We start from the raw sequence: 57,671 nt of genomic DNA on the forward strand, positions 1-57,671 counted from the left end.
CCTGACTTCTGACTCCTGACTCCTGACTTCTGACTCCTGACTCCTGACTCCTGACTCCTGACTCCTGACTCCTGACTTCTGACTCCTGCTCGCTGTAAGCGCGGTCTGTCCTGACTTCTGACTCCTGAATCCTGACTCCCAACCTAAAAACTCACCTCTAAAAAAGTTTGAGTATTCATTTTTATCTGACACAAAGGTTGAATAGTTTGAAAATTGCAAGTGTAAGTTGCTAAGAGTTCTTTTTGATAGTTAAAAACTCTCATGTTGTATTTATTACTACGTACTACACCACCTAAGTAATTAACAAAGTTGTAACGTTCTAGATAGTCAAGTAACGTCCAAATTTGTTCATTTACAATTAAATCTACTCGCCCAGGTCTGATTTTAGTAGCAGGATATGCAATCCAATTATCCAATAATTTGTTCTGTGAATTTTCTTTCGCCCACCACAAACTAGGAATAGTGAGTTGCTCTTGGGAAATTGTGTTGGCTGTTCTAACTAAACCTTGGGGATTATTCAACAATTCTAGTTCTAGAGGTTCATTGGAAGGTAATGGGACGGAGACAGAAACATTTTCTGCTACAGAGATTTCACTTCTGAAACAGAAGATTGTACCAAGTGTAATCCCTAAAATTAGTATTGCCGGTCGCATATTTTATCCGGTTTTCTATTAAATATTGCTTTAACAGATTCAACTAATAGTTTTTCTTGACAATCTATAAATAATCAGATTTTTTTCAAAATTGATAATTACAACGATATTATATTTTGTTTGGATGACTTAGTTTGGATGATTTTAGTTTCCAATTTTGTAATGAAGTAAGTTAACTAAAGTATTAGTTTAGCAAACCAAAATTCATTTTAGGAAATCCATCAATATTTTTTTATAATTAAGTTAAATTTTTTAAGAATATTTACTCATATATCGAAATATTAATTTTTTATATTGTATTTTTAATTTGATTCAAGTAAATAAATAAAGAAAGATAGTAATACTACATTCGCACAAAATGATGTTTATGTAAGATACATTTTGGTCAAGCATTATTCCTGTATAGTTATTTTTAAATATGTGTCAAATATCAAATATTTCCTGAGATATTTCTCCTGAAGCAACTTGGGTTACTGCACCGCTCATGAGAATATTAAAATCCTCATGTACTTGAATTGAAATTAAACCACCCGGCATTTTTACGGTAATTTTTGCATCACATAAACCGAGCTTATAAGCTACTGCTGCAGCTGCGCTACTACTACTACCTGAAGCTAATGTATAACCTGCACCTCTTTCCCAAATTTCAATTTGAATATTATTGCGATCGAGTATTTTCATGAACTGAACATTGGTACGCTGGGGAAATAAAGGATGATTTTCAATTTGTGAGCCATATTTTTTTGTTATTTGTGAATCGACTTCTGGCAAAATAATTACACTATGGGGATTACCAATGGTTGCAGCAGAAAAGTTAAACTCCTTTTCACCAACATTAATTCTTTGATCGATAACTTCTCGAGCTTCTCCAGCGACAGGAATATCATTACTCCAAAAACTAACTTTTCCCATTTCTACCCGAACCATCTGTCCAGAATTTTCAACTACAGATTTAACGGTTCCTCCAATTGTTTCAATTAAGAATGGTTGATTTGTAACTAATCCCATATCCCATAAATAGCGGGAAAATATTCGCAGTCCATTACCACTTTTTTCTGCTTCACTACCATCAGGATTAAAAATGCGTAGGGAAAATCTATTCGTTTCAGGTTGTATTGTTCCGAGTAAAATTCCATCAGAACCAATCCCAAAATGACGGTCGCATATTTTTTGAATTTTTTCGGGTGTCAATTCAAGTTTTAAACCCTGGGAGTTTAACTCTTGAGAGTTTAAATCTTGAGAGTTTAAATCTTGAGAGTCTAAATCTTGAGAATTTAAATCCTGAGAATTAATAACTAAATAGTCATTACCCAGTGCATGATATTTATAAAATTTCATTTTAGGAAAAAATAAATACTTAAACCAAAACCAATTCCAACAATCGCATAACCGATCCAAATAGGATTTAATTTACGAGCAATGTAAGCACTTCCATATCCACCAATTAAAGCGCTAATACCCATGATTATTGCTCTGTCCCAAACGATCACATCTGACAATGCCAAATTTATAATTGCTACAGCATTAATACAAGTAGCTAACCAACATTTGTAGGCATTCATGATATGTATATTCTGAATACCAGTCATATTTAAAACCGCAAGCATCAATATACCTGCACCTCCACCAAAAAAACCACCGTAACTTGCAACAATTAACTGCAAAAGCACAACTATTAATATTTGCAGACGCGAATCAGTGTTAAATGAAAAAGGCTCGAAGAGCGATCGCTTCACGCCAATTTTTAAACTCAGTTTTCTTAAAGCAAATATTCCAGTTGCACCTAACATCAAGAATGGGATTAAGCGAGCAAAAATTTGTGGTGGTGTATGTAGCAGTAAATAAGAACCAAAAATCCCTCCTACTACACTCGCAATGGTTAACAAAAATAGTTCTGGTTTGCGAGTGGAAAGTTCTTGACGGTAAGCAATAGTACTCGCAAAAGTACCAAACCATAAAGCAGTTTTATTTGTTGCATTAGCATAAATGGGTGGTACTCCTGCAATTAAAAGTGCGGGAAAAGCAATTAACCCACCACCTCCAGCTACGCTATTAATAATTCCTGCACCCAAAGCAGCAACAAATAATAAAAATGGTGAAAAATCATGCATTTATGAGTAATGGGTAATTGGTAATTGGTAATTGGTAATTGGTAATTGGTAATGGTAAGCAAGATGAAGAATTTAGTTTTTGACAGCAACAATGCGAATTCTTTGATAGTCAGCAATCCAGGTACCTTCTTGATATAAAGTCGGACGTAACATTTCCTCTACTTTGCTAATTACTTGAGTTTTTTCTTCTGTGGTAATTCCCGTGAAGAAACGATCGCAGAACATCTCGACCCAGTTTCTTAAACCTGCTTCTCCATCAGCTAAAGGTGTTGGACGGGGAACTAAAACAGCATAAGTGACATCAAGACCATGTTTTTCTAACTTATTTGCATACTCCCCAATACTGGGAAAATACCAAGGATTATTTTGAGTAATTCCAATATCCTTGAGTGCTTGGGATAGAGCAGTAGTTATTGCTTGAACGTCTCCTTTTCCACCAAACTCTGTGACAAAACGTCCACCTACTTTGAGGGATTTCGCAATGCAATTGATAACTGCATCAGCTTCTGGAATCCAATGTAGAGTTGAATTAGAAAAAACAGCATCAAAGGTAGTATCGAACTGGAAATTTCTGGCATCAACAACATTAAACTGTAAGTTGGGATAGTTCTGTTTCGCCTTTTCAACCATGTTTTCAGAACTATCAATTCCCATTACTGTAGCTCCACTTTGGGAAATTTTTTCTGTTAACTGTCCGGTTCCGCTACCTATATCGAGGATACTTTCTCCCGATCTGGGAGCGAGTAACTCTAACAAATCTCCAGCATTTTGCCATACAAAACTATGCTTACCCTCATAAAGAGTAGCTTTCCAATTATTATTAATCATACAAAAATTCCTTATTTCTCTTGTTTAGACCGCTAACAGTTGATAGTTGAAGGTCAAGAAAATTTCTTAGGTTTAATGATGTTGCTACGCTTACACCAAGGTACATGTAATCTCTGTAACAACCTTACTTTTACAATAAATAAGCTTTTAAATAATGTCCAATATATTTTTCACTACCTATTAATATCTAAAATATATTTATTGTGAAAAGAGAACGAGGAACAGGAAATAGAAATTAAAAAATTTACCAATTACCAATTCCTCAAAATATGGAATTAAGACACCTGCGATATTTTGTGACATTAGCAGAAGAATTACATTTTGGACGCGCTGCTCAAAGATTACATATTGCTCAACCACCTTTGAGTCAACAAATTCGCCAATTAGAAAATGAGTTAGGTTTTGAACTTTTTTATCGCACCAAACGCCAAGTACAATTAACTGAAGCTGGAGAGATTTTTCTCGGTGAGGTTCAGCAAATTTTTCGCCAATTAGAACAAGCGATCCAGACGGGAAGACAGACAAGTAGAGGAGAAAAGGGAAAGTTAGTAGTTGGTTTCGTCAGTTCTGCTGCATATAACATTTTGCCCGATATGTTACGAGAATTTCGCAGTCATTTTCCCGATGTAAGTCTAGAGTTACACGAACTAACTACAGACGAACAATTACGACAACTTGATACAAATCAAATTGATGTGGGTTTTGTGCGTCCCCCAGTCAATGAAGATAAATTTGACTGGAAACAAGTTTTTCAAGAATCATTGATGGTAGCAATTCCACAAACACATCAACTAGCAAATGAACCGGTGGTAAGTTTGAAGTCTCTGATTGATGAACCTTTTATTTTATTTCCCCGGTTTCTCGCACCTGGACTATACGATTCGGTTATTAGTCTTTGTCAGCAAGGAGGTTTCTGTCCCAATGTGGTTCAAGAAGCGATCCAAATGCAAACTATTGTGAGTTTGGTTGCTGCAGAGATTGGTGTAGCTATTGTCACAGAGTCTTTGCAAAATTTACAACGCACTGGTGTGGTTTATAAACCTTTGGTAGAAGTAACTCCACAGGTTAGTATTGCCATGATTTGGCGAAAAAATAATACTTCTCCCAGTTTGGGGAATTTTTTGGCGATGTGTTGTGGTGATGCAGGTAGCGATCATGAGTGAGAGGAATATAAATAAGCAATATGAAGTACATTAAAGTGTTTATTATTTTACATGAAAATCTAGGTAGTAGTTAATTGTTATTCCCAAGCAAGAAGCAAAAAGCAAACTTCAAACACTACCTGTAAAAAGAGACGACTTGAAAATTATTGTTTCAGCGAATGGTACTGTTCAATCTCAGATGTCAGTCAATATCAGTCCTGAAACTGCAGGTATTTTAAAAAGCTTAAAAGTAAAAGAAGGCGATTGCAGAAATTTCCTTATTAGTTGGTGGGATTGGAATAGCGAACATTATGTTAGTTTCTGTGGTTGAGCGCACCTGGGAAATTGGAATTCGTAAAGCAGTCGGGGCGACATCTTCAGCTATACTCACTCAATTTTTAACAGAATCTATACTTATTACTTATTACTTATTACTTATTACTTATTACTTATTACTTATTACTTATTACTTATTACTTATTACTTATTACTTATTACTCACTACCCAAAAATGGGATTTAACCGCTTAAGAGCGCGACCTACCACATCACTGTATCGCAATTCGCCACAAAGAATTTTACCCATGACTTGAGGAGCCGAAGGACGTTTAACACCTACCTTATAACCAATACCGGGGAAATGATAGAAAACATTAGCTAATTTTTGCGCCCAAGCCATATCAGTACCCCATTGTTCGTTGATGATATTGGAGTACTCTTCCAAAGCATTAGTATCTCCAGTAATAGCTTTATGAATTGCTTCTGCTGCTTTTAAACCACTAAAAATTGAAGGTCTGATTCCTTCTGCAGTAAACGGATCGACCACACAAGCAGCTTCCCCTGCTAAAACAGCACGTTCGGTATGCAGCTTTTGAGTACCGTTCCACAAAGAAATTCCATAACCATACTGTTTATAAGTTTGGACATCCAAACCAAATTTATCGCCGTATTCCTGCAAAATCTTTTTGAAGTTTTGGGATTTTCCACCAAGAAAGCTACCGATACCAATGGAATAACCATCTGCTTTCGGAAAATTCCACAGGTAACCATTTTTAACCATCCCAAACTCAAAGTGAGCAATATTAGCATTTTCTACATCTGCTGCAGCTTCAGTTTCCAAAGCGCCAACTAGACAACGTTTGCGTTCCTTAAAACCTAACCATTTTGCCGTTGGTCCTGAAGTACCATCAGCAGCAATTAAATAACGACCGTTGAAGGAACCATTAACTGTATTAACTTGCCAATGGTCACCTTTAAATTCAATACCAGTAGCTTTAGTATTATCTCTTAGTTCAGCCCCTTGTTTTTCAGCTTGTTTAACTAAAAAATGATCGAATATATCCCGTCGCACCATCCATACTGGTTCAGGAGTTTTTAGTTCTGCTTCCACCGGATCGCCCATATTCCAAGTACAGCGAATGGTATTAGCCTTACTGGAAATTGCCGGACTGAAATCAAAATCAAACCATTGAGCAATCATTGGGGATACACCACCACCACAGGGCTTGTATCTGGGTAATGATTCTTTTTCTACAACTAATACTGAATTTCCCCGTTTTGCTAAATGATATGCAGCTGTTCCACCTGCTGGTCCTGCGCCGACAATAATGCAGTCATACATACGCTTGTAGTTTTACTCCTGAGTCAGTTAAGTATGGGTAGAATGCTCCGGAAGGTTTTTATTACTGTTGTGAATTATCAACAAGTATGAAAAAAATTAGCGAATATCCATGGATATTACATAGTTAACGCTAAACATACAAGTCATTTATATTACATTGTTTCTACAAGTGCTAGAACCGCACTATCATTTCAACTAAAAATTAACTAACCACCGTTCCGCGAGTTACCCCCAACTGACTTTGCAATCTTAATTCTCGCCACAATTGGGAACCTGTAATTTCCCCTTGGAGTAATTGCTGATAAAGATGTATTGTTTGGATTATCTGCTCTGGAGTTTCATTCACAAACTCAATTCGGAAGTTTTGCAAACCAAGTTTGATTAAATGCTGTACGTACTCTGCACCAGTTTGAGCAGTACCGTTAAATACAGTATTTCGACAACCAGCATCAGCTTGGAGAATGTGTTCCGTACCCACGCGATCGCGAAGTTTAACTTGATGTTTTTCACAAGGACGACCGCAGTCCCGAAAATCAATCCCGTCAGAAAGAAAGGCACAAAAAACACAATGTTCCATATGAAACATCGGCATATGTTGGTGAATTGTTACTTCAAACCATTGGGGAGGAGCACTTTTGAGTAAATCTTCAAGTTGATTGATATTCAGGTCGTAGGAAGCGGTGAGACGTTCTAAACCAAAACGATTTTTAAAGTAATCTGCTGTTAGAGCATTAGCCACATTTAAGGAAAAATCACCAATGCAATTTTCCTCAGCAAAATACCGTAAATGGTCGTAGTTACGAATCAAATAACCATCCGCATTACTGGAACGAACTTGTTGTAAAATCCAGTTTTCTGCTGGTTTGGTAATTCTCGGAGGTGCAACCCAGATTTGAGGGGATGGGTTAGGAGATAAATAAGAAGATTTGCGAACTATTTCGACAGCTTGTTTATATTTACGGGGGTCTTCAAATTCACAGTAGATGGTTTCGATTCCTGTTTTGAGTGTTACTTCAAGTTGTTTGAGGTTACGAACTAAAACAATTAACTTGGGAGAAGGAAGTACAGGAGAATCCTTAGCAGGAAGTAAATCTGATAATGAAGCGTTTTCGTTGATTTTCCAGAGCTTAGGTTGAGTCCGTAATTCTTCCAGTCGAGTGACAATTTCCCGACGCATTTTATTTAATTCGCTCACCGGTAACATTAATTCGCCTTCGAGGTGATTTTTCAACTCTCCCAAACAAAATGGAGTATTACCCAAACGTCCAAACTGTTCTTGTAAACGTTCTGTGGAAAGGGGCTTATTGCGAGCTTCAACCAGCGTTATTGATGATTTAACTTGCACCACATGACCGATTTCATCCCGTGCAATTGCGACTAAATTTTCATTTAATTCCCCATATAGTTCCACAAAAATCGGACGCTGAAATTGGGGTTTTTCGCTAGCAAAACTCTGACGCACTTGCTTATCCAATTCTGGATCGCTGGTCTTCCAAATGCGATCGCCAATATGAATTTTTCTCAGATTTAAATCCCGTTTCCCAAAACGCAATATAGCATCCTTCCCCTTACGCAATACCCCATAAACTCGACCCCCTTCTTCCTTCCTTTCCGGATGACCGCAGTCGAAAACTACACCATCACCGGCTTTCACTGGTGCTTCCAAGCGGATCGTTATTTCTTCCTTACCAACTTGTTTTACTTCCCCTAGATATACCCCACGCTTTTTCCCAAACCTTGCGTGAACTAATTCTTGATTATTAATTCCTTCAAACCATCCCGTATATAAACCCCGAGAAAATGCCATTTCTAGGTTATAGCGTTCTTGATTTCCCTTTTTAATAAGGGTTTTTTGTCGCTTCTTAGGGACATCGGGAATATCTTTGATGATATTGTCTAATGCTTGTCGATAAACTCGGGTGACATTAGCAACATATTCCGGAGCTTTTAACCGTCCTTCAATTTTCAAACAACTCACCCCAGATTTTACTAACTCCGGGATAACTTCCAAACCCGCCAAATCTTGAGGACTAAGTAAATATTTGCGATCGCCCAAGTTTACTATTTCCCCATCTGATATTAGATCGTAAGGCATGCGACAAGCTTGAGCGCATTCACCACGGTTTGCAGAACGTCCTCCCAAAGCTTCACTAGTCAAACACTGACCTGAATATGCAACGCATAAAGCACCATGAACGAATACTTCTAAAGGTAAAGACTTGTGATGGGAATTCTCTACACTTATCTGCTGCTGTATCTTATTAATTTCTTTAATAGAACATTCCCGCGCTAAAACCACCAAATTACAACCAAGTTCCTTTGCAAATTCCACCCCAACCGCACTAGTAATCGTCATTTGAGTTGAAGAATGAATGGGAAAGTCAGGTGAAATATGACGAATCAGACGACAAATTCCCACATCTTGAACGATGACCGCATCTACCCCAGCAGAAATAATTGAACGAATATATTGCTGTGCATCTTTCAGTTCTTGGGGAAAAACTAAAGTGTTGAGAGTGACATAACCTTTTACTCCCCGCAGGTGGAGAAATTCCATCAACTCCGGTAAATCCACCTCAGTAAAATTTTCTGCTCGCATGCGCGCATTAAACTTATCCAAACCAAAGTAAATTGCATCCGCTCCGTTTTCTACTGCAGCTTTCGCACATTCCCAGTTACCTGCTGGAGCGAGAAGTTCGGGAACTTGAAAGGTATGAACTTTGGAAGTGGGGGAGTTAGGTTTGGCTGTCATGACACTAAAGCGGAATAGCTACACCTTAGTGATTTTATCGTTGGTGGCGAAAGATGGTGGGTGAAGACGAAAAATAATTATAAGTCATAGAGATTTTTAAACCAATCGAAAAACGCTTTTCTGAAGACAGTATCACTTAGATGCAATAAACAATTACTACCCTAACTCCATACTTGCATGTGTTATATATGACCAAGCTGTTTCGCAAACAATACTTATGCGAGAACCGAAACAATTTGTTCAAAATATTTTTGAGGAAACAGGTCAGTCAGAAAGAGATGCTGAAAATTTAGCCAATGCATTGACTCGTTTAACGGGTGATTTATATACGGAGACAGAAAGATTTATTTTTGAAAAAATTGGTTATCATATTTTTTTATGGATTGCCCAATTAGCTCAAAATCAGACGTATAAAAATCAAATCACAAGTCTCATTCCATCCAAATATACTGCTTCATACGGTGAAAGTAGTGAAACTGAAGATGCATTTAATATCGGATTTGATTTGGCTATAGAAAATGTTGCATTTCTTCCGTGTGAGGATAATGATTTTAAACTGTTAAAAACTCATGAAGCGATAATTGACGAAATAGAGATTACTAGAGTTTTAGGTACTGAAATTATAAGGCATTTCTTCGATGCACAACTTTATTTTATAAGTAACTCTCTAGAAAATAAAAGAAACCTCAAATATCTCAAAATAAAAACATTTGATGTAACAGAGCTCTGTAACTTTTTTGAAGAATCCCAAGAATATAAAGATATTATCAAAGATAATCCTCTACTTAATTTTCAAGTAATTGAGCATTTACGAGTAAAAAATATATCAACTACAGATTTAGTCTCTATACCTTTTATATTAGATGAAGAAGAAAACATCATCAGTCCGGAAAACTTGTACTTTCAGATAGATGATGCGGAAAAAGCATTATTAAATTTTGCCAATTTTCATTTTATTCATCCCTGGATAATTGATGATGCTATGGATGAAAATGAAATATTAATAACTTGGTTAAAAAAACATCTAAAAATCAAAGTTTTTTCTGGAATAAAAATTATCAAGGAAAGAATTAATCATGGTAAATACCTTCCCGATGAGCAAGAATCTGGCGAACAAAATTTAGATATTTGCTTGAATTATGTGAGATTTATTTTTAAGTATTACACTAAACTAAGTGCTGAGTATTGTAAAAAATTAAAAAATTTAGAATTAATTTATCAAAAACAGGAAAGTTACTATTTAGCTCCTGCTAAATTTTGTTATCTATCTAATTTTTATAAGCCTCATAATCGAGTAGAAGATATAGCCAGCTCAATAGGAGAAGAAAATTTTCAATTAGTGACTTCTAAGTACTGTAATAATGAGAATGATATTAGTAAATGGAAAGAATTTTTCATTTCCATAGGTGTATCTGATTCTAATGGTTTAGAGATTATCCATAGTAAAATCATTCCTATGATTGAACACAATGAAATCGATGATAGCAATACCATTAATATCACAAGATTTATTTTTAAGGTTTGGAAAAATTTTACTTTAAATAGTGAAGATAGCGAAGTACTCAAAAACTTACCTTTAATGACTAATGATGGTTTGCAGATAGCTAGTAAATGTAATTTATCTAATTTTTATACTAATAACAGAATAGAAAATATAACATTGGCAGATGTTTATTTACCCAACCTTGTTAGCGAAGAATATTATTGTTGGGAAGATAGTATAACTGACTGGAGGAGATTCTTTACTAGTGTTTTAGCAGTAGAAAATTCACAAGAAGTTGAACTGATTCAAAAGAAAATACAGCAATTAGCAGATCAACCTAATTTAGTAACTACTCAAAATGCTGTGGAAATATGCCGACAAATTTTTAAGTTTTATGAGTATTTAACTAAAGACGACCTGAATAAATTATGTAAATTAAAACTTTTATTAGTAAATGGTCAATTAGCACAAGCAAATAAATGTTATTTTTCTAATCACTATCATCCGAAACTAAATCTGGAATCTTTTTATAAAAATACGGATTTTGAATATTTTGTAAGCTCAATTTACTCTAGTAATGATACAGATAAAGAAAAATGGAAAGTATTTTTTAAGGATATTGGCGTAGAAGAGGAACTAAGATTTATAAATATTAGTGAATATTATTTATCTACCGATAATGAGAGAATAAAAGAATATTTTATATATATTGATATTGATATATTTCAAGACAGTTACCAATTTCAAAATATCATACATTTCCCTCACAGAAAATATCTTAGTAATAGTGATTTTGCCAAAATATTTTGGGAATATATTAACTTTCACTGGAATAATCTGAATTTAGAGCAAAAGTCAATAGTATTGATTGACAATATATCTAAACAAGTTGATTCTATATTTAAATTTTCAATACATAATTATGACTCTATCCCATGTAATGATGGGAAAAGCCATTCCTCTTCTGAAGGTATATATTCTAGTCGTCTGAAAAAAATTGTAGGTGATAATTTTCTTGTTGCTAATTGCAATCTGAAAGAAGAGATAGAAAACTTTATTGGTTTAAAGCAACAGCTTGACCTACAGGATTGTTTGGAATTATTAGATAACTTAGCCGAACTTTATCATGATAATACGAGTAAAGAAGAAAATAGATTGAATCTAATTTACGAGCAACTTTTCAAATATATTAGAGAAGGTTTAAATGATGATGATAGAGAAATAATTTCTGACTGGTTGAAGACGGGAAGATTACTTGCTTGTGATGATAAATTTTACAGTGCTTCTCAACTATATTATTTAGATATAGCGATGGGATTAACCCCAAAACGTAATTCGAATTTAATAAAATTCTCTGATTCCAATCTAAATAGCTTAGAATTCGAGGAAATACTTGAAGCTTTGGGGATTAAAAAAATTGGTTCGGATGATATGCAATTTGAGCTATGCAAGGATGTAGTTGATGAAACTCTCCCCAACTTAATTAAAGACAGAGCTATTTTTATAAGTATCTTTCTTAATGGGTCATATAATCCGAGATTAGAAGATAAAATCAAGTCACTATTAAGAAACATTAAATTTTACAACCCCAGCAAGATTGTTATTACTTGTAAGGACATAGATTATAAAGAATCAATTCCTAATTATTACGATGAAAAATCTAAATCTATTTATTATGTGCGTAAATGGGATAGTATCAAAAATATTTATTTAGGTGATTATCTGATTGATGTCCTTGCTTTAGATAAAGGAAAAATTTCTAATCAAGTATTATTAAGATTACTAGATGATGACATTGAAGATGTCAAAGATTATTTATTAGAAAGTGGCTGCGATATAGAAGCTATTCCAGAAGATTATGGCAAGCAATCATGCAATAATACTGAAGATTATCTAGGTAGATCGAGTGCAGAAACTGAGGCAACTCAAAGTGATATACCTAGTATTGTATCTTCCCCTGATGGTACAGGTTCTAACATAGACTATTGGGGAAAATGGGGGGAAGACCAAGCTCAAAAAATTTATGAAAGTTTGGGTTACAATGCGCAGAAGCAAAATGATTTTTTAGCTCTAGGATATGATTTTATTTGCACATCATATAAACGTAAAAAATTGTACTCTGAGATTAAAACCATAAGCTCTAATCAACCTATGATTCGGCTCAAGCAAAGTCAATGGAGGTCGATGTGTTCAGAGGATAAAAAAGCTCATTACGAACTTGTCATAGTAGTTCATGAAGGACATTCCGTAATAGAAATAATTCGAGTAAGCTCTGTTTGGGCTACTTTAAAGAATTTGTTATCTCAACTTACAGAACAATATCTAACCGAGGAAGAATATAAAAAACAAGTTGAAGTATTACTTGGATTTCAGCAAAATTCAGATGGTAACGCAAATGAAATTATTTTCCATTGGCAAAGGCTATTAAAATTTAGAAATCATTCCCATATAAATATATATCCCCAAGGCGTAGTTAATTCTGAAAGTTAAAACCAACAACTATAATTTGTGATTAGGTAGCCATCGCGCGATCGCCCAACCAGCAAAATTGAACAAAATCACCTAAAAATAATAAAAATCTTTAAGCTATTCCTTGACCTCCACCTCCTGAGAAAGCCTAATAATAAGGAAAATCTACCAATTTCGGTTAATCAAACCTTCACCAATTTTGTATGGAATTGGCAAAATATAAGTACAACTTGTAATACAAAAGATAAAACATCGACTTTCAGATTTCAGCCAGTCTAAGTTCAATGAAGCAGTGCAGCGAATAGTTTATGTCTGTTAGAGTTTGATTTGATTTAATTTAACTTATTTCATTTAAACAAGAATCTAGTAAAAGCCTTAGGAATGTGGATTAAATAAAGTAGGGTGCTGTTAGCATCGCGTAACGCACCGTTCCAAATTTCAGAATTACAGGTTATTAAATTCTCATTCCTTAGTAAGCGTTAGAAATATCTAGTAGTACGTGAGATTTGTAGCAAAGCTTCGTGGACTGGCTATAAAAAACTTTTCAGTTCCAGGAGAAGGAGAAGCGATCGCATGAAAACTACAAACTCTATTGGAACCTATTTAATTGAAAAACTTTATCAAAATGGAGCACATCATGTTTTTGGTGTACCTGGTGATTTTGTCCTAGGATTTAACAAACTTTTAGAAGATAGTCAGATCGAATTTGTTAATACCTGTGACGAACAAGGAGCTGGTTTTGCAGCAGACGCGTATGCTCGCTTGACAGGATTAGGTGCTGTTTGCATTACCTATAGTGTTGGTGGATTAAAAATTGCAAACACCACAGCGCAAGCATTTGCAGAGAAATCTCCAGTTGTGGTTATTAGTGGTTCTCCCGGTACAAATGAACGGGTAAAAAACCCCTTACTACACCATAAAATCCGTAATTTTAATACGCAGTACAATATTTTCAAAGAACTGACAGTTGCTGCGACAGTACTGGATAATCCAAAAACGGCTTTTGAAGAAATTGATCGCGTGCTTGCTGCAGCTAGGAGGTATAAACGCCCAGTTTATATCGAAATTCCCCGCGACATGGTTAATCAACCAGGAAATTTAGATTATTCCTTGGATCTTCAACCACAGGTCAGCAATCCTGATGCTTTAGCAGAAGTTTTGAGAGAAGCTGCAAACAAAATCAATGCAGCCAAACAACCCGTGATTCTTGCTGGTGTGGAAATGCATCGATTTGGGTTGCAGGAAGAATTACTCAAACTAGTTGAAAAAACAAATATCCCGATCGCAGAAACTTTATTAGGAAAATCAACAATTAGCGAGATACACCCCAACTATATTGGTATCTATGAAGGTGCAATGGGGAATAAGTTCACCCGTGAATATGTGGAATCCAGCGATTGTTTAATTATGCTGGGTACCTTTTTATCCGATATTAACTTGGGTATTTTTACCGCTCATCTCGAACCTAAATATTCAATCTACGTAACCAGTGAAAAAACATCTGTCGGTTTTCATAACTATGATGAAGTTTATCTCAAAGACTTTATTCTAGGTTTGCTTCAAGCCGATATCCATCCTCGAGAACTGAATATTCAAATCGACTTTAAACCTCCTAGAGATTTCTCAGTAATTAGTGGTAAATCAATAACAATTGCCAGATTATTTGAGCGCTTAAACTCCTTCCTAAGCAAAGATACTATCGTAATAGCCGATGTTGGAGATGCATTGTTTGCAGGTTCGGAGTTATTTGTCTACGATAAAACTCGATTTCTCTCACCTGCTTATTACGCTTCTTTAGGATTTGCTGTTCCTGCTAGCATCGGCGCTCAGTTTGCGAATTCTAGCATTCGTCCGTTAGTGCTAGTCGGTGATGGAGCATTTCAAATGACGGGAATGGAATTATCAACTATTGTTCGCTATGGATTAAATCCGATTGTAATTTTGCTGAATAATGGTGGTTACGGTACAGAACGCCCAATGTTGGACGGTGCATTTAATGATGTTTTGCTGTGGAAATACAGTCAAATACCACAAGTCTTGGGTGCAGGTCTAGGATTTGATATTCATACTGAGGATGAATTAGAAACAGCTCTACTGCAAAGTCAAACACACTCTGAAAGCTTCTGCATTTTAGATATCCATTTAGATCCAGAAGATACCTCACCCGCTCTCAAGCGTTTAACCCGCGCACTGGGGGAACGTGTACATAATTAATCTCCCATCACAACATAATATATTTTCTGTAGGGGTGCACCGACGTGCGCCCTATCTATTTCGTATATAATTTCACATTTGTATATAATTTCACACCACATCATTTATTCGAATTATTTTCTCGAATTTCTTCCCCGCTTCTGATTGTGAATAAACCGCATAACTCGCCAATACAGCAAATAAACTAACAACACTAAATCTAATACCAATTCAAATAAAGCAAATTCTCTGCCATAGTATCGAGGATCCCAATAACTAATTGGACTATTAAAACGAATGCTCCACTCAAATGGAAAGAATAATAATGGCCCATCATCAGCATGAGTAAAAATATCTATAGTGGTATGAAATAGACAAGCCAGTAAAAACCAAAAAAACCACCGTTCCCAGCTACCAATTTTTTTTCTTTTGGGAAATGCGATCGCCAAACCGGACAGGAGCAAAATGGGCGAGTGCAGTAAATTACACAATCCCAACCATAAAGGATGATGAAAATACAGTTCGTCAAACATCAAACGAAAAGTATCCCCCATACTCCAACCTAATATTAAGTGGTAATAAATAATGCCACCAATTGACAAAATCCATAAGGCAATATCCGGAGCAACCGAACCCAGTAAAAAAGCAGATTTGACAATCCGTATTTGCTTGAAAGCCTTATCTAATCCGGCTGTCATCAGAAAATGAGAAGGAGTATTCATGCTTTTTACTGGCAACTAAAAATACTTGCTATTCACTTAGAATACGCGAAAATAATATTGATGTTGAACATGGAAATTATTCCTTAGCCATTGTAGAGACGCGTTAGCAAAGCGTTCCCGCAGGGAAACATGTCGCGTCTTCACCAGTTTCTTGATATATCGCGTGTTTTCACCAGTTTCTCAACGACAAACAAAGCGAACAAAACCTAGACTAACCCAAAGAAATACCGCTCAACTCCTGAAACAAACTAGTTGCATAAGAATCAGTCATTCCGGAAATATAATCCGTAATTTTTAGAATTTTGCCATAGGTATCTTCATCACTACTAGGTCGATATTCTTCCGGAAGCAGGTAAGAGAATAACTTTCCTTTCTCACTATTCGTGAGAACTGCATTCACAAACTTTGCAAATAATTTACCTAAAATTTCATACCCAGCAATCCGAATCCTTAAAACATCTCGATGTTGAAAAACTCTATCAGCGATCGCTTTACGAATTTCTTCCAGATTTTGTGCATAACTTCCCAAAGATAATAAATCTTGATCGAATTCTCCAGAAAGGATTTTTGGTTCGTAATCTAGGAAAACTTCTGCAGCTTCACTAACAAGTTGATTAATTGCTCCAGCACGTAAATGCTTAATAATTTCTGCTTCCTCTTTGTTCGTTAAATTAAGACCTGCAATATCTTCAAGCAAACTTCGGGCTTCATCAAAGGAAAAATAACCCATGCGAAAAGCATCTTCCACATCAACTATGGAATAACAAATATCATCAGCAGCTTCCACCAAAAATGCTAGAGGATGTCGCGACCACCAAGCAACACTATCATTACGGCGAATTAATCCAACCGTTTCAGCCACTTGAGCAAATAAATCTTTTTCTGCTTGAAAGAAACTATATTTTTTAATACTGCTACCTGAATAACCATGAAGTATATGCTCGGGAATAAAAGATTCTCTGGGATATTTGGTAAAAGTCGCTAAAGTTGGACAGGTAAGCTGCATTCCACCTGGACGTGGTGACATTTCTAATTTTGCGATCGCTCGAAAACCTTGAGCATTTCCTTCAAATAATTCAAAATCAGCTTTTTGTGAATTGTTGAGCAATCCGTCAACAGGATTTTCGTAACCCCCAAACCATGACTCAAATCCAATTCGGATTGCATCTTCACCAGCATGACCGAAGGGTGGGTTACCAATATCATGGGCTAAACAAGCAGCAGAAATAATATCGCCAAAATCTGCAGCACTAAAACCCTCTTGATCGAGTTGATGTCTATTAACGATTTCGCAACCAACCATTCTTCCTAAAGAACGACCAACACAGGAAACTTCCAAACTATGGATCAGACGAGTGCGGACGTAATCATTGGTAGACAAAGAAAAGACCTGAGTCTTATCTTTAAGACGACGGAAAGGAGATGAAAAAACTAAACGATCGTAATCTTTCTGAAAACAGGTTCTATCCCAACGGATATCTTCTGGTTCTGATTTTCCCAATCTTTGTGGAGTGAGAAGTTTTTTCCAATCCATAATTGATATTTTGTGTAGATATTACTCAGAAAAATTTATTTATCGAAATTAATTAGCAAAAATACATTGTCATTCTAGTGATTTTCTCAATCAACGAACAAAAAATTATCCTGACATTACTCAACTCACCGTTGAAGAAAGAAAAATAACCAAATAAAGTATGTAGATTTAGATTGTGCGATCGGTAAGTGAAACTTCATACTGAAGCAAATTTGTATAAGTGAACGAAAAAACTGTGCGTAAGTCTTATTTACACCACAAGAATGAAAAATTATAAATCACTGATCGTATGAGAAACAATCTGCATCACTCCACGTCATCAAACACAACTGCTTGAAGAGGAAATCGAAGCTATGACTAGCTTTCGTCGTTGGAAAAATGGAACTGCTGCATTTCTTGCAATAGCAATCTCCACAGGGACAATAACTCCTTTATTTACCTTGAATCGGGCAAACGCCCAAGTAATTTTCGGAGAGCCAAGGAGAGTTTCAATCTCTGCTGGAGCAACTCTTCCTGTTACCTATGAAAAAGATAAAATTGTTGTTGCTCCTGATGAAACTCTGGATTTAACTTTAAAAGTTGCAAGTGATATTGTTGACAGGTCTGGTAATCTCTTAATTCCCAAAAATACTGAAATTAAAGGTGAATTGAGACCTGCAAGCGATCGAGATTCAGATAAAGGTTCCCAGTTTGTAGCTGAAGAGTTAATTTTTCCTAACGGAGATCGTCAATCCATTGACGCAGCTTCGGATGTAGTCACGAACATAGAAAAAATTAAAAAAGGTTCTGACTCAAGCAAAATATTGCAAGATGCGGCTATCGGTGCGGGTGCTGCTGCTGTCATAGAATTGCTTACAGGTGACAGGGATATAGATATTTTAGGTCCAGTAGCTGGTGCTGGTGCTGGTGCTTTAGCAAGCGTTCTGTTACGAAAGAAAACAGTTGAAGTTGTTGTCATCAATCCCGAAAAAGATTTAGATGTCACCCTAGATTCGGATTTAGTAATTTCCTTATCTCGTAATTAATAATTTTTTCGCTTTCTTTTTAACCTTAATCATCCTGTTAATGGGGTTCTTTTAATAAGAACCCTTTTTTTTATGCGTTTTGACAATACTGAGATTGAATTAAAATTCAGCAATATTTACGGTAATACACCGTTTTAGGATATTGACTATTTTCTAATTTGTAGTGTAAATCCTAGGGAAAAGCTACTAAGAGAAAATACGAAGTACATTGATTCATATATAGGGTTAATCCGCAAATTTTCGTTGGTACAAGTCTGCATAATACATTTAAAATAACTGTGGGTAAGGTGGAATTGTAAGAGTCACTAACAATAATCAATTCATATTTACTCCCATGTGTAGTTTATTTTCTCATTTAGTTAAGAAAACCTAAAAAATATATTTTAGAAAAAACAAGCAACTATTTGATTGGGAATACGTCAAGATTGATTTAATTATTTCCCTGCATTTTCAACAATATTTTTATTCAGACAAACTATGATTTTTTATTGGTCTAAAATGGAACATTTTATTTCGAGTATTGTCTGAATAATTAACAGAATAAAACAGAATAAATTGGGGTTAAAATAAATGTTTGGAAAATCTAGTTGGCAGTCTAAATGTGCTGCAGTTATGGCAATTGGAATTACAGCCGGAAGTATTGCACCATTAGTTGCTTCTGCACCTGCTTTGGCTCAATCTAATTTTTATGATGTTTCATCTAATTACTGGGCTGCAGAATTTATTCAAGAGTTAGCACGACGAGATGTCATTGCTGGATTTCCTGACGGTTCTTTTCGTCCAGAGCAACCAGTCACCCGGGCTCAATTCGCTGCGATGATTCGTAAAGCTTTCCAAAAAGCACCCGAACGTAGAGCAGTTAATTTCAACGACGTATCCAGAAATTATTGGGCTTATGGTGCAATTCAAGAAGCTTATACCACAGGTTTCTTATCTGGATATCCCGGTAATCGCTTCGCACCCAATCAAAATATTCCTCGGGAACAGGTCTTAGTTTCCCTTGCTAACGGCTTAGATTACAGCCCAAGCAATAACTCAATCAATACACTGCAGTATTACAACGATTCGTTTAATATTTCCAACTACGCTCGTCGTCCAATTGCTGCAGCAACAGAAAAACAAATAGTAGTTAACTACCCTAACGTTCAGTCCCTTAACCCTAAAGCAACAGCAACAAGAGCCCAAGTTGCAGCGTTTATTTATCAAGCATTGGTTAGTAACAACCAAGCATCAGCAATCTCTTCCCCCTATATCGTAGCTTTTAACTCATCTCCATCCACTCCTGTTGCGGTTACTATTCCTGCAGAAACCGTAATTCCTGTGAAATACGACAAAGCAGAAAAAATTCTGGTAACAAAAGATGAGACTGCACCTTTAACCCTCACGGTATCTCAAAACGTAATTACAGACAGAGGAGATATTGTAATTCCTGCTGGTAGCCAAGTCATAGGGGAACTCAAGCCTGCTGAAGGTGGCTCCCAATTTGTAGCTCAAAAATTAGTTTTAACTTCTGGTCAAGAGTACAGTATCGATGCAAATTCAGAAGTGATTACTAAAACTGAAACAGTCAAAAAAGGTAGTAGACTTCGCTCCACTATCAAAAATGCAGCCCTTGGTGCAGGTGCAGCAGCAGCGATCGCAGGAGTCACAGGCGATCGCGCAATTGCAACAGAAGAAGTCTTAGGTGGTGCTGCAGTTGGTAGTTTGGTTGGTTTGTTCTTTGGGAAAAAGAGTGTTGACCTGATTGTCATCGATCCAGATACCGACCTGCAAATGACAATCGAAGAACAGTTTGAAGTCTCATTAAGATGATTGTCTTGGAACTCAGGAATCAGGACAGAAGTAATGAGTAATGAGTAATAAGTAACAAGTAATAAGTAATAAGTAATGAATTCGGATTTATGGGATAGCTTTAGCCAACACAACTGCGTTATTGTCCGGTGAATGCTTATAAATTATTGCAATTAAGAACTTCCCATATGCCGCTTGCGGTGGCACGCAGTGCTAACGCCAATCCCTAACTCCCAATCCCTAATCGCCTAACCCCCAACAGACGGTAACCAAATTAGAAATGTAGTTCCCGGTTGATCGGATAATGTGATTGCTGAATTCAAAGCAGGGCTAAAAATCTGAATCTCGCCCTGCATTTGCTCTATCAATTGTTTGGCGATAGTTAAACCCAATCCCGTACCAGGAATCTCTGTTTCAGCTTGCGCTCCACGATAACCGCGTTCGCCAATATGTTTTAGATCCATTTGCGAAATACCAGGACCATTGTCACTGATAGCTATTCCTTGAAAGCCATCTTTTTCATGACCTACTGTAATCGCAACCTTACCACCAGCAGGAGTATACTTCAAAGCATTGTCAATAATATTACTAAGAACTTCCCTTAAAGCTTTAAAATTAGCATTTACAGGAGATAAATTGGCAGGTATTTCTGCTGTTAATCCCAAACCCCTCTCCTGGGCTATTGCACGAGCAGAAATCAATAAAGGGTCTAATATATCCTCCAAATAGCATTCACTCCCTTCCTCGCCAGCTCCGGGCAATAATAATGGCACCTCTGAAGAAGGTTGTTGTACAGCTGCGTTCACTAAGACTTTATCCCCCGGTAACTTAGGAGCAACTATATCTGCTGTCGTAAGGTTAATAGCTTCGTCAAAATGAATGAGTAATTCTCTTAGGCGATCGCTCTCCCGAATAATTGATGTCGCAACATCTCTGTTTGCATCCCCTGGACGCAGACGCTTGGCTAATAACTTGCCAAAAGTTCGCAGTGCTGTAAGTGGATTGCGAAATTGATGCAATAAATTATCTAATAAATCCTGTTGCTTCTCCTGCAAGATTTGTTGTTTTTCTAGCTCAGAACGCAACCATGCTTGTCGCCGATCCAAAATGCAGGCGATCACTAGTGTTCTTGCAACCCTTTCAATTTCATCTTTTTCGCTATCTTTCCAGGCACGGTCATCCCTTACAGTCACAAATAACCCCATAATTGCATTTTCATGAACTAGGGGTAAAACAATTTGGTCCCCACGGAATAAGTATTCATCTTGGGAGTGCAAATTCTCTTCATCTCTTCCCTTAGATTCTTGCGGAACTGAAATTAATTCTTGTACACCTGTTAATAACTTCTGATTCAGATTAGGCAAAACCTTCTTTTTATCACTTTCTTGCCATAATCCTGTTTCTGGATAAACCGCAATTGGTACAAATTTTGCTTCGCTTATTGAAGAGGCTTCTACCAATTCTTGGGTCAAATACACTATGCTCAAAGACGCTCCCAGCCCTTGGGCTAACAGTGCCATCTGCTCTCTGCAAAGAGCTACATACTCAGAACTGGCGGTGCTTAACATTTTGTAACGCTTACTTGCAATCAATAACTAGAAGAATAAAATATATTTGTTTTTCTCTTCCTATAAAGATTAATTAAATCACTGAAAGTTACGCATTCCCCAAATGTATTATATATCAATATTCTAATGGTTTATATTCGTTTAAAGATATTATTTCTATGGTATGCAAAAGTTAAAAGCAGTTGATTTTTAGGTTTAAAACTTTTATAATTACGACGGGTTTTGTAGCTATCACTACAATCTATTAAGCTTGAAAGAGGAGGAAAATAGGTTGGCTAGGAGACGCAAGCGCAAGAGTCGTCGTCGCCAAGAAGGACGTCGTATTTTAGAGAATGTGCCTCAGTTTAGCATAGAAAGTGGCGATGATAAGCCTGTAACAGCAGCAAGGAAATTTATTCAAGCAGAAGGTATTGTCCCACCAGCTTTGTTACTTGTAAAGCGTAATGAGCATACAACCGATCGTTATTTTTGGGCAGAAAAAGGACTGTTCGGTGCTCAATACGTTGAAGAAAACCACTTTTTATTCCCTAGTTTGAGGACATTAGAGGAGGATTCTACTCGAGAAATGCTAGCCGTTGTAGCTGCTGTTCGTTAGTCAAAGGGGCGATAATTTTATTTTTGTCTCTCCTTTAGAGTTTGAATACAGTTCTTAAAAACTATTAACTGGCAAAAGTGCTTAGTTTGCATCTAAAATTCAGATTTTTTTAAACTTTTTTGCAAGATTGCCAGTAAATTAGTTCCTTAATGAATTAAGGGCAATTTTGACTACCCTCAACTGCCGTTTTGTTACGGGGTAGATTTTGACACAAAAGAATGCACCAAACAATCGCAATGAAGCAAATTATCCCAAGTAAAGCGTTGGTATATCATCCACGATATTGCCTGGGGTAATTTGTTGTAAATGCTTCCGAGCTACCCTAACCTTAGTATGCTCGTCTTGTCACTAAGTGTACTCTTTCAAGAAAGATTGTTTTTCTCCACGATATTACATCGTGGAGATTCATAAAGTTTTTGTTTGTAATTCTCCCAATTTTCTGTCTTTCAAGAACTGAAACTCAAACTCCCAGGCTTGTTACGAACAGTATTGAGTTATTCAACAGTTTTCAACTGTAATGTCCGCTGTAACTCTATGAGTTCATCCCGGTGGGCTATTACAGTTATTTTGCTTGGGAATTTTTGTTTGCTATCGCTTGCTTCCAGTCGAAGCAAAACATTCTCAAGCTTTTTAGCTTTTTTCCAATAAAATATACCGCTTGCAGGTGAAAGTAAGACTATCCCCAAAAAAGCAATACTGAAGCGGGGGAAAAGCTGCGATAAAACCAGCGAAATACACAATAAACCAATTGCTGATAATAGCGTGAGAAAAACAGCTAGAAACCAGCTAGGTCTGACAAAGCCAGTCATGGTCACTTGGTTCGCTTGCGGGTCTACCGCTGTCACTCGGTAAGACCTCGCTTTAAAATAATCCTGCAACTGAGGCATTAAAGTAGCTTCATCTTTTTCTGATGCCAGTTGGGCTGTTTGTGTACGGTCTTTAGTCGATGCACGAATAAAGAAGAATTGACCGACACAAAGCAATAAAGTTAGCAACAACGTAGATGGCAGGATAGGGGTATCCATGGCTAATTTAGTTCCGTAATGGAGGCGACTTGTTCATTATTAATTATTGGCTAATTTGTCCTCTTACTGATGTACTGTTGCCATAGATTTGCTAAGTCTTGTGCTTGAGTTTGCCATTGGGGAGAAACTTGGTACATCCGTCGAGGACGTCCGCGTCCCTCGAGTTTTTTCCAATAACCGGTTATAGCCTTTTCGTCTTCCAAAAATTTGATTGCACTATAAAGCACTGTATCTGAAAGTCGATAGGTGGTGTATTCGGTTTCTAGTTTTTGGATCAACTCGGTTCCGTATGATTCCCCTTGTAACAAAACATACAATATATAACAGACTGCTAGTTCTTGACAAAGGTAAGTTGGCGGAGGATTCTCAAAGTACTGATATATATCCTCAAGTCTCATGGTTAATGAATGGCTAAAAAATATGCCCGATGATTGAGCCTAAATCTCGATTGTGAGTATATAGTGCAATCCCTCAATAAGTAAGTGTATAACGCTACTTAAACTGAATTGCCAAACCGCAAACGGAATAAAGTAATGTTTACACTAACACCTTAGGGAAAGATTAGGCAGCACAGGGGCTATAAGAGTATACAATTACTCAACCTATAGGCTGCATGTGAGGAGCATTTGCTGACAGCAGCATTGCTACCGTCTGTGTGTCGAGTGATGCCGAGCGTGTGAGGACTGCCTAAGCATAAAATGGCACCTAAGCAATTTTAAAGGCAAAATGCGTTTTTTTACATAAAAATTAACAAATACTTTGTTTGACGGTAATTATCCCAGTATTACTGGTTAAAGATGAAGCATCTTTTGCTGTTTATTTCAAAGTACTTGTACTTAAGCCTTTGTTAGCTAGACTTCTCGTACCTACACTTACTACAGTGTAAATATTTTTTTTAGTGTCAGCAGGGTGTAACTCCTCACAGAGGTATTTGAGTTGATATCAAATGATTGTAGATAATCTGCAGCCTGATAGTTATGTGCAACATTTTCAAAAAATTAATTTTAGATATAATTTACTCCCTTACCGATGTAATTTATGAAGTTTTACTCCCTATGATGGCGTTACCTCAATGGTAATAAACCAATGCAAAAGGATTACTAGAACTTAAATAGCCACAAGTATCATGCAAGTAAAGGGTTTAATCTCATCACTTTGGTCGAGTTTTGGTTAATCAATTCAAACATAATTATCAGTATTAATTACAGATTCTGCGTACTTGAAATATTATGAAAGCGTACTTGAAATATTATGAAAGCAATGTGATAAGTGTCATAGTGAATTTATCAAACGCCTAGCACGTGGGCGTTCAGTATATGTCAGATAGGTCCGATACCCAATCCTCTTCTACGAATATCCGCTCAATCGGTCAAACTTTTCGCCTTACTGGTTGGATAAGTTTTTGGACTCAATTGGTGCTAGGTGTCATAGCGGGAGGAATTTTACTATTTGCTATTTTCAGTCAAGGAACTGGAGGTAGAAACAATAATCCAGGCACTGGATTTGGTGTATTCTTTGCTTTTGCTGGAATCGTTGCCTTAATGGGGGGTGTATTTATTGCTTTTCGTTACATGCAAACTGGCAGAAAACTTTTATCTGCTAATCCTGTCAATCGTCCACGCAAAGCTGAAACAGTGCAAGTTTTACGATTGGGGATGATAGTGCATTTTGTTGGTATGCTGTTGACTTTATTCGGCGCACAGGCAATTATTGGTACTTTATTTGCTAAAGCCCTAACTTCGCAGCCAATAAGTACTGGAGTTTTTACTCAACGTGACCCCAGCCAAACTGTTCAAGCTTTAGATCTTCTTGTCGTTCAAGCAAACACCAACACGATTACAGCACATTTTGCTGGGTTAGTGGCTTCCGTTTGGTTGCTTAATCGCATAACCCGGTAGGTAGATTAGGGAAAATATTTAATAATTCTCCACTAATCAAAATATGTTGATAAAAACATTGGTACTAAAATATGAGTACTAAATATCGGGAAAGTAAATCGATTTTTGTAAAACTGAGTAAATTCTAAATAAATGAATATGAAGGAGAATCTAGTCAATAGACTTTCCTTTTTCATTTGTTTTTTTATTTTTCGTTGATTTTTTAATTGATCGGTTTTTTGTGTCCCATGACAGTAAGCACATAAATTAGGACATAATGTTTTGCTTCAAAGGGAACAGCGAACAGGAAAATCATGACCAGAAGATGTAGTGCGATGAAATCCTTCAGAAAACCTTTGGAACTAAAATGTAGGTTCTAGTGGTCTGTCCCATTAAATATGACGGATTCGTTTTCCTAAAAATCCTGTAGAGACGTTGCAGAGCCTGCGGCGTCTCTGCATGCCCAAAATAATCATGGTTAAACCTTAACTGAACCGTATTGAATTAACAGGTACCAAAATAGGATTTGGTATAACTATGGAGCAAAGAGAAAATAGCAAAAAATTACTCCATAACTATAAAAATGAAGAGCATATATTTCTAACCTTCTTTAATACAGCAGTTACAGTCAGTCAAAATTGCTATATTCTGTTGTGTTGGCAGACAATCAATAATTTAGCAGAAAACTGAGAAAAATCCGTGCTCGATATCAAGCAAATAAGGGAAAACCCAGCATTTGTGCAAGAAAAGTTGGCTCTTCGTGGCGATCGCTACGACCTTCAACCGATAATTGAGTTGAATCAAAAACAACGCGAATTAGAAGGGAAGCGGAACCAACTTCAAGCACGCAGCAATGAAATTGCTAAAACTATCCCGACAAAAATCAAAGCGGGTAGCGACCCTAAAGGTGATGAAATTAAAGCTTTACGGGAGGAAGGCTCTTCCATTAAGGCTGAAATCGGTCAGCTAGAACCTCAAGAAAAAGAACTGTTGGGTAAAATCGAGGAGCTTTTATTGGCTCTTCCTAATTTACCCGGTGACTCAACTCCTGTGGGTAAGAGCGAGGAAGAAAATGTAGAGATTCGACGTTGGGGAGATGAATACATTCCCAAAAATGAGAATATACTTCCCCATTGGGAAATTGCTGATAAATTAGGTATTCTCAATGTTGAACGGGCTGTAAAGATAGCACAAAGCCGTTTTGTAGCACTGTTTGGGGCTGGTGCAGCATTAGAAAGGGCGTTAATTCAATTTATGCTCGATCGTCAGATAGAAGCTGGATATTTGGAAGTTATTCCACCAGTTTTAGTAAACACTGAATCTTTGACAGCAAGCGGACAGTTACCCAAATTTGCTGAAGAAAGTTTCAAATGTGGGGCTGATGATTTGTGGTTAGCACCGACTGCAGAAGTGTCTTTGGTCAACCTTTATCGAGGAGAAATTTTATCTGCGGAGGACTTACCAATTTATCACTGTGCTTACACTCCCTGTTTTCGTAGAGAAGCTGGAAGTTATGGGCGCGATATGCGCGGTTTAATTCGTTTACACCAATTCAATAAAGTAGAATTAGTAAAATTTGTCGCTCCAGATGATTCTTTTGAGGAATTAGAAAAAATACTCAAAGATGCAGCAGCTATTTTAGAAGCATTGGAGTTACCTTATCGAGTATTAGAATTGTGTACCGGAGATTTGGGATTTTCCTCAACCAAAACCTATGATTTAGAAGTTTGGTTACCTTCAGCCGGTACTTATCGAGAAATTTCTAGTTGTTCTAACTGTATAGACTTCCAAGCACGAAGGGGCAATATTCGCTTTAAAGAAACTGGTAAAAAGGGAACCCAATTTGTCCATACTCTTAACGGCTCTGGTTTAGCAGTAGGAAGAACAATGGCAGCAATTTTGGAAAATTATCAACAACCAGACGGAACTGTCAGAGTACCAAAAGCACTACAACCTTATTTGAAGCGGGAGATATTGTGAAGTAGGGACTGGGGACTGGCGACTAGGGATTGGCGACTAGGGTTGGGAAAATAAATTCTGAACGATTTGAACGATTATTAATCATAAATCTCTCATCACTAATTCCTAATCCCTTATATGACGCTGTAGACACGCTCAATGTCTGTACTTACGCCCCACGCACGCGTCACGCAATACCTAACGGTACGCTTGCGCTAGCTAGCTAAGCCCTAATGCTAATCCCCCAATCCCTAATCCCTAATAGCTAATCCCCAAAAAATATCATTCGAACCCATTCCGGGCTGTAACAGATCTTAAAATAAGAATATGTATTTCCTAATCTATTGATGAGGGAAGTAATTAAGCCGCTACATTGCTCTTTCAGGGCTTTGGTAAGTGGCATATAACTGTGCTTGTAAGAAGAATATCTTGCAAACAGAAGGTTGTATAGTAAAATGCAATATTTTTCTGTAAAACCTGTAACTATAACCCAATAAATTCACTAGTTATTCCTATGTCAGTTTTAGCAGCTTTCGCGGCGATCGCAGTTGTGCTGGTTTTAGTTTTTGTCCACGAACTCGGACATTTTCTTGCAGCTCGCTTCCAAGGGATTCACGTTAACCGATTTTCAATTGGTTTTGGTCCAATAATTTTGAAATATGAGGGAGCGAAAACAGAATATGCTGTTCGGGCTTTTCCTTTGGGTGGATTTGTAGCTTTTCCTGACGATGACCCGGATAGTGATATTCCTCGTAATGACCCTAATTTATTAAGCAACCGCCCTATCTTAGATCGGGCAATTGTCATCAGTGCTGGAGTGATAGCAAACTTAATATTTGCTTATTTGTTATTAGTATCTCAAGTGAGCTTTGTTGGTATCCAGCAAATTGTTGATACTAAGCCTGGTATTGTCATCGAACAACTCGCACCAGAAGTAAGTTCTGCAGCGACTGATGCAGGAATTAAAGTAGGAGATGTAGTCTTAGCAGCAAACAGCCAGCAATTTGATGATTCGCCAACAGAAATAGAAAGTTTTCAGAAAATCGTCAAAAATAATGCTGGAAAAGAAATCCAACTACAAATTTCCCGTGGTGAAGAACAACTATCTTTAACCGTAGTTCCTGAAGCTAAAACTAGTGGCGGTACTATTGGAGTTGGATTGACACCTAATGTTAAAACTGAGCGCAAACCAGTACGGGATGTTGTCAAAGCTTTTAGTCTTGGTGCTACTGAGTTTCAGCGCATCGTTACCATGACATTTCAAGGTTTTGGTCAATTAGCTACTAACTTCCAAGAAACAGCTAACGACCTGGCAGGACCAGTTAAAATTGTAGAAATTGGGGCTAACATTGCTCAAAATGATGTCGGAAATTTATTTTTCTTTGCTGCTTTAATTAGCATCAACCTAGCAATTATTAATATTTTGCCTTTACCTGCTTTGGATGGGGGACAATTAGCTTTTCTAATGATTGAAGGTGTAATGGGTAAGCCATTACCCAGCAAGATTCAAGAAGGAGTCATGGGAACGGGTTTTGTGCTGATTCTAGGATTGGGGATTTTTCTTATTGTTAAAGAGACTACCCAGCTTTTATATCAAGCACTCAATTAGATTTCTCAGGGGATAAGAACGTCTATAATACCCAAAAATCATTAATTATTTATTTATGGGTGCAAAAGCAGGTGAGTGGTAAAACAAAACGTTCATCTCAAAAAATTAGGGCGCTGGAGATTCTTATACGCTTGAAGCGTTTGTATCCGGATGCAACTTGTTCTTTAACCCACAACTCACCGGTGCAGTTATTAGTCGCAACTATTCTTTCCGCTCAGTGTACGGATGAGCGTGTGAATAAGGTGACACCCGATTTGTTTGCGCGATTTCCCGATGCAGAAAGCTTAGCAAATGCTGATTTAGAAGAGTTAGAGCAATTAGTGCGTTCCACAGGTTTTTATCGTAATAAAGCTAAAAATATCCGAGCTGCTTGTCGAAAAATAGTTGATGAATTTGACGGTCAGGTTCCCGGACGTATGGAAGATTTATTGCAGCTTTCTGGTGTTGCGAGAAAAACTGCTAATGTTGTTCTTGCCCATGCATTTGGGATTAATGCAGGAGTCACTGTAGATACTCACGTTAAACGTTTAAGTCAACGCTTGGGTTTTACCAAGCATCAAGATGCTGTCCGCATCGAACGCGATTTAATGAAACTTTTACCGCAAGCAGATTGGGAAAATTGGTCTATCAGGTTGATATACCATGGTCGAGCTATATGTAAGGCGCGTTCTCCTGCTTGTGAGGTTTGTCAGTTAGCGGATATTTGTCCTTCGGCTAATATTGGGTAATGGGTAATGGGTAATAGGTAACGGGTAATTGGTGAAAAATTTTGCTTGGGTGAGAATTACCTGATCGCTAGTTTCTAACTACCAATTTCTAATTACCAATTTCTAATTACCAATTTCCGGTAATCAATTTCTAGTAATCAATTTCTAGAATTTATGTCACAAGGCATTCCATTCGCTAAAATAGACTGTGCTGTTTTATAAAACAACTACTAGAACTTATGGCAAAAAAAGGTATGGTTGAGCGCGAAAAAAAGCGCGCTAAGTTAGTAGCAAAGTACGCAGCTAAGCGGGAAGCATTGCTAGAAGAGTTTAGAACTACAGAAGACCCATTGGATAAGCTGGAAATCCACCGGAAAATCCAACGTCTTCCCCGTAATAGTTCTCCTACTCGTCGCCAGAATCGTTGCTGGGTGACTGGTCGTCCTAGAGGTGTTTACCGTGACTTTGGTCTTTGCCGAAATGTACTGAGAGATTGGGCGCACCAAGGACTTTTACCAGGTGTAGTTAAGTCTAGCTGGTAAATAAAAGTAAGAAGTAAGAAGTAAGAAGTAAGAAGTAAGAAGTAAGAAGTAAGAAGTAATCTAATAATTTTACTTTTTACTCCTAACTCTTTACTTTTTAGTTTTTATTGTCCGCAACATTTATCAATCCCTAAACTTTCCAAAAGAAGATCGCTAACAGCATTAGCGATCGCAAACTCTCCATAGAAACTTTTGGAAAAATCAAAGGACTGCATTTCAGTCACAATTGCGATCGTTAGAGAACCTAAATCGTTTTCTCCTTCCATTCTTTGGCGCATAAAAATTTGTGCTGCTCGTTGTGCTATTTCTTCATTGATAGCTTCGGGAATAAATTCAGTATTCAGCCAAGAATGTAAACTTGTTTGTAACCATTCTCCCTCCTGCTCGGGATTTTCTGCTGGTGGTAGGGTGATTGGTGGAATTGGTTCAGTCATTTTTTTATGTTTTGTATTTAACGCAAACTCAAACAAATTAAACTCAAATAAATTAAAACAGGTTTGATTTCACACATATAGGATTATGGTTTGATTATTGAAAATAATTAAGTATTGTAAGGTCTGTTAGACGGAACTTCGTAAAACACCAAAAGCTTATGAGTGCTGCGTTACGCTATCGCTAACACACCCTATGTATCTTTAAGCGCGAAGCGCAGGCTAACCGTCAACAAAATTCAAATATGATTCCTATATATTTCAAAGAGATATATCAAGGAGACATATCAAAAATATACTTCACAGAAAATTATCTGTAGATCGATATCTTTCACTTTTGGAGAACTACTAAAAAAATGATACTTAAAATAATCATATTTTGACTTGTCAGGATAAAGATTTTGGTTCTGTTTTTCCTCAGAGCTTAGAAAATAAAAAACTTTACAAATTTGAGTGATACAAACATTAATTTTTGTGAATATTAATTTTTATATAATGATTTAGAATTGATTGCTAAATCACTTCAATACGAGGTGTTTATTCGCATTTTATCTGGCTTGTAATCTATGAGATATAATGTCTCTGCCATCATTGAAGGGTATGCCCAAGGCTATTTCCTGATGGGTGATGATGATAATAACTTGGGATGGTATGGCAGCCGCGATCGCACTTTAATTCCTTTGGATGAAGGTTTCCGTTATCCTAAATCTTTACGACGTGTTATCAATCAAAATAAGTTTAGCGTTGCTATTAATCGTGACTTTCAATCTGTTGTTAATGGTTGTGCCGATCGGGATACCACCTGGATTTCACCCGAGTTAAAAGAAATTTATCAAGAATTACACCACAGTGGTTGGGCGCATAGCTTTGAAACTTGGGAAGGGGATGAACTTGCAGGGGGAATTCTCGGAATTGCGATCGGCGGTGCTTTCATTGGCGAATCAATGTTTTACCGCATACCCGACGGTTCTAAAGTTGCTATGGTAAAGCTAGTAGAAAGACTGCGAGAAAAGAAATTTATTATATTTGATGCTCAAATGATGAATCCCCACTTAGAAAGATTTGGGGCTTATGGTATTGGCGATTTAGAATATCAAGATTTACTTACTAAAGCTGTAGCAATGACTCAATTAAGTTTTGTATAGCCTGAAGAATTATCTGTTTTCTATTTCCCGTTCCCTGTTCCCTTTTAACGCAAAACTCCATCACCATAAATGATATCCAAATCGCAAGATGATATCCAAATCGCAGCTAATCGCCTCAATAATATTGCATTCTAACTTCCCGTAATATTAACAAGCTCACAAATAATTAAACTTAGGAAATTTCAATTATTTAATTTCCCAAAACCAATGACAGAGCTTTTATTAAACGTTGATTATTCTCATCATTCAACACAGCAACCCGAAAATAATTATCTCCTAGTTCGGCAAAACTCTTGCAGTTACGGATCAAAATGTGATGTTCCTTGAGCAAGCGTTCTTGAAGTTGGATAACACTGTGCTGGGAACGCACCAGTAAGAAATTTGCAGCACCAGGTAAAGGTTCCAATCCGGGTAAACTGGCTAGATTTTGAAACAATTTTTTGCGTGTCGGTGCAAGCCATTCCCAAGTTTGGTTTTGAAAATCCTTATCTTTCAAAGCTGCGATCGCTGCAGCTACAGCTAAAGAATTTACAGACCAAGGATCGCGCCATCTATCCCAACGACTCAAGTAGTCAGGATGAGCAATTGCATATCCCAAGCGTAACCCTGCCATACTGTAAAACTTAGTTAGCGATCGCAAAATAATTAAATTTGGATATTTTTCCACCATCCCAATTAAGCTTTGCTCTTGGTCTGGCGGTAAAAAATCCATAAAAGCTTCATCAACTACAACTAAAGGTAATTTCTCCAGGTAGGGCAGAATTGCTTGCCGCGACCACAACTTTCCGGTTGGATTATGAGGGTTATTAAGCAGCAAGCCATGCCTTGAAGATAAAGCAAAATCGTTAAGAGGAAGAGAAGACAAAGGTTGAGTAAAACTTACCTTTTCCATGTCTTCCCAATTTCCTTCTTCTTTAGCATGATTTTGTCTTGCCAAAGAAAAAGGAAACTCCAGTACTTTCGCATCATAAGCAGCTAATGCTCGATAATAATCGCCAAAGGCTGGAGTAATTAAAGCTGTTGCGGCAAATTTGGCAAATTCTCTACCAACATACGTAAGTAATTCTGCAGAACCGTTACCGGGCAAAATCCACTCATAACTCAGTTGGTGATATTGACTCAGTGCTCGTCTGAGTTCTGTGTAATTAGGGTCTGGATAGTGCTTTATATAACCCATGTGAGACGAAATAGCAGTTAAACTGCTATGGGGAGGTCCCAAGGGGCTAATACTGGCAGAAAAATCCAGAATCAAATCCTGTGGACAGCCAGTGATCGCAGCTGCCCAAACTAGATTACCCCCATGTCCTCTTTGCCGCACCAAAAAGTAGTTGCTCCCAAGACTAGTTATGATTTTGGGGGCGCAACTCTTTCTCTGAACATTTTTCCTGCAGAGAAGGCGGGAACCTTAGTTGCGGGGATTTCCATTTTTTCATTGGTTTTGGGGTTACGACCTTCACGAGCTTTACGTTCCCGTGACTCAAAAGAACCAAATCCAACTAGGGTGACCTTATCGCCAGAGGAAACAGCTTCAATGATGGTCTCTAATGCTGCGCTAAGGACTGCATCAGCTTGCTTTTTGGTTACGCTAGCCTTTTCAGATACAGCATCAACTAATTCACCTTTATTCATGTCAAACTCCTTGAAATTTACTTGAGATTATTTATTGATACATCCAGACGTATGTTTACTGAAATCTCTGTTTAGAGATTTACCAAAAAAAGTTTTTTTGAGTATTTATGCCTAAAAGGGCTGTAACTCCTGTTGGCTGAACTTTTCAATGAATCATTCTAATAGGTACAAGCCAGAAGTGGATAGATGAAACCATTAATTTATATAGATTTCAGGATTCGTTGTTATTTTCTGGCTGTTGTTTTCCTAAAAACCCACCTCCGAGTAGGAAAAAATACTTAGTAAAAACCCCTATCCCGAAAGGAATAGGGCAAACTAGGGGATAAAAAATCGAAATTTAATGGAATTGTAAAGAGGTGACAATTCTTTACAAAATATTTTTAACAATAGTCCAAGAAACAGTTTATTGCAACGCCTTTTGAGAAATTAATTAGAATTCAGGAGTCAGGGGTCAGGAGTCAGAATTCGTAGAGACGCGACATGTCGCGTCTCTACAGAATTCAGAAGTCAGAAGTCAGGAGTCAATCTTCAGGTTATAAACTAAGTTCGTACTATCTCAATGGAAGTTATGAGTGGGAATGCAGCAACACAAAATACTCCTATTCCTATCATGAGATGAATGAAAAATCTTTTCCCTGTTCCCCGCTTCCTGTTCTCTCCATTCAATCCAAAATATTCAAAAATCAATATGTTTATAAATTTTTATTTCCTACGAGGAATTTTTAAGCCTCGACGTTCTAGCATTTGTCTTACAGAAGGACTAGGCTTGTAGTTGTAGCCAAAAGATGAGTTTTGGGTGTCATCCATGACTTGAGGTGTTAGTAAAACAATTACTTCTTGGCGATCGCTTGTTTTATTTGTCTTTCTAAACAACGAACCCAATAGAGGGATATCGCCCAAAATTGGGACTTTAGAAACGCTTGTACGGTCTCTATCTCGGATAATTCCACTTAGAATGAGAGTCTGACCATCTCGCAGCCTAACTAAACCTGATTGAAGCGAGCGTTTAGAAACTAAAGTCACTAAGCCATTCCCTGTATTTACTTCACGTACAGGTGCGCTTACATTAGGGGCAACCGAAAGAGAAACAAAACCATTATCATCAATGCGTTCTATCTTTACACCAAGAGTTAAACCTACTTCTTCTTTACTCACTTCCTGTGTTTCCCTCGATCCACCAGAGGTGTCAGTTATGGTTATACTTGTCTGACCAACAACTTCCTCGGTTAAGTTTACCTGTGCTTGCTGACCTTCCTGAACAATTAAAGTAGGATCAGTCAAGATTTTTGCATTTCCACTTTGTACTTGGGCTTGTAAGGTTGCTAAGAAGCGTTTGGGATATTTAAATAGTCCTGGCACGCTAAATTCTACACTATCCTCAGCAATGTCTGTGACACCAGGTTGTAGCGGATTCTCATTAGTACCAAAATTAGGACGGGGATAGGTTCCAAGCGGTAACTGAGTGTTTCCAGTCTGACCACTGGGATTACCAAATTGCTGTGGTGTCCCAGTACCGAATGGCGCATTAGGCTGAGCATCTAAAAAAGGTTCAACTTCTACACCTTCTGGAAATGGGGCTCCAGTTATTGTAGGCGTTAGCCTACTATTAATTACTTCAGAATTATTGGGTGGATTAACACCACCAAAATTAACTACAGCAGCACCACCATCATTAGAAAAGAAATTATTCCCTACACCAAAAGAAAAACTACTGTTAAAATCTTTAATATTTGAGAGACTGACGTCAACAATCTTGACATTAACTACTACTTGACGACGACGAACATCAAGTTGAGTTAATTGCGTCATCGCCATTTCAATTAACCTTGGACTACCAATCAAAGTGACTGAATTTGTGCGTTCGTCTCCTAGTGCTTGCAAGCCTCTAAGTATAGGATTTGTGTATTTTGAGTCTTCAAGGGTTAAGCGTTCGATTTTAGTTTCTGTGGTTGTCTGTGTTTGAGTAATAGGAGTTCCACCACTACCTACAGGTACGGCGCTGACACTAGTAACCTGTCGTTCTCGACTTACTGCACTTTCTGCACCCATACCAACTAGAAAGTTTAACGCAACATCTACAGAAACTTGATTGAGTCTCATGTTGCGCATCACCACATCACGGGTGGAATTGGGTAGATTTGGACCCACAAAAATGGTTCGACCACTACGATTTCCTTCCAAACCACTCAAGCGCAAAACGTAGTTAAAAACATCCTGTACGGGCTCATTTTCAATATCCAAAGATATTGTTGGTCCTTCCACACCATTAGCTTGTGTTTGAGAATTTTCTTCTTTATCTGCTCCGGCTGTGGTGTAAGCCAAATTCATTCCGGCTGCACGGGCTAGTAGTGACAATACTTCACGTACTGGAGCATCCCGTAATACCAAACGAGGAACCCGTTCCTGAGTACCTAGATCGATGACGCTAGGAGAAGCATCAATATTCGAAATAGCAATATCTCCAACTGGTGGAGCAACAGCCCTGGGAAGAAATGGTGGAGCAGGTGTAGAGGGCTGACCTGGACCTGCTGGTTGAGCTGGAGTGGTGTTGATATCTACTTGAGGTTTAGGAGCAGTTACTCTAGAAGGAGGAGCAGGGGGAGCAGGAGTATTATTTGCAATTGGTCTGGGATTTGCAGATGGAGCAGATGCGGCTGCAGGAGAAGCTCCAAAATTCAGAGTCACACCATCTTTTTTACGGGCTATGGGTAGACTATTGGGAACATTTTCAGTACCAGTTACTAATACCCGAATGCTATTTGCATCGAGTTGATTAATCGTAACTAAAGCAATTCCTGGTGCAGGATTTTCCTGACTGAAGCTATCGCCTTCGGGTAACTTTAATTGAGTATTAATAACATCTGCAACTAAAACATTTCCTCTTTTAGTGGTAAATACCTGCGGACGCTTACTGGAGGATGTTTTTAACTTCAGGCTTATTCCATTATCAACTGGCTTTAAATTCACTCCAGTAATTCGAGCAGTTTGTCCCCAAACAGGTTGAGCTACAAGAAGTATAGTTGCGGCAGTACCTAAAATAATATTGTTACCGTGAAGCTGTTTCACAGTCCATTCCTCACTTAAAAAATAATAGGGTTAATCTGAATTAAAAAGTTTAAGTTGAAAAATTTTAATTAAAAATTTGAATTAAAAAAATTGGATTTTAAATCTTGAATTTAACTTGCTGAATTTAAAGCTGAATAAAAAATTGAGTTTAAAATTTTAGATTTTATTTTGACTTTAAAGTTTTAGATTTACCTTTAATACAAATCAGAAGAAATAGTAAATGAATAAAAATAGAAATTGTAAGTCTTTAATCATAATCATAATCATACCTAGGTTTGTAGTTGCGCTTTAGCGCACTCCCTAAGCACAACTGCAAACCAAAAATTCACCCACATATTACTTAACAAGGGTATTTGTATTTACTGCTCTGCTTCTGCGGCTTTCGCTGCTGCTGCAATTTCTTCTGGGTTCATGGGCATTAAGGCTTCTAGTAAAAAAGAGGTTTTGATTGGTGCACCACCTACCCTGGGTTTTACTTTTCCGTCCCTATCAACAGGATCGGATTCCAACACTGATTTATATTCTTTAACAATTAGTAATGGTTGTAAGCGCTCAATGTTACGAATAATAGATTGAGTTTGCTCATAAGTTCCTATTATTTCAATATTGGTAGTGCTGCTTTTTAACTTACCGTCTACCTCCGCACCGAGAGAACCATCAGTTATTGTTTGGGGTTGGTTTTCACCAGGTGCAAACTTTTGGAGTTTTGCCTTTATTGCATTGGTTGATAATTGAGAATTTCCTGCTTCCACCAATCGGTTTAAGTCTATAAGTAAAGTGTCAAGGGTTTTCTCATTTGCAAATACCGATAAAACCTGAATCTGTTGTTGCTTAGTTTGTGCTAATTCTTCTTTAACTTCATCAATGCTATCGATACTGGCTTTTTTATTCTCAATTTGTGTTTTTAGTTCGCTTTTTTGTGTTTGCTTTTCTTGAAATGTTTCCCAAGTTGGCATTAACAGGTTCATGAGCATGTAAGCTGCTCCTGCTAACCCTAATAAGCCAATCAAGATACCACCAACTTTTGGAGTTAGTGTCACCCCAAATACGACGGGATAATTAGAAGAATCATCTTCAAATCCTCCGCCTTGCTCTTCAATAAAGTTAAGATCTTCACTCAGTGTCATTTTTGCAGAATTCCTGTTCCTTGCAGACTACGTATCCTGGCTACTAGCCCAACTGTCCCTTTTTGTTCCAATTCACGCATCAATTCCGAAGCTGGAACATCACTTAAACTGGATTGAATTTCGTATCTAACTACCTTTGGTAATTTAATTAGTTCGCTATTCTCAGACTGACTAACTTCCGGAGGGATAGGAGCATCTACTAATTCCGCACTCAAAATTCTACTTTCTGAAGGTTTAAATAAGCGAGACTGTTGTAAGCTCAACAAAAAATCATTAACGTCATTAAACGATCGAGCATATCCACTTAACTTGACGGCTCCAGCTGAATTGGGTTTATTTCCATCTGTTTCTGCTGGTGGTGTTTGCTCAATATTTTCCAGTTGTACCCTTCCCGGAATGCGGTCGCGTAAATCTTGTAACATTGCAGACCAAGGACGGATCTGGTCGAATACCGTTACTAGGGCTTGATTTTCTCCCTTAATCTTGTCAGTCTCCGCTTTGATTTTATTTATGTCTCCTATTTCTGTTTCTAGCTGTTGATTTTCTGCTTCTAGCTCAGCTATTTCTGATTCTAGGCTGTTGTTTTGAGCACTTAAAATATACCAAGCACCACCAACAAACACAGGAAGACATGTTGCAACTGCGAGTCCGATAAATAAGGGTATTAACTCCCCGCCTGAAGTAGTACTTTTGACTTTACTTTCAGATTTTTTCCGATGGGATGGACGGTCTTGAAGAAAGTTGATATCTAGACTGTACATTGTGTGATGTCATACCCCTCTCATAGTGGCAAAGCTTTCGATAAATATTTTTGGTAAATATTCATTTATGAGTCCAGTAAAAAGTTAAGCAACAATTTGAACTCTTTAAACTTCCCGCATCCCCAAACCGAGCACAACCCCCAAGCCAGGACGTTGTACTGTACTATATTCGGATTCATCTAACTCTATTGATAGTGATTCTACGGGATCTATTTGAACTGTTGGTAAACTTAAACGCTGTGTAAAAAATTCATCCAAATCTTTTAATCCACCTCCCGGTCCAGCCAAAATGAGTTGTGCAACCTCTAAATTTTCACTTTGATTGAGGTAGAAATCGATAGAACGACGAAGTTCGTCGGTAATTTCTCCCAATACCCTGATCACAGATGCCATACCAGGATTTACTTCAGTTTGACCTGTTTTTCCCGCTTCCATTGGTGTAGTGGGAATAGTCATACTTTCAAGTAATTCCATATCTCTGGATGTAGGTAAACTCATTGCTTTTGATAAAGCTAATTGGAGTTGAAATGTCCCAATTGGTACAGTCCGTGAAAACTGGGGTACTCCATTCACTATGATTGCAATTTCGGTGCTATCAAATTCGATATCGACTAATACCACGGCTTCTTCCCGGTCAAATTGCCGTAATTGGTCCCTAATGGTTCGAATTAAAGCAAAGCTATTGATTTCCAGAATATCGACTTGTAAGCCAGCTTGTTCAAATGTATTGACATAGGTATCGGTAATTTCTTTACGGGTAGCAACTAAAAGTACCTGTACTTTTTCAATTCCATCTTCATCAACAAAATATCCAAGCTTTTGATAGTCAACATCAGCCTCTTCACGGGGATATGGCAAATACAAACTAGCCTCATGGTTGAGTACCATCTCTCGTAGTTCTTTATCATCCAACTCTGCTGGTACGGGTATTAATCGGATAATAGAGTCTCTCCCAGATACAGCAGTTGCGACGCGGGAAGCTTTAACTTTACTTTGAATCAATGCCTCCTGAATAATTTGTGCCATAGTCGGAGGATCGATGATTTGACCTTCTGTAAATACATCTTCCGGTACGCTTACAGATGTCAAAGCTTCTATTTTCAAACCTTGACGTTGTTTGCGTAACTGAACTAGATTTACTCTTTGAGGAGCAAGTTCAATTCCGACACCTTGATTAGATTTACTAAAGAAACTATTTAAACTTTTAATCACGGCTTTGTCCGCAGGACTTCTAAAAAAGAAAATGTAAATTGGATGAAAATGAGATGAAAATATAAATGATACTTGGAGGTCAAACCAACCTCTAACAACAATTCCAGATAAGTTGTCAATAAGTTTTAAAAAAACTAAATTCAACCTTAAATAGTCAACAGTTCGGCTTATAAATTCTTAAAATATATAACCAGAACGATTAACTGTTTGATTCCTTAAAAATGACAAAATCACTAAACAGGTATAATTGGGGTGAAGAATCTGCCTTGCCAAGAAAAAATTTATGGCTAGTTCAGACAGATAAAATAATCGGTATTTTGTACTTGTTTAGGCTTGTTTACTTTTGCAAAATTTAATTATGACTCGAAACGGGTCAAGTGTAAAAAAGTAAAATCAGGACTAAAAAGCCTATTAAAGCACAATAAAATCACAGCTAAATAGACAATAAAGCTACAAAATAATATTTAATTCAATTATTCAATCTTTTTCAAGAGAATTTCAAAAGCAAATTATTGCTAATTTCTTACAAGGCATTATTGTTTGAAGTTAGATATAAGATGACAAAAATATAGATATTCCTCCTACTCATATATTTGTAATTCAGACCAGCTTAATATTTTACAGGTAAGTATTTGCTGTAAATTAATTAACTAGTTAATCATTTATAACACCGATTCATTAAAACAGACAGTTATTAATAAAGTACCCAGTACTTATACGGAATTAACATAATTGACTAAAATTTTTAAATTTAAAATTTGTAAATTCTTCAAACTCACCTTTATTTAAGTTTGTTAAGGGTTGCTTTGGTATTTTTGTTGATGGTGAAAAAATATTTAAAAGCGTTGGCATTAGATATTATTCAACGCACTTACCCTGAAAGATAAAAATATATCAGCCGCAAATCGATCGACACTCAAACTTACCTACTTTAGAGTTGAGGAGATAGGTCATTAAAATACAGCAGTTCGCAAACCACTCTGTGAAGCAAATATTTAAGCTTACTATTGCTTCATTGTTGTTAATTACTTCGATTGGCGAAAAAATATCCCACTAAATACAGCGAACCACACAGAACTACTAAATCTTGACTTTGATCGCTTTCACTAAAAGCTGTATCTAAAGCTGAAAATAAATCTGTATGAACATTACAGGATTTCAATCGCGGACAAACTTCTGCTGCTAGTTTTGCTAAATTCTCAGGTTGGGCTGAACTATGGTCTGCAACAGGAAGCAGATACAGTTTATCTTCAGGTCGGAGTAATGCTTGAAAAACTTGGGTATGGTCTTTAGTAGAAAGCATTCCCATCACCCAAAAAATCGATTTAACCCCAAGTGTGTCAACATAATCTCGTAAAGCTTTCGCTGAAGCTGGGTTGTGAGCACCATCAACTAATAATCTTCGATCTGTGAATTTTTTATCTTTCCAAGTGGTCCATTGCATTCGTCCCAACCATTTAGTTTTTTCCATCCCAGCAATAATTGCTGATTCAGAAATCAACCAACCCTGGTTTTGCAATATTTCTACCGCAGCTAGGGCTAAGCTAGAATTTGTCAGTTGAATTGCTCCATGTAAAGACAAAGGATATTGAAGAGATTGATAATTTTTGATATCTTTTCCTTTACTTTGCGAGTAATGATACTCTGCCAGGGTTGGACTAATTTGATGAGCAATACAAGGGGAAATGATTGGACATTCCAACTCTTCAGCGCGCGATCGTACTACTGTTTCAGCATCTGCTGGTAATGGTGCCATAACAACGGGGCATTTATATTTGAGGATACCAGCCTTTTCTCTGGCAATATCACTAATTTTTGACCCGAGTACCTGCACATGGTCGAAACTAATCGAAGTAACAATTGTCACTAAAGGCTCTTCGCAGACGTTAGTTGCATCTAAACGTCCCCCCAAACCAACTTCCACAACAGCAACATCAACTTTCTGTTGAGCAAAATATAACCAAGCAGCAGCAGTTAAAACTTCAAATTGAGTTGGTGAAGAGTTCTCTGAATCATTCGCCCCGCGCGTTGCGTTCGCCCCGCGCGTTGCGTTCGCCCCGCGCGTTGTGATCGCAGCTTTAACTTCTAGTAATACTTGCTGTAATTCCTCGGTGCGAATGGGCTGTTCATCTAAGCAAATTCGTTCCGTCCAATCAATCAAATGAGGAGAGGTATAACGACCAGTACGATAACCTGCAGCAGTGAGAATAGAAGACAAATAAGCACATACCGAACCTTTACCATTAGTACCAGCAACATGAATTACTGGAACAGATTTGTGAGGATTACCAAGATTTTTTAAGAGCTGCAGAATTCTCTCAAGTCCAAGATTAACGCCAAAATGATTAAAAGGTGTTAGTAAAGAATCAATATCCACGAAAACCGTTTTTATTTTTAAGTTTATTTTTTTTAATTTATTAGGACTTACGCATTGACAGAATGAGGAAAATATGAAGTATGTATTTTAGGTATTAAACATCAATTTTCCGATACCTTTTATGCAATTACTTTAATTATGGAATTATTGACAATAGTCTGAAACAACGTATTTTCGTTCATTTAGAGTAGTAAATTTATACGATGTGTAAGTCCTATTTATATATAGCAAAACAGTGAATTACATCTAATCCATTACCAATTACCAATTACCAATTACCAATTACCAATTACCAAATACCCAAACCCCGATAAAAATAAAATCGACTGTTCTTTAGATAGAGATACAGTCGATAAAACCCAAGCGGGTTCAAGCTTGTTTTTTAAAAAATGAATTTAAGCTTCTCTATTTAAAAAAGTTTGAATTTGTACGAGTGCAGCTTTACCAATATTAAAAACTGCCCAACCAGCGGCAATCACAATTGGTGCTAAAACCACCGCTACGCGAAAATCAAGATCCATATCTATTACTTCCTCTTATTAAGCGACATTCAAGTATTGCGATCGAGCTTCATCTTATTGTTAGCCTAACTGAGTACTTTTTCCATAGCAAAATGTTAAGATTATTTACAATACCCAATATGATTTTATAACAAAAGGATCCAGTTATACATTATTAATCGCTTTGATCCTGCCTGTTTGCCAATTCTTAATCCCCAGTCGCCAGTCCCTAATCCCCATTCCTTGTAAAACCAAGATCCGTACCTTTACCAGCATGTACTAAGGCTAGTTTTTGATATTTTTCTGCGTGCTCGATTAAGTCAGCAGCTTCAGTAGAAGAAACTTGTCGTACAACTTTTCCAGGAACGCCAACAACTAATGAGTAAGGTGGCACATTTTTTGTTACCACAGCACCTGCGCCAATAATGCTACCAGTACCTACTCGTACTCCATCAAGAACTATAGCTCCAATTCCTATCAGGCTACCGCGTTCGATGTGAGCAGAGTGTATGACAGCGCGATGTCCAACAGTGACGTAATCTTCTAAGATAGTTGGTTTCCCAGGATCTCCATGTAATATTGCACCATCTTGAATATTAGTAAATTCACCAACTTCAATAATTTCAACATCTCCTCGGATAGTTGCTCCATACCAAATGCTAGCCCCGGATGCAATTTTCACCGAACCAACAACAACTGCGTTTTTAGCGACAAAGGTTGCTTGAGAAATGTCAGGAGAAAACCAGTAGGAAGGAAGAGACACGATAGAATAGAATTAAGGTACTCAGAAATACTGAAAGAATTCCAACCATAATAAGGCTGGTAGACTTTAAAAGGGTATCATAGCGTTATATTTGAATCCAATTTGAATCCAATTAAAATATCAAAATAGTGATTTTAAAATTAATGATTCTAAAGTTAGAATGATTCTAAAATTAGTGATTCTAAAATTCTTGATTCTCAAAATAGTCGTTAACTAAGTATCTCTTCGATTCCAAGTAAGAGTATCATTTTAAACCGAGATTCTGTATAGAAAATGAATATATTTTTACCCACTTCACAATGAAACCAGGTTTACAGTATCCAATATTCGGTCCCGAAATCAAGTGTCCCCACTGTCATCAAGCCATCCCGGCATTGACACTTACTGATACTTATTTGTGTCCTCGTCACGGAGCTTTTGAAGCAAACCCAGAAACTAAAGAATTGATTCATCTGCAGTCAGGTCGTCACTGGCGAAGATGGAATTCTAAATGGTTTCGACAACATACCCATCCTGATGGTATTCGGTTTGAAATTCATGAAGCTCTAGATAAACTTTATACCCAAGGGTACAGGGCTACAAAGGTAATTATTGCTACTCGATACCAGGAACTGATGAGTGGCTATTTGGAGCGCAGTAGCCCTTGGCGCTCGGGACAATCAGAGATTACTTCAGGGCGACTGTATGGCTTACCAGTTGATTTTAGTCCCGATCCCCAAGAAGAACCACGTTGGAATGTGATAAATTTTGACTTGGAGAAGGAACCAGGTGTGCCAGTACGTTACCCTTACTTCAAGTTGTTTGACTAGTTTTAATAATGATGAATGGGGGCAATAAGTTAAGATAGTAAATTTTAGTTTAGATAATGCATCACGCTTCTATTAAGACGGCTAACATTTATAAAGCGATCGCCTTTTACGAACAATTAGGGTTTGAAGTCTGCGAACGCTTCAGTACGGGCTATACCCTTGCTTGTTGGCTCGAAGGACTCGATAGCAGACTAGAGTTAATTGAAATTCCCAACCCTAAACCACCAGCAGATGCATTTGGAGACGAGCATTATGTCGGCTACTATCATCTATCTTTCGACCTTACCCAAAGCTTTCCCGACCTACCTAGCTGGTTGAATGATTTAAAAGAATGTTTTGCGAAAGGTGTAGAGAAAAATTCTCAATTATTAAAACCTTTAGTTGTACTTTTAGAACCAACACAGCAGCAAATTGGTAGTTGTATCTATGAAGTAGCTTTTATTGCTGATGCTGATGGGTTACCATTGGAATTCATCAGATTACTGAAAAAATGATTTAAAAGTAAGACAGCAAATCTAAGTTTTGATTTAAAGTGCTACCTAATAAAGCATGAAGGTAGTGCAATTACTATCGTTCAAGAATCAAAATCAATCAATAATCAAAACTTAGAGTATATAAAACCATGCAGCGTTAGCTCGAAAGTAATTTAATTTTTTCCCATTATTGGAATTTATATATTTGTAGTTTTTCCTGTATCACTACGGTTTATATAATTTTTTTGCGATCTAACAACTCATGAGCAATTGCCAAGCCAATTAAATGTTATAGAATTAGATTTTCCAAGATTGAATATTTTAAAGCTAAATATTTCCAAGCTAAATATTCAAAAAAATCAAAATCTTATAGTTTCAAAAAACTTCATTATCATCAGTGACAGAAAAGGTCAAAAAAACAGTATTAGATAATGGTCTTACTGTTCTAACAAAAGAAGTACATACTGCGCCAGTCGTAACTGTGCAAATTTGGTACAAAGTCGGTTCCCGTAATGAAGAACCTGGTGCAAGTGGAATTACACATCAGTTAGAACACATGATGTTTAAAGGTACTAAAAATCGTCCAATTCAGTTTGGGAAATTATTTAGTGCTTTAGGTAGTGACTCAAACGCATTTACTAGTTACGACATAACGGCATATTACAGCACAGCAGAACGGGATAAGTTAGAAGCCCTGTTAATTCTGGAAGCAGATAGAATGCAAAATGCACTCATGAGTGAAGAATCTCTAGCGAGTGAAAAAAAAGTTGTTATTTCTGAGTTGCAAGGCTATGAAAACGATCCGGAGTATCGTCTTGAGCGTTCAGTAATGCAGCAAGCATTCCCCAATCATCCCTATGGGTTACCGGTGGGTGGAACTGAAACCGACGTAGAAAAATTTACTATTGAACAAATACAAGATTATTATCACCGATACTATACTCCCAATAATGCAGTTTTGGTCATCGCAGGAGATTTTGATACCCCTAAAACTCTTAATTGCATTAGCGAAATATACGGTAAAATTCCTCAGTCTATAAATCAATATTATTGCAATAATAACCTAGGAAATAAAGAAGATTCTGCAGATAGTTCTGAGGATTTAATTTCTAAGAGTAATGAATCGCAACCAAATAAAATCCTATTACGTGAATCTGGAGCAACTGGATTATTAAAAGTTGTTTATCCTTTAGTAGATATTAATCATCCAGATGTGCCAGTTTTGGATGTTTTTGATTATATTTTGACTGAGGGTCGAAACTCACGTTTAGAGCAAACATTAATTGAAACCGGGATTGCTACAGATTTAGAAAGTACTGTAGTTAATTTAATCGATACAGGTTGGTATGAATTATTAATCACAGCAGATCCCGAACAAGATTTGAGTAAAATCGATTTTTTATTAACTGATACAATAGCCGAATTAGCAGATCGAGAAGCAACTCCACAAGAACTCAAACGAGCTAAAGCACAATTAGAAGCAGCAATAATTTTAGATAACCGTGATATTACTTCCCAAGCAATGCAACTAGCTAATGATGAGATAGTTGCTGGCGATTACAATTATATGGATTATTATCTGGAAGCAATTAAGCGAGTAACACCTGCTGATGTACAGCTAGTAGCACAAAAATATTTCCAGAAAAAACAAAGAACTGTAGGTTTTTTTGAACCAACTCAAACACAACTACAAAATAAAAATACAGGGAAACATAATACTCATAAATCAATAAAACTTACGGAGCAATTTTCTAAACAAAAAGTTGTCGAATTTGCAGATGTCGTCAAGTATTTACCTCCGTTAAATGGGGTAAATATTCCCCTCACCGATCGATTACCACAAGAATTTACCTTAAGAAATGGTTTGAAAGTCTTGCTTTTGGCTGATGATAGTACTCCAACTATTACCCTTGCAGGATATATCAAGGCTGGTTCGGAATTCGATCCAGAAAATATGTCAGGTTTAGCATCCTTAGTTGCAGAAAATCTAGTTAATGGAACAAAAACAAAGGACGCTTTAACTATTGCCAAAATACTAGATGATAACGGTGCTAGTCTTGATTTTCAAGCTTTCCGTGAAGGAGTGCAAATTCAAGGTGATAGCTTAGCTACTGACTCAGATATACTATTAAAAACCCTAGGGGACATACTTCAAAATCCAATTTTTCCCCAAAAAGAGTTGCAAATCAGTTGTCAACAAGTCTTGGTTGGCTTAAAGCAAGAATGCGATGAGCCAACTGAAGTAGCAAAGAAAACTTTTATTCAAGCCATTTACCCTAAGGAACACCCACTACATGCTTTTCCAACAATAAAAAGTTTGCAACAAATTCAACAAAAAGATGTAATTGAATTTAAGCAAAAACACTATCGTCCAGACCGAACAATATTAGTGGTGGTGGGAAAGTTTGTACCCGAGGAAATGCGATCGCTAATTGTTTCTACACTTGGTGATTGGAAAGCCGAAGGTGAAGCTCCGAAGGTAGAATATCCAGATATTTCAGCCCCACAGAAAATTATTTATTTAAATCCTGTAGTTCCTGGTAAAAGCCAATCCATTACATATATTGGTAATACAACTATCAAGCGTCAAGACCCTCAATATTACGCCGCAATAGTTTTGAATCAAATTTTGGGTGGTGATACCCTATCAAGTAGATTAGGAACAGAAATTCGTGATCGCCAAGGTCTAACTTATGGAATTTATAGTAGCTTTTTGGCGAGGAAAAACTTTGGGACTTTTTTGATCGAAATGCAAACTAATCCAGAAAATGTTAAAGATGCAATTGCAAAAAGTCTTCAAGTTCTCAAAGAAATTCACCAAAAAGGCGTAACACAAAAAGAGCTAGAAACAGCAAAACGTAATTCGATCGGTAACTATAATGTTTCCCTGGCTAACCCAGAAGAATTAGTCCATAGAATACTCAAAAATGAAATATACGGTTTAGACAAAGAAGAACTGCGCAATTACATCGAAAAAATTAACGCTGTCAATCTGACTGAAGTAAATCAGGCAGCACGAAACTTAATTCAGCCAGATAAAATTGTTATAGTCACTGCTGGAGCAGAAATCATTGAAGATTGATTTTCTAACCTCTGGCTACACTACTTTGCAAAATAGCTAACATTACTCATTTGAGTTTTAAGCTAGAAGCCCAGTGTCTTTAGACTTGGGTCGTTGACTACATACTAGAATCATTTATCACCAGTGTTCTGGCAAAATTCATTTCACCATGGCAAAATTAGGGCATTAGCACTTGGTATTACAGCTTCAAGCAAATCATAAAATAAGTTAACTTAAATATAGATATTGTTGCTTCATTCTTCGCAGAAGAATTACTGAAAAACCTAGCTGCAAAGCGTAATTAATTATTAGTTTCCCCATGAACATTCTTAGCAACCTGCTTTCTCAACCGACTCAAGATAGCCGTCCCAAGCGCCAACGTCGAGGAATAGAAATTAAATCACCACGAGAAATTGAAATTATGCGGCAGTCAGCGAAAATTGTCGCAACTGTACTCAAAGAGATTTCTGAGTTGGTAAAGCCAGGAATGACAACCGCTGATTTGGATGCTCATGCGGAAAAACGTATCCGAGAAATGGGTGCTACGCCTAGTTTCAAAGGTTATCATGGATTCCCCGCTTCCATTTGTTCCAGTATTAATAATGAAGTTGTACATGGTATCCCCAGCGCCAAAAAAGTAATTCGGTCTGGGGATGTTTTAAAAGTTGATACAGGTGCTTTTTTCCAAGGCTTTCATGGCGATTCCTGTATTACCATTGCTGTTGAAGAAGTAACTCCGGATGCAGCAAAATTGATTCGGGTTGCTGAAGAAGCCCTGTATAAAGGTATTGAGCAAGTTAAAGCTGGAAATTATTTAATGGATATTGCTGGTGCAATTGAAGATCATGTCAAAGGTAATGGCTTTGCAGTAGTAGAAGATTTTACTGGACATGGTGTAGGTAGAAATTTACATGAAGAACCTTCAGTGTTTAATTTCCGCACCCGCGAAATGCCTAATGTTAAGTTGCGTGCAGGGATGACACTAGCTATTGAACCAATTGTTAATGCTGGTTCAAAACATACACGTACTTTATCTGATCGCTGGACAGCAGTTACTGTGGATAAATCTCTTTCAGCACAGTTTGAGCATACTATTTTAGTTACACAAACTGGCTACGAAATTTTGACAGATAGAACAAAAATTTAGAATTAAAGAAATTTACTCAAAATTAATTAATTTTTGCCAGGCGAGCAACAGTGCTCGCCTTATTTGTTTTTCCTAGTAGTCCGCCATACTAATTTTGCTCATTAAGGTAAGGTTTGTAGTAGTGCTTTAGCACTTTAATCTCAGGATTTTGATGGTTTTGTGGACAAACCAACCTGTCATATTTAATGGGACAGACCACTAGCGATCGCAAATACATAATCTTAGTGAAGAATAAGAATGTGTACCCTATGTAACCCTAGGCACATTTATTTAAATCAAGCTAAAATTACGGCTGAATATGATTAATAAATCCTAAATACGACCAAGTTTTGTCTTTCGGTTGTAGAATATTGTGCATCTACAAATACTTATAAGCTTATATGTTAAGGGATTTTTATTCTGTAGAGAATCCTAAATAGTTGCGAATAAGATTCCCCTCTCTGGAACAATGATTCAGTAATACCAAAATTCTGTTTAGGTGAGGGGTGTGGGAATAAAGGGAAAAAAGAGAAGTTAAAAAGAAAGCTCATAACTTACTTATTCTTCCCCACACCCTCTAGACTTCCCTCTCCCTCAATTGATGATTGTCCTTAACTACTGAATTAAAGTTCTAGATGGTTGGGGTTCTTTGTTTATTAGGTAATTTAGTCAATGAATCAAGTTGATTTAGTTTTTACTCCAGCATTGGAGTTAGCAAAATTAATCCATTCTGGGGAAATTTCGCCACTGGAATTAACGGAAATATATGTAGAACGTATCCAGCTTTTAAATCCAACATTAGGAAGCTATGTAACAGTAATGGCTGAACAAGCAATTAAAACAGCCAAAATCAAAACAGATTTATTAAGAGATAAAAAAGATTTACCCCTATTGTTTGGTCTACCCATTCCCATCAAAGACCTAAATCCTCTTGCAGGTGTTTCCTGTAGTTTCGGTAATGCAGTATTACAGCAAAATAATATTCCTACATATGATGATGCTGTCGTTATTAAAATCAAAGAAGCTGGAATGATTCCCATCGGGAAAACTGCAACCTCAGAGTTAGGTTCGTTTCCTTATACTGAATCAACAGGTTTTCCTCCAGCAAGAAATCCATGGAATTTAGAATATACCCCTGGTGGTTCTAGTGGAGGTGCAGCAGCAGCAGTAGCTGCGGGATTAGCTCCCTTCGCCCATGGTTCTGATGGTGGTGGTTCGATACGGGGACCAGCAGCTTGTTGTGGAATAGTGGGAATTAAACCTTCCCGAGGTCGTGTATCTAATGCTCCAGGAGGCGATCGCTTTTGTGGTGTTGCAACAAATGGACCACTAGCAAGAACTGTCGCTGATGCAGCTGCGCTGCTAGATGTAATGTCCGGATATGTCAATGGCGATCCATATTGGTTACCCGAACCAGAATCATCATTTTTAGCAGCAACTCAGGTACAACCAGTTCAACTCAAAGTCGCTTTTGCAACAAATGTACCTCCCTTTGGCAAAGTTGATGCTAATTGCGAACTGGGGGTTTTGCGAACAGTTAAATTCTTAGAAGAACTAGGTCATATAGTAGAAGAAAAATGTCCTGATTTTAGCGAGCTAGTTCAACCCTTTCAAATTATTTGGCAAAGTGGAACTGCTGCTTCGGACATTCCAGTAAAAATTTTACAACCAATGAATCAGTGGTTGTTTCAGCAGAATTATTCTGCAACTGAATATCTTAATGCAGTATTCCAGATGCAAATTGCTGCACGTAAAATAATTAGCTTTTTCGATACAGTAGATGTTTTAGTATTACCAATTTATAGACATTCTCCCATTCGTGTGGGCGAGTGGTCTGATTTAAGCCCAGAAGAAACATTTGAGAAAATTGTTAATTGGGTGGCTCCCTGTCCTCCAGCCAATGCTACAGGTCAACCAGCGATCGCACTTCCTGTCGATCTTGACAGTAATGGTTTACCTATCGGAGTCCAATTAATAGGAAAACCTGCTGCAGAAACTACTTTGATTACTCTTGCTACACAACTTGAAATGGTTAACCCTTGGCTCAAACGTCGCCCAAAACTATGTGCAAGTGATAGCCAAACGATTGTGAAGTGATTAATATTGCAAACAATTATCGAATATACAAGTAAACAGGCAGACAACAAGTCTGCCTAATGTCGTTATGAGGAAAATTATGGAAAGCGATTGTCTAAATGGATGTGCTTGGTGGCTGTTCCTTCAACATTCGCTCTTCTAAATTACCATTGATATGATAAATATCTTGTTTCTCTTGATACCAAGTTTATATATAAATATAGTTACAAGTACGATTAAAATTAGAAGCACATTCAACAGTACACGTTAAGGGGGTCACAATCATCCCTTGATTAAGCAACGTTATAATAGGTCATTTTAGGACATAAAATAACCTAGGATCGGTTATTGATACTAATACTTATAGCCCTAAGTGCAAGTAAAAAGTTTACAAATCATAGATTTTAGCGCGTCTACGACGTTAGGATAGCGTTTCCGTTGGACAAACAAGATTTACCAATTTCCTAAACCTATTACATAGTTTGATATATCATTGCTTAAGCTTTAATCATTGCAGAACAATAATTATAAACTTTATTTTATACAATAAATGTAATGAAAATGCGATTATGTATCAAATAGTAAAAGTTAGTGTCAAACAACAATTATAACTTAGTATTAGTGATAATATTTGATAAATCATAATTATATCAAATTCTCTTTCTGAACAATTCAAATTTGAGATTCAATGATTGCTTTCGTAATCAAAAATAGCTTATTAAGACTTCTTATTTTTGTTCTAATTGACAAATAAAATCATTAACCCAAGAAATTAATTATTAACTTTAACTTTCTTGCGAACTCTGAAAATATTCACTCACATAAACAATATTTATTTTGTCCTTTTAATAAAAAATTGCCAAGAATTCTATCCTTGGCACTGATAGTAACTGTGCAAGATACTAATTATTAAAAATAAAAAATACTTCATGAATTACGATAATCGCCCTACAGTTCAAAAAATTTTAATAATTACTCTGATACTCAACTTATTTGTGATGTTCTTAAAGTTCGGAGTTGGTCTAATAACTGGTTCTCTGAGTTTAATTGCTGATGCATTGCATAGTGTCACAGATAGTGCCAACAATATTTTAGGGCTAGTTGCCAGTCATTTTTCTTCACCTTTACCAGATCGCAAGTATCCTTACGGGCATCAAAAATTTGAAGCATTAGGTGCATTAGGGATAGCTGGTTTTTTAGGAATAGTTTGTTTTGAAATTATTCAAGGTGCGATTGACAGAATTATTCATGGTAGTCAGCCGGTTAATATATCACCAGCACAATTATGGATTTTACTAATTGTATTAGGAATTAACATCTTTGTGGCATTTTACGAACGTAATGTTGGGAAACGAGTTGGTAGTCCAATTTTAATTGCAGATGCCAAGCACACAATGAGTGATATTTGGGTAACAATTACAGTTATTGCTGGTTTAATTGGCGTTTGGTTGGGTTATCAATGGTTAGATATAGTTTTAGCTTTTCCTGTAGCGATATTAGTTTTCTACAGTGCTTGGTCGGTTTTAAAAGATAATTTGCCTTGGTTAGCAGATGAAATGGCGATCGCACCAGAAGATATTTACGCCATAGTCCTTTCTGTTCCTGGAGTCATCAATTGTCACGATATTGCTTCTCGTGGAGTGCTTGGTCGTCAAACATTTATTGAAATGCATTTAATTGTGGATGCAAAAGATGTAGAGACAGCACATCGCGTAACAGAAGAAGTTGAATCCCTTTTGGAAGAACGTTTTCGACCAGTACGAATTTTAATTCACGTTGAACCACAAAGCTATAAAACGAACAATATTACTTTTGGTGATTTGTAACTGAACTTTATACTAAAAAATAAGTGTTTGCATACCAATACTACTCTAATTAACGACACGATATACTTTTGGCAGTTTTAAATGCTACTGATTGAGGGTATGACTAGTTAATCAGGGCAATTTTCGTGATGCTAACATTAAGCCGTCTTAGTCTAAAGTTCAAATAAATAGAAAATTTATTAAACAAAGAGAAAAAATTTATACGAGAGATTAGTCAAGTAGTATACTTAAATTTGTTGGTAAGTATTAGTAAAAATATAGTAAATAGTTATAGGACTTACGCAAAATGAACGTATTTCCGTCATTACGAGCGACAGCGTTAGAGCGCAGCAAAGCTGAACGCAAAGCGCGTCCTCAGTAATCGCCAAAAACTCTGAGATTGCTTCCCTACACTGCGTTCCGGTCGCAATGACAAATCTATGTCCTACGGACACGCTGCGCTATCGTTGCGTAAGTCCTGAGTTACTCTGGAATTTTTTCTACTAGTACTTTAATTTTTCATTTTCAATAGAGGTTCTATGAATACCCCCACGGACTTCGAATTTGATTTTAATGGAACAGAACGTTTGCAGTTCTTGGAGGAATTGAATGCTTTATATTCCGAGTTAGGCGATGACAGTCAATGTCAAACTCCTGATAATAATCCAGCTTCACGTCTTTTCGCCAAACTCAATCAAGAAATAGCGGAATTTGCTAAGTATCCTACAATTGAAAAACTTTCCGAAAGCTACTCTATAAATTCTGGCAGAACTGCACCCAAAAAATCCCAAGAAATCAGCCAAGATCACAAATTTTATTGGATTAAGCTTCCTATCACTTTATTTCCATCCTCTAATTGGTATTTCAACAAACTGGAGTGTCTAGTTGAATTTAGTTCAGAATTTTCAGAGGCACACTTGCAACCCAAAGTGCATAGCATCTTTCCAGAACGCAAATTTCAACAACTATTTAAAGCCAACGGCAATATAGAAATAAGCATAGGAGGAAATATGGAATTTGAAGCTAATACTGGACAGTTAAATCTACAAGCTGGAGAAGCACAAGTTACGACTAATGCTGGTGCAAAAGCGAAGCTAGGAAGTAATTTTGGACTAATTTCAGAGTTTTCTCCTTGTTCCTTAAAGGCAGACCAAATAGACCATACTGATCCCGGTGATTCCCAAGTATTTTGGCGTATTAATGGTGCAGAATTCTTTCAAGAAGACAAACCCAATTTGATGGTAATCCTACAGATACCAAAATCAGTCCAGCAAGTTAAGATTGATGCTGCACTTCAAGCTTACCATCGTCCCAATTTCTGGACTACCGTGATGGGAAATTTAGGCGATTTAATGCGTTTTCTTTCTAACAAAGGCAGAACTTTCTATGAAAAAGGTGCTCCCATTAAAGATATTACAACATGGGATATAAGTCCTAATTTATAATAATTTATCTTGAAATAATTAATTCTGATTATTGAGGGTAGGCGATACAAGCCACCTTCAAAATATAAAAAATAACGTAGATGTCAACAATGGAAATGATTAATTAAAAATGAGCAGTGATAAATATATTGAGTGCGAAATAATAGTGGAAAGTTATGACACAGTTCGTTTTCGCAACAAAGATACAGGTGCTGAATTTTCAGGAAAGTTAGACCTAGCTCCTAGGTGTAGAGAAATTGCTAGATTTGAAAACTTACTGCGTGCAAATCAGCTAAAGAGCCGTAAAGCTTTTGAAGAATTTGGCACACTTTTGTATCGATGCTTATTCAATGACGGTGTTGACGATGCCTTTAAGAATATTCTCAAAGACATTCGAGAATCTAAGAGAACCGAAAATCCTAATCGATACAGACTTCAACTAACTTTCCGTCCAGAAGTTAATGAGTTAGCTGGTATACCTTGGGAATTTCTTTATTATCCCAATAGTGAAACTATAAAAGGTCGTTTTCTTGCTGATGAACCAAATCTAGTTATATCTCGCTACATTCCCAGTGAATTAGAACGAGTTGATCTTAATATTACAGGAGATTCGTTAAAAATTTTAGTTGTCACCTCTGAACCAGAAGATAGGGATAAAGTATTACCACACCTGACTATAGAAACAATTAATAATCTTAGAAATAATTATTTAGTGTACTTGGAAATATTGGAAAATAAAAAAATAGAAGAAGTTCAGGGAAAAATAAATGATATTAAACCTCACATTTTTCACTATATTGGACATGGAGAATTTGATTCGCAAGAACAAGTAGGATCAATCGCTCTTGTTGACACTAATAAAAAGGCAGAGTGGATTGATGATAATACGTTTGGAGAATTTTTTCGTAATTTTAAGCCCCGTTTAGTTATACTTCAAGCGTGTCAGGGTGGTGAAGTCGATTTTACTGCAAACTATGCGGGTTTAGCTCCACAATTAACTCGCAATGAAATTCCAGCTGTTATCGCCATGCAATATCCAGTAAATAACGTAGTTGCTTCATTGTTTAGTGAAGCATTTTATGAAGCATTAGCAAAGGGTGAGTCAGTTGATGCTGCGATGCAGCAAGGTCGCGGAAAAATTGTACGCGATGACCCTTCTAACCGCGATAAGGCTTCTCACTTAGAATTTTATTCTAATCGAAATTTTGGAACTCCTGTTTTGTATATGAGTGCGCGTGATGGCCGTATTATGCCACGACCCAAACCTAAGAAATTTGATATTGAGGTTTTAAGAAGTTCTACAGACAAATTAGAGGAAGCTATTAACATTCTTTTTAACTCAGAAGAGCTAAAAGACCTTATTTTTTGTCTGGATATCAATTATCAGGAACTTAATGGCAAAACCCCACAAGCGAAGATAAAAGCATTAATTGATCAGTTGAAAGAATCTAATGAGCTTGAAAGGTTAATCGGAGGAATTAAGGAATTCAAACCTGATGCTTTTACTCAAAATAAATAATTAAAATTTTTGTTAGTTGAATATATGAATTTCATTAATTAGAGTCTTTGAACTCTTTCAAAAGTTCTTGCAACCTACGGAGTTCTTTTAAATCTTCTGAAAAAGAATCTATGATATTTCTAATTTTATCATTTCTTGAGTTAACTGCGCTCAATTCTCCGTATTTTACATTTTTGATGCCACGTTCTTTCATGAAAGCTACAAAGGATGGAAGTTTTTGAGGATATTTCTTAAAATATTTCTTAAAATCATCGAGTAATTCTTTCTTTCTCAGGAATCGGCTCGTTTTTTGTTCTTGTGAGTTTTCTGGAAAGGTGATATTTTGCGAATTTGTTTCTGGTACTGCGTGTTGTTCTTCTTGTTGTTGTGTTGGTAACACAGGCGATAAACTATTCTGCTCAATAGGCTTGAGCGACAGTACATAGCCTCCAGAATCGTCTAAAGTTGCTAACCAGGCTTTGCCAATGATATCGTTTGGAATTTTAATAAAAAACTCTTGGTTACTACTCAAAATAGCAGCACCTCTTAACCAGGAATAAACTATATCAATTAAAAATTTTAACTTCGAGTATGGAATACAATCTTAATCTCTGGGATATTTACGTTTTTTTATCAATTCTTCTACTTCTGGTTGGTATCTACCAAAACCTGTGGGAGGTTGGTCTCTAGATTTTTGCTCACCATTACTAAATGCAATACCACCAGTATCCAAACGTTTTGGTGGGTATTTGATTCCTTCTAAATATGCTTCCAACTCACGCCTTTTTGTTATAGGTAGTTTATCTAATATATTTTTTTCCTCTTCAGACCAGTCCATATTTTTACCACTCCAAGTATTTGCTAATCATCAAATTTACTGGACATTCAGGGTGTAAACAATGACGATGACATTGCAAGCGTTGTTGCTCGGCACGAATTTCATTAACGTGTTTCCTCAGTAACTTCCAAATGCTTCTTAGACGTTCGGTGGGTGAGGTAATATTATTATCGTCATCTTCGTTCAACAAACCTTCCTTAATTTTACCAGAAGATAGGAGCAATTCGAGCCTTCCACTGTGTTCAATAATACCAAAATCTACATCTGCTGCTTTAATTACAGCCTGAACTACGCACTTAGAGCCGCATTCTGTACCAAAGATTGTTTGAATCTCTTCTAAGTATTCGTATCCTTCCTGATATCTTGAAGGATAGAAAGGTTCAAAACATTGAAAGTATTCGCTACTTTTTTGAAGAAATGTTAAATGCTCGTCGTAGTTAAACAAGAAGTCTTTACGCCGATAAACTGTTTGACTAAAACTCCCCTTGAGACGAGGTAGTATGTTTAACTCCAACCAGGTGGCAAATCCTTCATTCAGGATGATACAGCTGTGGTGCAGAGTTTCAATTACTGATTTGTATTCCTGATACAGAAGTCGGGGGTAAGGAGATTTCAAACCTTCGCTATCCACTTTGCGAAGCAATCCATGACGGTATAAAATTGTTAGTTGCTGTCCTACTTTTGTGTGATTGTAGAAAAATCCATGACCGTACTTTTCATGTAGAAGTAAGGCTGCAATATTACCTTCTAACCATGCTTGACCGTAATGTTCATTTCCATCTATACACTGAAAATTGTACGCTAACTGTTGCTCAAAGAATGGATGTTCCTTGACGAGATGGGCTGCTAATTTTGGATCGTAGGGAATACAACATCCATGTAAGGGGGAGTAAGTAGGTGCAATCAACTGTAGTAATGTTTCAACTACGGGTGAAAAACGCTTAGTTTCATTTCTAGCTGCTTGTAGAGTTTCTAGGAGTTGCTCTTTGGTGCTGTAGTTATAAAGGCGATTGACTTGTTCTTCGGGAGTCAATAATAGAAAGGGAATCTGTTGTATTATCTCGCTATTAAACTCTTGGCGTATTTGAGATACTTGATAATGAATTTCTGCTGCTAAGGGTTTCACTACATCGCGTTGAATTTTTTCGGTTTGAATTTTTGCAGATGGATAAGCGTGAACCAAGCGAGTAATTTTTTTGTTGATATCGCTGATATGGAGAGTGATTAACCAATCTCCTGGATCTAAGACTGTCAAATACCATCGTTGTGTTGATATCTGTTCTACCTTAATATGTGTTAGCGGGCACTCTAGCTCCATTTTCAAGGTAACAGCTTTTGCATGATT

At 37.0% G+C, this 57,671-nt stretch carries 44 protein-coding genes and 1 pseudogene (1 of these 45 running past the window's edge); 21 read left to right on the top strand and 24 right to left on the bottom strand.

All coding sequences use genetic code 11. The features are described 5' to 3' along the window. Positions 1-143 precede the first annotated feature (143 nt). The 4 genes from QNJ50_RS13460 to QNJ50_RS13475 all read right to left on the bottom strand — a co-directional run bounded on the left by QNJ50_RS13460 (position 144) and on the right by QNJ50_RS13475 (position 3,592). Positions 144-653, bottom strand: coding sequence for a hypothetical protein (locus QNJ50_RS13460; RefSeq protein ID WP_300635954.1), 510 nt, complete (start codon positions 651-653; stop codon positions 144-146). Positions 654-1,076: 423 nt separating this feature from the next. Next, positions 1,077-1,991, bottom strand: a complete 915-nt coding sequence (dapF, locus tag QNJ50_RS13465) for a diaminopimelate epimerase (RefSeq protein WP_300635956.1) — start codon at positions 1,989-1,991, stop codon at positions 1,077-1,079. Continuing rightward, positions 1,988-2,764 (bottom strand): sulfite exporter TauE/SafE family protein, encoded by a 777-nt coding sequence (locus QNJ50_RS13470; RefSeq protein ID WP_300635958.1) that lies wholly within the window; start codon positions 2,762-2,764, stop codon positions 1,988-1,990. The genes dapF and QNJ50_RS13470 overlap by 4 nt, the downstream gene beginning before the upstream one ends. A 72-nt stretch (positions 2,765-2,836) precedes the next feature. Continuing rightward, the gene (locus QNJ50_RS13475; protein ID WP_300635960.1) at positions 2,837-3,592 is read right to left on the bottom strand and encodes a trans-aconitate 2-methyltransferase; all 756 of its coding nucleotides are present in this window, start codon (positions 3,590-3,592) and stop codon (positions 2,837-2,839) included. Positions 3,593-3,861: 269 nt separating this feature from the next. On the opposite strand from QNJ50_RS13475, the gene QNJ50_RS13480 reads away from it, so the two are divergent. Together QNJ50_RS13480 and QNJ50_RS28575 are read left to right on the top strand one after the other, a co-directional pair. Beyond that, positions 3,862-4,755 carry a LysR family transcriptional regulator gene (locus QNJ50_RS13480; RefSeq protein ID WP_300635977.1) on the top strand — a complete coding sequence of 298 codons (894 nt, stop codon included), beginning with the start codon at positions 3,862-3,864 and terminating at the stop codon, positions 4,753-4,755. A gap of 239 nt (positions 4,756-4,994) precedes the next feature. Further along, positions 4,995-5,156, top strand: a pseudogene (locus QNJ50_RS28575) (FtsX-like permease family protein); the annotation flags it as partial. Positions 5,157-5,235: 79 nt separating this feature from the next. On the opposite strand, the gene QNJ50_RS13490 reads toward QNJ50_RS28575, so the two are convergent. Together QNJ50_RS13490 and QNJ50_RS13495 are read right to left on the bottom strand one after the other, a co-directional pair. After that, positions 5,236-6,354 carry a geranylgeranyl reductase family protein gene (locus QNJ50_RS13490; RefSeq protein ID WP_300635979.1) on the bottom strand — a complete coding sequence of 373 codons (1,119 nt, stop codon included), beginning with the start codon at positions 6,352-6,354 and terminating at the stop codon, positions 5,236-5,238. A gap of 202 nt (positions 6,355-6,556) precedes the next feature. Beyond that, complete coding sequence (locus QNJ50_RS13495; RefSeq protein WP_300635981.1) at positions 6,557-9,106, bottom strand: U32 family peptidase; 2,550 nt, start codon at positions 9,104-9,106, stop codon at positions 6,557-6,559. 217 nt (positions 9,107-9,323) lie between these two features. Between QNJ50_RS13495 and QNJ50_RS13500 the strand changes: the two genes are divergently transcribed. Together QNJ50_RS13500 and QNJ50_RS13505 are read left to right on the top strand one after the other, a co-directional pair. Next, positions 9,324-13,079 (top strand): DUF3883 domain-containing protein, encoded by a 3,756-nt coding sequence (locus tag QNJ50_RS13500; RefSeq protein WP_300635983.1) that lies wholly within the window; start codon positions 9,324-9,326, stop codon positions 13,077-13,079. A 552-nt stretch (positions 13,080-13,631) separates the two neighbouring features. Then, complete coding sequence (locus QNJ50_RS13505; protein ID WP_300635985.1) at positions 13,632-15,272, top strand: thiamine pyrophosphate-binding protein; 1,641 nt, start codon at positions 13,632-13,634, stop codon at positions 15,270-15,272. Between the two features lie 113 nt (positions 15,273-15,385). Here QNJ50_RS13505 and QNJ50_RS13510 read toward each other — a convergent pair whose 3' ends face one another. Together QNJ50_RS13510 and dgt are read right to left on the bottom strand one after the other, a co-directional pair. Next, positions 15,386-15,973, bottom strand: coding sequence for a metal-dependent hydrolase (locus QNJ50_RS13510; protein ID WP_300635987.1), 588 nt, complete (start codon positions 15,971-15,973; stop codon positions 15,386-15,388). A 211-nt stretch (positions 15,974-16,184) separates the two neighbouring features. After that, the gene (dgt, locus tag QNJ50_RS13515; protein ID WP_300635989.1) at positions 16,185-17,507 is read right to left on the bottom strand and encodes a dGTP triphosphohydrolase; all 1,323 of its coding nucleotides are present in this window, start codon (positions 17,505-17,507) and stop codon (positions 16,185-16,187) included. Between the two features lie 353 nt (positions 17,508-17,860). Here dgt and QNJ50_RS13520 point away from each other — a divergent pair, with 353 nt between their 5' ends. Both QNJ50_RS13520 and QNJ50_RS13525 read left to right on the top strand, forming a co-directional pair. After that, a complete protein-coding gene (locus QNJ50_RS13520) occupies positions 17,861-18,532 on the top strand; it encodes a conjugal transfer protein TrbI (RefSeq protein ID WP_300635991.1) in 672 nt (223 codons plus the stop codon). A gap of 570 nt (positions 18,533-19,102) precedes the next feature. Then, a complete protein-coding gene (locus QNJ50_RS13525; RefSeq protein ID WP_300635993.1) occupies positions 19,103-20,344 on the top strand; it encodes an S-layer homology domain-containing protein in 1,242 nt (413 codons plus the stop codon). A 227-nt stretch (positions 20,345-20,571) separates the two neighbouring features. Here the strand turns inward: QNJ50_RS13525 and QNJ50_RS13530 are convergent, their stop codons facing one another. Further along, complete coding sequence (locus tag QNJ50_RS13530) at positions 20,572-21,891, bottom strand: sensor histidine kinase KdpD (RefSeq protein WP_300635996.1); 1,320 nt, start codon at positions 21,889-21,891, stop codon at positions 20,572-20,574. Positions 21,892-22,162: 271 nt separating this feature from the next. On the opposite strand from QNJ50_RS13530, the gene QNJ50_RS13535 reads away from it, so the two are divergent. Further along, on the top strand, positions 22,163-22,486 hold the full coding sequence (locus tag QNJ50_RS13535) for a DUF3155 domain-containing protein (RefSeq protein WP_300635998.1): 324 nt from the start codon (positions 22,163-22,165) through the stop codon (positions 22,484-22,486). Between the two features lie 494 nt (positions 22,487-22,980). Here the strand turns inward: QNJ50_RS13535 and QNJ50_RS13540 are convergent, their stop codons facing one another. Both QNJ50_RS13540 and QNJ50_RS13545 read right to left on the bottom strand, forming a co-directional pair. Beyond that, positions 22,981-23,511 carry a cofactor assembly of complex C subunit B gene (locus tag QNJ50_RS13540; protein ID WP_300636000.1) on the bottom strand — a complete coding sequence of 177 codons (531 nt, stop codon included), beginning with the start codon at positions 23,509-23,511 and terminating at the stop codon, positions 22,981-22,983. A gap of 50 nt (positions 23,512-23,561) precedes the next feature. Next, on the bottom strand, positions 23,562-23,909 hold the full coding sequence (locus tag QNJ50_RS13545) for a PadR family transcriptional regulator (protein WP_027843223.1): 348 nt from the start codon (positions 23,907-23,909) through the stop codon (positions 23,562-23,564). Positions 23,910-24,827: 918 nt separating this feature from the next. Here QNJ50_RS13545 and QNJ50_RS13550 point away from each other — a divergent pair. The 5 genes from QNJ50_RS13550 (at position 24,828) to rpsN (ending at position 30,205) form a co-directional block, all read left to right on the top strand. Continuing rightward, entirely contained in the window at positions 24,828-25,409 is a 582-nt protein-coding gene (locus tag QNJ50_RS13550) for a DUF3611 family protein (RefSeq protein ID WP_300636003.1), read from the top strand. A 678-nt stretch (positions 25,410-26,087) separates the two neighbouring features. Further along, positions 26,088-27,368, top strand: a complete 1,281-nt coding sequence (gene serS, locus QNJ50_RS13555) for a serine--tRNA ligase (RefSeq protein ID WP_300636005.1) — start codon at positions 26,088-26,090, stop codon at positions 27,366-27,368. A gap of 493 nt (positions 27,369-27,861) precedes the next feature. Then, on the top strand, positions 27,862-28,956 hold the full coding sequence (gene rseP, locus QNJ50_RS13560) for an RIP metalloprotease RseP (protein WP_300636007.1): 1,095 nt from the start codon (positions 27,862-27,864) through the stop codon (positions 28,954-28,956). Positions 28,957-29,027: 71 nt separating this feature from the next. Continuing rightward, positions 29,028-29,684, top strand: coding sequence for an endonuclease III (nth, locus tag QNJ50_RS13565; RefSeq protein ID WP_300636009.1), 657 nt, complete (start codon positions 29,028-29,030; stop codon positions 29,682-29,684). A gap of 218 nt (positions 29,685-29,902) precedes the next feature. Further along, complete coding sequence (rpsN, locus tag QNJ50_RS13570; RefSeq protein ID WP_058183439.1) at positions 29,903-30,205, top strand: 30S ribosomal protein S14; 303 nt, start codon at positions 29,903-29,905, stop codon at positions 30,203-30,205. A 104-nt stretch (positions 30,206-30,309) separates the two neighbouring features. Here the strand turns inward: rpsN and QNJ50_RS13575 are convergent, their stop codons facing one another. Continuing rightward, positions 30,310-30,639 carry a hypothetical protein gene (locus QNJ50_RS13575; RefSeq protein WP_300636013.1) on the bottom strand — a complete coding sequence of 110 codons (330 nt, stop codon included), beginning with the start codon at positions 30,637-30,639 and terminating at the stop codon, positions 30,310-30,312. A 563-nt stretch (positions 30,640-31,202) separates the two neighbouring features. On the opposite strand from QNJ50_RS13575, the gene aat reads away from it, so the two are divergent. Continuing rightward, the gene (aat, locus tag QNJ50_RS13580; RefSeq protein WP_300636015.1) at positions 31,203-31,781 is read left to right on the top strand and encodes a leucyl/phenylalanyl-tRNA--protein transferase; all 579 of its coding nucleotides are present in this window, start codon (positions 31,203-31,205) and stop codon (positions 31,779-31,781) included. Positions 31,782-31,971: 190 nt separating this feature from the next. On the opposite strand, the gene cobD is transcribed toward aat, so the two are convergent. From cobD to QNJ50_RS13625, 9 genes are all read right to left on the bottom strand, one after another. Then, positions 31,972-33,099: a threonine-phosphate decarboxylase CobD gene (gene cobD, locus QNJ50_RS13585; protein WP_300636055.1), complete on the bottom strand. Its 1,128-nt coding sequence runs from the start codon at positions 33,097-33,099 to the stop codon at positions 31,972-31,974. A gap of 26 nt (positions 33,100-33,125) precedes the next feature. Next, positions 33,126-33,410 carry an HU family DNA-binding protein gene (locus tag QNJ50_RS13590; RefSeq protein WP_027846537.1) on the bottom strand — a complete coding sequence of 95 codons (285 nt, stop codon included), beginning with the start codon at positions 33,408-33,410 and terminating at the stop codon, positions 33,126-33,128. A 702-nt stretch (positions 33,411-34,112) separates the two neighbouring features. Then, positions 34,113-36,476 (bottom strand): type IV pilus secretin family protein, encoded by a 2,364-nt coding sequence (locus tag QNJ50_RS13595; protein ID WP_300636018.1) that lies wholly within the window; start codon positions 36,474-36,476, stop codon positions 34,113-34,115. A 359-nt stretch (positions 36,477-36,835) separates the two neighbouring features. Then, on the bottom strand, positions 36,836-37,603 hold the full coding sequence (locus QNJ50_RS13600) for a pilus assembly protein PilO (RefSeq protein ID WP_300636020.1): 768 nt from the start codon (positions 37,601-37,603) through the stop codon (positions 36,836-36,838). Further along, complete coding sequence (locus QNJ50_RS13605) at positions 37,600-38,364, bottom strand: PilN domain-containing protein (RefSeq protein WP_300636022.1); 765 nt, start codon at positions 38,362-38,364, stop codon at positions 37,600-37,602. The genes QNJ50_RS13600 and QNJ50_RS13605 overlap by 4 nt, the downstream gene beginning before the upstream one ends. A gap of 105 nt (positions 38,365-38,469) precedes the next feature. Continuing rightward, on the bottom strand, positions 38,470-39,576 hold the full coding sequence (locus tag QNJ50_RS13610) for a type IV pilus biogenesis protein PilM (RefSeq protein WP_300636024.1): 1,107 nt from the start codon (positions 39,574-39,576) through the stop codon (positions 38,470-38,472). A gap of 1,021 nt (positions 39,577-40,597) precedes the next feature. Beyond that, positions 40,598-41,953 carry a folylpolyglutamate synthase/dihydrofolate synthase family protein gene (locus QNJ50_RS13615; RefSeq protein WP_300636026.1) on the bottom strand — a complete coding sequence of 452 codons (1,356 nt, stop codon included), beginning with the start codon at positions 41,951-41,953 and terminating at the stop codon, positions 40,598-40,600. 395 nt (positions 41,954-42,348) lie between these two features. Next, on the bottom strand, positions 42,349-42,474 hold the full coding sequence (locus tag QNJ50_RS13620) for a photosystem II protein Y (RefSeq protein WP_027842249.1): 126 nt from the start codon (positions 42,472-42,474) through the stop codon (positions 42,349-42,351). 208 nt (positions 42,475-42,682) lie between these two features. Continuing rightward, complete coding sequence (locus QNJ50_RS13625) at positions 42,683-43,216, bottom strand: gamma carbonic anhydrase family protein (RefSeq protein WP_300636030.1); 534 nt, start codon at positions 43,214-43,216, stop codon at positions 42,683-42,685. Between the two features lie 299 nt (positions 43,217-43,515). On the opposite strand from QNJ50_RS13625, the gene QNJ50_RS13630 reads away from it, so the two are divergent. The 8 genes from QNJ50_RS13630 to QNJ50_RS13665 all read left to right on the top strand — a co-directional run bounded on the left by QNJ50_RS13630 (position 43,516) and on the right by QNJ50_RS13665 (position 55,509). Continuing rightward, entirely contained in the window at positions 43,516-44,025 is a 510-nt protein-coding gene (locus QNJ50_RS13630; protein WP_300636032.1) for a TIGR02652 family protein, read from the top strand. 56 nt (positions 44,026-44,081) lie between these two features. After that, positions 44,082-44,519 (top strand): VOC family protein, encoded by a 438-nt coding sequence (locus tag QNJ50_RS13635; protein WP_300636034.1) that lies wholly within the window; start codon positions 44,082-44,084, stop codon positions 44,517-44,519. Between the two features lie 376 nt (positions 44,520-44,895). Next, the gene (locus QNJ50_RS13640; RefSeq protein WP_300636036.1) at positions 44,896-47,580 is read left to right on the top strand and encodes a pitrilysin family protein; all 2,685 of its coding nucleotides are present in this window, start codon (positions 44,896-44,898) and stop codon (positions 47,578-47,580) included. Between the two features lie 298 nt (positions 47,581-47,878). After that, positions 47,879-48,706 (top strand): type I methionyl aminopeptidase, encoded by an 828-nt coding sequence (map, locus tag QNJ50_RS13645; RefSeq protein WP_300636038.1) that lies wholly within the window; start codon positions 47,879-47,881, stop codon positions 48,704-48,706. A 651-nt stretch (positions 48,707-49,357) separates the two neighbouring features. After that, positions 49,358-50,782 carry an amidase gene (locus QNJ50_RS13650; protein ID WP_300636040.1) on the top strand — a complete coding sequence of 475 codons (1,425 nt, stop codon included), beginning with the start codon at positions 49,358-49,360 and terminating at the stop codon, positions 50,780-50,782. Between the two features lie 908 nt (positions 50,783-51,690). After that, complete coding sequence (locus QNJ50_RS13655; protein ID WP_300636042.1) at positions 51,691-52,587, top strand: cation diffusion facilitator family transporter; 897 nt, start codon at positions 51,691-51,693, stop codon at positions 52,585-52,587. A gap of 518 nt (positions 52,588-53,105) precedes the next feature. After that, entirely contained in the window at positions 53,106-54,011 is a 906-nt protein-coding gene (locus QNJ50_RS13660; RefSeq protein ID WP_300636044.1) for a hypothetical protein, read from the top strand. A 109-nt stretch (positions 54,012-54,120) separates the two neighbouring features. Continuing rightward, the gene (locus tag QNJ50_RS13665; protein WP_300636046.1) at positions 54,121-55,509 is read left to right on the top strand and encodes a CHAT domain-containing protein; all 1,389 of its coding nucleotides are present in this window, start codon (positions 54,121-54,123) and stop codon (positions 55,507-55,509) included. A gap of 34 nt (positions 55,510-55,543) precedes the next feature. Here the strand turns inward: QNJ50_RS13665 and QNJ50_RS13670 are convergent, their stop codons facing one another. The 3 genes from QNJ50_RS13670 to QNJ50_RS13680 form a co-directional block, all read right to left on the bottom strand. Continuing rightward, positions 55,544-56,020, bottom strand: coding sequence for a hypothetical protein (locus QNJ50_RS13670; protein WP_300636048.1), 477 nt, complete (start codon positions 56,018-56,020; stop codon positions 55,544-55,546). 72 nt (positions 56,021-56,092) lie between these two features. Then, positions 56,093-56,326, bottom strand: coding sequence for a hypothetical protein (locus tag QNJ50_RS13675; RefSeq protein WP_300636050.1), 234 nt, complete (start codon positions 56,324-56,326; stop codon positions 56,093-56,095). Positions 56,327-56,330: 4 nt separating this feature from the next. Then, a protein-coding gene (locus tag QNJ50_RS13680; RefSeq protein WP_300636053.1) for a DUF4350 domain-containing protein crosses the window boundary here: on the bottom strand, positions 56,331-57,671 show its 3' portion. It continues 1,098 nt past the right edge of the window; only the last 1,341 of its 2,439 coding nucleotides appear in the window; its start codon lies beyond the right edge, outside the window; its stop codon occupies positions 56,331-56,333.

Source organism: Mastigocoleus sp. MO_188.B34 (genome assembly GCF_030065675.1).
In the GTDB taxonomy this organism is placed as follows: Bacteria; Cyanobacteriota; Cyanobacteriia; order Cyanobacteriales; family Nostocaceae; genus Mastigocoleus.

Bases quoted from the DNA above. Each gene is read 5' to 3' on its own strand.
- QNJ50_RS13460 (WP_300635954.1), bottom strand. From the start codon at position 653: ATGCGACCGGCAATACTAATTTTAGGGATTACACTTGGTACAATCTTC.
- dapF (WP_300635956.1), bottom strand. From the start codon at position 1,991: ATGAAATTTTATAAATATCATGCACTGGGTAATGACTATTTAGTTATT.
- QNJ50_RS13470 (WP_300635958.1), bottom strand. From the start codon at position 2,764: ATGCATGATTTTTCACCATTTTTATTATTTGTTGCTGCTTTGGGTGCA.
- QNJ50_RS13475 (WP_300635960.1), bottom strand. From the start codon at position 3,592: ATGATTAATAATAATTGGAAAGCTACTCTTTATGAGGGTAAGCATAGT.
- QNJ50_RS13480 (WP_300635977.1), top strand. From the start codon at position 3,862: ATGGAATTAAGACACCTGCGATATTTTGTGACATTAGCAGAAGAATTA.
- QNJ50_RS13490 (WP_300635979.1), bottom strand. From the start codon at position 6,354: ATGTATGACTGCATTATTGTCGGCGCAGGACCAGCAGGTGGAACAGCT.
- QNJ50_RS13495 (WP_300635981.1), bottom strand. From the start codon at position 9,106: ATGACAGCCAAACCTAACTCCCCCACTTCCAAAGTTCATACCTTTCAA.
- QNJ50_RS13500 (WP_300635983.1), top strand. From the start codon at position 9,324: ATGCGAGAACCGAAACAATTTGTTCAAAATATTTTTGAGGAAACAGGT.
- QNJ50_RS13505 (WP_300635985.1), top strand. From the start codon at position 13,632: ATGAAAACTACAAACTCTATTGGAACCTATTTAATTGAAAAACTTTAT.
- QNJ50_RS13510 (WP_300635987.1), bottom strand. From the start codon at position 15,973: ATGAATACTCCTTCTCATTTTCTGATGACAGCCGGATTAGATAAGGCT.
- dgt (WP_300635989.1), bottom strand. From the start codon at position 17,507: ATGGATTGGAAAAAACTTCTCACTCCACAAAGATTGGGAAAATCAGAA.
- QNJ50_RS13520 (WP_300635991.1), top strand. From the start codon at position 17,861: ATGACTAGCTTTCGTCGTTGGAAAAATGGAACTGCTGCATTTCTTGCA.
- QNJ50_RS13525 (WP_300635993.1), top strand. From the start codon at position 19,103: ATGTTTGGAAAATCTAGTTGGCAGTCTAAATGTGCTGCAGTTATGGCA.
- QNJ50_RS13530 (WP_300635996.1), bottom strand. From the start codon at position 21,891: ATGTTAAGCACCGCCAGTTCTGAGTATGTAGCTCTTTGCAGAGAGCAG.
- QNJ50_RS13540 (WP_300636000.1), bottom strand. From the start codon at position 23,511: ATGGATACCCCTATCCTGCCATCTACGTTGTTGCTAACTTTATTGCTT.
- QNJ50_RS13545 (WP_027843223.1), bottom strand. From the start codon at position 23,909: ATGAGACTTGAGGATATATATCAGTACTTTGAGAATCCTCCGCCAACT.
- QNJ50_RS13550 (WP_300636003.1), top strand. From the start codon at position 24,828: ATGTCAGATAGGTCCGATACCCAATCCTCTTCTACGAATATCCGCTCA.
- rseP (WP_300636007.1), top strand. From the start codon at position 27,862: ATGTCAGTTTTAGCAGCTTTCGCGGCGATCGCAGTTGTGCTGGTTTTA.
- rpsN (WP_058183439.1), top strand. From the start codon at position 29,903: ATGGCAAAAAAAGGTATGGTTGAGCGCGAAAAAAAGCGCGCTAAGTTA.
- QNJ50_RS13575 (WP_300636013.1), bottom strand. From the start codon at position 30,639: ATGACTGAACCAATTCCACCAATCACCCTACCACCAGCAGAAAATCCC.
- aat (WP_300636015.1), top strand. From the start codon at position 31,203: ATGAGATATAATGTCTCTGCCATCATTGAAGGGTATGCCCAAGGCTAT.
- QNJ50_RS13590 (WP_027846537.1), bottom strand. From the start codon at position 33,410: ATGAATAAAGGTGAATTAGTTGATGCTGTATCTGAAAAGGCTAGCGTA.
- QNJ50_RS13600 (WP_300636020.1), bottom strand. From the start codon at position 37,603: ATGACACTGAGTGAAGATCTTAACTTTATTGAAGAGCAAGGCGGAGGA.
- QNJ50_RS13605 (WP_300636022.1), bottom strand. From the start codon at position 38,364: ATGTACAGTCTAGATATCAACTTTCTTCAAGACCGTCCATCCCATCGG.
- QNJ50_RS13620 (WP_027842249.1), bottom strand. From the start codon at position 42,474: ATGGATCTTGATTTTCGCGTAGCGGTGGTTTTAGCACCAATTGTGATT.
- QNJ50_RS13630 (WP_300636032.1), top strand. From the start codon at position 43,516: ATGAAACCAGGTTTACAGTATCCAATATTCGGTCCCGAAATCAAGTGT.
- QNJ50_RS13635 (WP_300636034.1), top strand. From the start codon at position 44,082: ATGCATCACGCTTCTATTAAGACGGCTAACATTTATAAAGCGATCGCC.
- map (WP_300636038.1), top strand. From the start codon at position 47,879: ATGAACATTCTTAGCAACCTGCTTTCTCAACCGACTCAAGATAGCCGT.
- QNJ50_RS13650 (WP_300636040.1), top strand. From the start codon at position 49,358: ATGAATCAAGTTGATTTAGTTTTTACTCCAGCATTGGAGTTAGCAAAA.
- QNJ50_RS13655 (WP_300636042.1), top strand. From the start codon at position 51,691: ATGAATTACGATAATCGCCCTACAGTTCAAAAAATTTTAATAATTACT.
- QNJ50_RS13660 (WP_300636044.1), top strand. From the start codon at position 53,106: ATGAATACCCCCACGGACTTCGAATTTGATTTTAATGGAACAGAACGT.
- QNJ50_RS13665 (WP_300636046.1), top strand. From the start codon at position 54,121: ATGAGCAGTGATAAATATATTGAGTGCGAAATAATAGTGGAAAGTTAT.
- QNJ50_RS13675 (WP_300636050.1), bottom strand. From the start codon at position 56,326: ATGGACTGGTCTGAAGAGGAAAAAAATATATTAGATAAACTACCTATA.